The 57,671-nt window shown below is 61.8% G+C and carries 53 protein-coding genes (2 of these 53 cut by a window edge); 35 read left to right on the top strand and 18 right to left on the bottom strand.

The genetic code is table 11. The features are described from left to right. Nucleotides 1-1,389 carry the 3' portion of a catalase/peroxidase HPI gene (gene katG, locus VMA09_01825; GenBank protein ID HUA32316.1) on the top strand. It extends 786 nt beyond the left edge of the window, so 1,389 of the gene's 2,175 nt are visible here — the last part of the coding sequence; the start codon falls outside the window, past its left edge; its stop codon occupies nucleotides 1,387-1,389. Between the two features lie 288 nt (nucleotides 1,390-1,677). On the opposite strand, the gene VMA09_01820 is transcribed toward katG, so the two are convergent. Genes VMA09_01820 through VMA09_01810 form a run of 3 tightly spaced genes read right to left on the bottom strand, consistent with a single transcriptional unit; the run spans nucleotide 1,678 to nucleotide 4,322 of the window. Continuing rightward, a complete protein-coding gene (locus tag VMA09_01820; protein ID HUA32315.1) occupies nucleotides 1,678-3,405 on the bottom strand; it encodes a SulP family inorganic anion transporter in 1,728 nt (575 codons plus the stop codon). A 57-nt stretch (nucleotides 3,406-3,462) separates the two neighbouring features. Continuing rightward, the gene (locus VMA09_01815; protein ID HUA32314.1) at nucleotides 3,463-3,660 is read right to left on the bottom strand and encodes a hypothetical protein; all 198 of its coding nucleotides are present in this window, start codon (nucleotides 3,658-3,660) and stop codon (nucleotides 3,463-3,465) included. A gap of 11 nt (nucleotides 3,661-3,671) precedes the next feature. Beyond that, nucleotides 3,672-4,322 carry a hypothetical protein gene (locus VMA09_01810; GenBank protein ID HUA32313.1) on the bottom strand — a complete coding sequence of 217 codons (651 nt, stop codon included), beginning with the start codon at nucleotides 4,320-4,322 and terminating at the stop codon, nucleotides 3,672-3,674. 242 nt (nucleotides 4,323-4,564) lie between these two features. Here VMA09_01810 and VMA09_01805 point away from each other — a divergent pair, with 242 nt between their 5' ends. Continuing rightward, on the top strand, nucleotides 4,565-5,041 hold the full coding sequence (locus VMA09_01805; protein HUA32312.1) for an Hsp20/alpha crystallin family protein: 477 nt from the start codon (nucleotides 4,565-4,567) through the stop codon (nucleotides 5,039-5,041). A gap of 109 nt (nucleotides 5,042-5,150) precedes the next feature. Here VMA09_01805 and VMA09_01800 read toward each other — a convergent pair whose 3' ends face one another. Further along, nucleotides 5,151-5,978, bottom strand: a complete 828-nt coding sequence (locus VMA09_01800) for an alpha/beta fold hydrolase (protein ID HUA32311.1) — start codon at nucleotides 5,976-5,978, stop codon at nucleotides 5,151-5,153. A gap of 29 nt (nucleotides 5,979-6,007) precedes the next feature. Continuing rightward, nucleotides 6,008-7,918 (bottom strand): SurA N-terminal domain-containing protein, encoded by a 1,911-nt coding sequence (locus tag VMA09_01795; protein HUA32310.1) that lies wholly within the window; start codon nucleotides 7,916-7,918, stop codon nucleotides 6,008-6,010. A gap of 210 nt (nucleotides 7,919-8,128) precedes the next feature. Here VMA09_01795 and VMA09_01790 point away from each other — a divergent pair, with 210 nt between their 5' ends. The 14 genes from VMA09_01790 (at nucleotide 8,129) to VMA09_01725 (ending at nucleotide 21,647) form a co-directional block, all read left to right on the top strand. After that, nucleotides 8,129-9,169 carry a rod shape-determining protein gene (locus VMA09_01790; protein ID HUA32309.1) on the top strand — a complete coding sequence of 347 codons (1,041 nt, stop codon included), beginning with the start codon at nucleotides 8,129-8,131 and terminating at the stop codon, nucleotides 9,167-9,169. A 51-nt stretch (nucleotides 9,170-9,220) separates the two neighbouring features. Next, on the top strand, nucleotides 9,221-10,069 hold the full coding sequence (mreC, locus tag VMA09_01785) for a rod shape-determining protein MreC (protein ID HUA32308.1): 849 nt from the start codon (nucleotides 9,221-9,223) through the stop codon (nucleotides 10,067-10,069). Nucleotides 10,070-10,072: 3 nt separating this feature from the next. Continuing rightward, a complete protein-coding gene (mreD, locus tag VMA09_01780; protein ID HUA32307.1) occupies nucleotides 10,073-10,579 on the top strand; it encodes a rod shape-determining protein MreD in 507 nt (168 codons plus the stop codon). A gap of 17 nt (nucleotides 10,580-10,596) precedes the next feature. Then, nucleotides 10,597-12,573 carry a penicillin-binding protein 2 gene (mrdA, locus tag VMA09_01775; protein ID HUA32306.1) on the top strand — a complete coding sequence of 659 codons (1,977 nt, stop codon included), beginning with the start codon at nucleotides 10,597-10,599 and terminating at the stop codon, nucleotides 12,571-12,573. A 2-nt stretch (nucleotides 12,574-12,575) separates the two neighbouring features. Continuing rightward, the gene (gene rodA, locus VMA09_01770) at nucleotides 12,576-13,679 is read left to right on the top strand and encodes a rod shape-determining protein RodA (protein HUA32305.1); all 1,104 of its coding nucleotides are present in this window, start codon (nucleotides 12,576-12,578) and stop codon (nucleotides 13,677-13,679) included. Between the two features lie 179 nt (nucleotides 13,680-13,858). Then, a complete protein-coding gene (gene coxB, locus VMA09_01765; GenBank protein HUA32304.1) occupies nucleotides 13,859-14,536 on the top strand; it encodes a cytochrome c oxidase subunit II in 678 nt (225 codons plus the stop codon). A 15-nt stretch (nucleotides 14,537-14,551) separates the two neighbouring features. Next, entirely contained in the window at nucleotides 14,552-16,285 is a 1,734-nt protein-coding gene (locus VMA09_01760; GenBank protein HUA32303.1) for a cbb3-type cytochrome c oxidase subunit I, read from the top strand. Nucleotides 16,286-16,298: 13 nt separating this feature from the next. Beyond that, the gene (locus tag VMA09_01755) at nucleotides 16,299-16,898 is read left to right on the top strand and encodes a cytochrome c oxidase subunit 3 (GenBank protein ID HUA32302.1); all 600 of its coding nucleotides are present in this window, start codon (nucleotides 16,299-16,301) and stop codon (nucleotides 16,896-16,898) included. A 10-nt stretch (nucleotides 16,899-16,908) separates the two neighbouring features. Further along, entirely contained in the window at nucleotides 16,909-17,217 is a 309-nt protein-coding gene (locus VMA09_01750; GenBank protein HUA32301.1) for a cytochrome C oxidase subunit IV family protein, read from the top strand. Between the two features lie 243 nt (nucleotides 17,218-17,460). Next, complete coding sequence (locus VMA09_01745) at nucleotides 17,461-18,003, top strand: ferritin-like domain-containing protein (GenBank protein HUA32300.1); 543 nt, start codon at nucleotides 17,461-17,463, stop codon at nucleotides 18,001-18,003. Between the two features lie 14 nt (nucleotides 18,004-18,017). Beyond that, a complete protein-coding gene (locus VMA09_01740; protein ID HUA32299.1) occupies nucleotides 18,018-19,181 on the top strand; it encodes an LLM class flavin-dependent oxidoreductase in 1,164 nt (387 codons plus the stop codon). A 151-nt stretch (nucleotides 19,182-19,332) separates the two neighbouring features. Next, complete coding sequence (locus VMA09_01735; GenBank protein ID HUA32298.1) at nucleotides 19,333-19,899, top strand: helix-turn-helix domain-containing protein; 567 nt, start codon at nucleotides 19,333-19,335, stop codon at nucleotides 19,897-19,899. A 72-nt stretch (nucleotides 19,900-19,971) separates the two neighbouring features. Then, entirely contained in the window at nucleotides 19,972-21,333 is a 1,362-nt protein-coding gene (locus VMA09_01730; GenBank protein HUA32297.1) for an alpha-amylase family glycosyl hydrolase, read from the top strand. 68 nt (nucleotides 21,334-21,401) lie between these two features. Beyond that, nucleotides 21,402-21,647, top strand: coding sequence for a hypothetical protein (locus VMA09_01725; protein HUA32296.1), 246 nt, complete (start codon nucleotides 21,402-21,404; stop codon nucleotides 21,645-21,647). Between the two features lie 76 nt (nucleotides 21,648-21,723). On the opposite strand, the gene VMA09_01720 is transcribed toward VMA09_01725, so the two are convergent. Beyond that, entirely contained in the window at nucleotides 21,724-23,073 is a 1,350-nt protein-coding gene (locus tag VMA09_01720) for an ammonium transporter (protein HUA32295.1), read from the bottom strand. A 230-nt stretch (nucleotides 23,074-23,303) separates the two neighbouring features. Continuing rightward, the gene (locus tag VMA09_01715; protein ID HUA32294.1) at nucleotides 23,304-24,491 is read right to left on the bottom strand and encodes an acyl-CoA dehydrogenase family protein; all 1,188 of its coding nucleotides are present in this window, start codon (nucleotides 24,489-24,491) and stop codon (nucleotides 23,304-23,306) included. A 203-nt stretch (nucleotides 24,492-24,694) separates the two neighbouring features. Here VMA09_01715 and VMA09_01710 point away from each other — a divergent pair, with 203 nt between their 5' ends. Both VMA09_01710 and VMA09_01705 read left to right on the top strand, forming a co-directional pair. Continuing rightward, on the top strand, nucleotides 24,695-25,405 hold the full coding sequence (locus tag VMA09_01710) for a YkgJ family cysteine cluster protein (GenBank protein ID HUA32293.1): 711 nt from the start codon (nucleotides 24,695-24,697) through the stop codon (nucleotides 25,403-25,405). A gap of 70 nt (nucleotides 25,406-25,475) precedes the next feature. Further along, the gene (locus tag VMA09_01705; GenBank protein HUA32292.1) at nucleotides 25,476-26,645 is read left to right on the top strand and encodes an acyl-CoA dehydrogenase family protein; all 1,170 of its coding nucleotides are present in this window, start codon (nucleotides 25,476-25,478) and stop codon (nucleotides 26,643-26,645) included. A gap of 54 nt (nucleotides 26,646-26,699) precedes the next feature. On the opposite strand, the gene VMA09_01700 is transcribed toward VMA09_01705, so the two are convergent. The 4 genes from VMA09_01700 to VMA09_01685 all read right to left on the bottom strand — a co-directional run bounded on the left by VMA09_01700 (nucleotide 26,700) and on the right by VMA09_01685 (nucleotide 30,528). Further along, the gene (locus VMA09_01700) at nucleotides 26,700-27,305 is read right to left on the bottom strand and encodes a peroxiredoxin (GenBank protein ID HUA32291.1); all 606 of its coding nucleotides are present in this window, start codon (nucleotides 27,303-27,305) and stop codon (nucleotides 26,700-26,702) included. Between the two features lie 48 nt (nucleotides 27,306-27,353). After that, complete coding sequence (locus VMA09_01695; GenBank protein HUA32290.1) at nucleotides 27,354-28,277, bottom strand: branched-chain amino acid transaminase; 924 nt, start codon at nucleotides 28,275-28,277, stop codon at nucleotides 27,354-27,356. Nucleotides 28,278-28,373: 96 nt separating this feature from the next. After that, nucleotides 28,374-29,753: a polynucleotide adenylyltransferase PcnB gene (gene pcnB, locus VMA09_01690; protein ID HUA32289.1), complete on the bottom strand. Its 1,380-nt coding sequence runs from the start codon at nucleotides 29,751-29,753 to the stop codon at nucleotides 28,374-28,376. A 160-nt stretch (nucleotides 29,754-29,913) separates the two neighbouring features. Continuing rightward, nucleotides 29,914-30,528: an ABATE domain-containing protein gene (locus VMA09_01685; protein ID HUA32288.1), complete on the bottom strand. Its 615-nt coding sequence runs from the start codon at nucleotides 30,526-30,528 to the stop codon at nucleotides 29,914-29,916. Nucleotides 30,529-30,629: 101 nt separating this feature from the next. Between VMA09_01685 and VMA09_01680 the strand changes: the two genes are divergently transcribed. The 11 genes from VMA09_01680 (at nucleotide 30,630) to VMA09_01630 (ending at nucleotide 40,993) form a co-directional block, all read left to right on the top strand. Next, nucleotides 30,630-31,007, top strand: coding sequence for a VOC family protein (locus tag VMA09_01680; protein HUA32287.1), 378 nt, complete (start codon nucleotides 30,630-30,632; stop codon nucleotides 31,005-31,007). Nucleotides 31,008-31,458: 451 nt separating this feature from the next. Further along, a complete protein-coding gene (locus tag VMA09_01675; protein ID HUA32286.1) occupies nucleotides 31,459-31,926 on the top strand; it encodes a hypothetical protein in 468 nt (155 codons plus the stop codon). Nucleotides 31,927-32,237: 311 nt separating this feature from the next. Then, nucleotides 32,238-32,624 (top strand): hypothetical protein, encoded by a 387-nt coding sequence (locus VMA09_01670; GenBank protein HUA32285.1) that lies wholly within the window; start codon nucleotides 32,238-32,240, stop codon nucleotides 32,622-32,624. Nucleotides 32,625-33,071: 447 nt separating this feature from the next. Continuing rightward, nucleotides 33,072-34,367 carry a cytochrome c peroxidase gene (locus VMA09_01665; protein ID HUA32284.1) on the top strand — a complete coding sequence of 432 codons (1,296 nt, stop codon included), beginning with the start codon at nucleotides 33,072-33,074 and terminating at the stop codon, nucleotides 34,365-34,367. Nucleotides 34,368-34,391: 24 nt separating this feature from the next. Beyond that, a complete protein-coding gene (locus VMA09_01660; protein HUA32283.1) occupies nucleotides 34,392-35,540 on the top strand; it encodes a metallophosphoesterase in 1,149 nt (382 codons plus the stop codon). A 34-nt stretch (nucleotides 35,541-35,574) separates the two neighbouring features. Next, on the top strand, nucleotides 35,575-36,315 hold the full coding sequence (locus tag VMA09_01655) for a hypothetical protein (protein HUA32282.1): 741 nt from the start codon (nucleotides 35,575-35,577) through the stop codon (nucleotides 36,313-36,315). Nucleotides 36,316-36,394: 79 nt separating this feature from the next. Then, complete coding sequence (locus tag VMA09_01650) at nucleotides 36,395-37,192, top strand: alpha/beta hydrolase (GenBank protein HUA32281.1); 798 nt, start codon at nucleotides 36,395-36,397, stop codon at nucleotides 37,190-37,192. Nucleotides 37,193-37,255: 63 nt separating this feature from the next. Then, nucleotides 37,256-38,137: a MaoC family dehydratase N-terminal domain-containing protein gene (locus tag VMA09_01645; protein ID HUA32280.1), complete on the top strand. Its 882-nt coding sequence runs from the start codon at nucleotides 37,256-37,258 to the stop codon at nucleotides 38,135-38,137. Nucleotides 38,138-38,150: 13 nt separating this feature from the next. After that, nucleotides 38,151-39,260 carry an S-(hydroxymethyl)glutathione dehydrogenase/class III alcohol dehydrogenase gene (locus tag VMA09_01640; protein ID HUA32279.1) on the top strand — a complete coding sequence of 370 codons (1,110 nt, stop codon included), beginning with the start codon at nucleotides 38,151-38,153 and terminating at the stop codon, nucleotides 39,258-39,260. Nucleotides 39,261-39,401: 141 nt separating this feature from the next. Then, complete coding sequence (locus tag VMA09_01635; protein HUA32278.1) at nucleotides 39,402-39,830, top strand: hypothetical protein; 429 nt, start codon at nucleotides 39,402-39,404, stop codon at nucleotides 39,828-39,830. Between the two features lie 8 nt (nucleotides 39,831-39,838). Beyond that, nucleotides 39,839-40,993 (top strand): acyl-CoA dehydrogenase family protein, encoded by a 1,155-nt coding sequence (locus tag VMA09_01630; GenBank protein ID HUA32277.1) that lies wholly within the window; start codon nucleotides 39,839-39,841, stop codon nucleotides 40,991-40,993. Nucleotides 40,994-41,078: 85 nt separating this feature from the next. Here VMA09_01630 and VMA09_01625 read toward each other — a convergent pair whose 3' ends face one another. Both VMA09_01625 and VMA09_01620 read right to left on the bottom strand, forming a co-directional pair. Beyond that, entirely contained in the window at nucleotides 41,079-41,495 is a 417-nt protein-coding gene (locus tag VMA09_01625; GenBank protein ID HUA32276.1) for a nuclear transport factor 2 family protein, read from the bottom strand. A 55-nt stretch (nucleotides 41,496-41,550) separates the two neighbouring features. After that, nucleotides 41,551-42,417, bottom strand: coding sequence for a class II fructose-bisphosphate aldolase (locus tag VMA09_01620; protein HUA32275.1), 867 nt, complete (start codon nucleotides 42,415-42,417; stop codon nucleotides 41,551-41,553). Nucleotides 42,418-42,752: 335 nt separating this feature from the next. Between VMA09_01620 and VMA09_01615 the strand changes: the two genes are divergently transcribed. Further along, the gene (locus VMA09_01615) at nucleotides 42,753-45,203 is read left to right on the top strand and encodes a glycogen/starch/alpha-glucan phosphorylase (protein ID HUA32274.1); all 2,451 of its coding nucleotides are present in this window, start codon (nucleotides 42,753-42,755) and stop codon (nucleotides 45,201-45,203) included. Nucleotides 45,204-45,215: 12 nt separating this feature from the next. Here VMA09_01615 and VMA09_01610 read toward each other — a convergent pair whose 3' ends face one another. Continuing rightward, complete coding sequence (locus VMA09_01610; GenBank protein ID HUA32273.1) at nucleotides 45,216-45,884, bottom strand: TetR/AcrR family transcriptional regulator; 669 nt, start codon at nucleotides 45,882-45,884, stop codon at nucleotides 45,216-45,218. A 282-nt stretch (nucleotides 45,885-46,166) separates the two neighbouring features. Between VMA09_01610 and VMA09_01605 the strand changes: the two genes are divergently transcribed. The 3 genes from VMA09_01605 to VMA09_01595 are packed head-to-tail and all read left to right on the top strand — an operon-like array spanning nucleotide 46,167 to nucleotide 49,318. Further along, nucleotides 46,167-47,048 (top strand): enoyl-CoA hydratase, encoded by an 882-nt coding sequence (locus tag VMA09_01605; GenBank protein HUA32272.1) that lies wholly within the window; start codon nucleotides 46,167-46,169, stop codon nucleotides 47,046-47,048. 18 nt (nucleotides 47,049-47,066) lie between these two features. Then, nucleotides 47,067-47,843, top strand: a complete 777-nt coding sequence (locus tag VMA09_01600) for an SDR family oxidoreductase (protein HUA32271.1) — start codon at nucleotides 47,067-47,069, stop codon at nucleotides 47,841-47,843. Between the two features lie 2 nt (nucleotides 47,844-47,845). Then, entirely contained in the window at nucleotides 47,846-49,318 is a 1,473-nt protein-coding gene (locus tag VMA09_01595; protein ID HUA32270.1) for an MFS transporter, read from the top strand. A gap of 184 nt (nucleotides 49,319-49,502) precedes the next feature. On the opposite strand, the gene VMA09_01590 is transcribed toward VMA09_01595, so the two are convergent. The 4 genes from VMA09_01590 to VMA09_01575 form a co-directional block, all read right to left on the bottom strand. Further along, nucleotides 49,503-50,441 (bottom strand): aldo/keto reductase, encoded by a 939-nt coding sequence (locus VMA09_01590; protein ID HUA32269.1) that lies wholly within the window; start codon nucleotides 50,439-50,441, stop codon nucleotides 49,503-49,505. Between the two features lie 32 nt (nucleotides 50,442-50,473). Continuing rightward, nucleotides 50,474-52,312 carry an ATP-binding protein gene (locus VMA09_01585; protein HUA32268.1) on the bottom strand — a complete coding sequence of 613 codons (1,839 nt, stop codon included), beginning with the start codon at nucleotides 52,310-52,312 and terminating at the stop codon, nucleotides 50,474-50,476. A 238-nt stretch (nucleotides 52,313-52,550) separates the two neighbouring features. Beyond that, nucleotides 52,551-53,426, bottom strand: a complete 876-nt coding sequence (locus VMA09_01580; protein HUA32267.1) for an MOSC N-terminal beta barrel domain-containing protein — start codon at nucleotides 53,424-53,426, stop codon at nucleotides 52,551-52,553. 33 nt (nucleotides 53,427-53,459) lie between these two features. Next, nucleotides 53,460-54,095 (bottom strand): glutathione S-transferase N-terminal domain-containing protein, encoded by a 636-nt coding sequence (locus tag VMA09_01575; protein ID HUA32266.1) that lies wholly within the window; start codon nucleotides 54,093-54,095, stop codon nucleotides 53,460-53,462. 183 nt (nucleotides 54,096-54,278) lie between these two features. Between VMA09_01575 and VMA09_01570 the strand changes: the two genes are divergently transcribed. After that, a complete protein-coding gene (locus tag VMA09_01570; GenBank protein HUA32265.1) occupies nucleotides 54,279-55,736 on the top strand; it encodes a PLP-dependent aminotransferase family protein in 1,458 nt (485 codons plus the stop codon). Between the two features lie 450 nt (nucleotides 55,737-56,186). Beyond that, on the top strand, nucleotides 56,187-57,671 hold the 5' portion of the coding sequence (gene ilvB / locus VMA09_01565) for an acetolactate synthase large subunit (protein ID HUA32264.1). Its footprint extends 186 nt past the window's final position; the window shows 1,485 of its 1,671 coding nt (coding positions 1-1,485); it begins with the start codon at nucleotides 56,187-56,189; its stop codon lies beyond the right edge, outside the window.

Raw genomic sequence — 57,671 nt, 5'->3', positions numbered from 1 at the left:
GATGCGGCGCTGGTGGGACCCGATCCGGAAGCCGCCGCTGTCGAACAACAGGGTATCGGTTGGAAGAGTAAATACGCGTCCGGCATCGGCGGCGACGCGATCACCAGCGGCATCGAAGTCACCTGGAGTGCGACGCCAACCAAGTGGAGCAACGAGTACTTCAAGAACCTGTTCAGCTACGAATGGGAACTGACCAAGAGTCCGGCAGGCGCGAATCAATGGAAACCGAAGAACGGGGCGGGTAACGGCACCGTGCCCGACGCGCACGACAAGACCAAGCGTCACGCGCCTGCGATGCTCACGACCGACCTCTCGATGCGGATGGACCCGGCGTACGAAAAGATTTCGAAGCGCTTCTACGAGCATCCGGATCAGTTCGCCGACGCCTTTGCGCGCGCATGGTTCAAGCTGACGCATCGCGACATGGGGCCGATCGCGCGTTATCTCGGGCCACTCGTTCCGAAGGAGCATTTGAGTTGGCAGGATCCCATCCCGGCCGTGAATCATCCGCTGATTGGCGACCAGGACATCGCTGCGCTGAAGCAGAAAATCCTGGCGTCGGGCCTGTCGGTTTCGCAGCTCGTCTCGACGGCATGGGCATCGGCGTCGACGTTCCGCGGAAGCGACAAGCGCGGCGGAGCGAACGGCGCGCGTATCCGCCTCGCGCCGCAAAAGGACTGGGAGGTCAATCAGCCGGCGCAGCTCAAGAAGGTGCTGGCTACGCTCGAAGAGATTCAGAAGGGCTTCAATGGATCTGCGTCGGGCGGGAAGAAGGTCTCGCTCGCCGATCTTATCGTTCTCGGCGGATGCGCGGCGATCGAGAAGGCCGCGAAAGATGCAGGGATCGAACTGAAGGTTCCGTTCAGGCCGGGGCGCATGGACGCGTCGCAGGAGCAGACCGACGTCGAATCATTCGAACCGCTCGAACCGCGGGCAGATGGCTTCCGCAACTATCTGAGCGGCAAGCAGCGCTGGTCGTCTGAGGAGCTATTTATCGATCGCGCGCAATTGCTGAAGCTGACACCGCCTGAAGTGACGGTCCTTGTCGGCGGCCTGCGAGTGCTTGGGGCAAATGCCGGGCAGTCAAAGCATGGCGTCTTCACCAAGAAGCCAGAAACCTTGACGAATGACTTCTTCGTCAACCTGCTCGACATGCGCACGCAATGGCAGCCGGCGGCCGGCGCCGAAGGTGCGTACGAAGGACGCGATCGCAAGACCAACGAGCTGAAGTGGACTGGCACCCGAGTCGACCTGCTCTTCGGTTCGAACTCGCAACTGCGGGCGCTGGCGGAAGTCTACGCGTGCGCGGATGCGAAGGAGAAGTTCGCCAAAGACTTCGCGGCGGCCTGGTCCAAGGTGATGGATTCCGATCGCTTCGACCTGCGCTAATCTAGGTTTCGCGGGCCTCGAGAAGAAGCCGTCGAAAATAAACAGGGCGGCGTTTCAAGACGACTTGAAACGCCGCCTCTGCGTTCTATGTCGCCTTGCTCGCAAACTACAGCGCCACCAGCATATGGCGCGCGCGTCGTTGCGGCGAACCAGACCGTAGAGCGCATCGATATAAAGCCCCGTCAGCCCCTCCGAATCTCCGCAAATCCGATCAAGTTCAGCCGTATCAGGATTTTTGTCGAAGCGATCTAAATCAAAGACAATCAATCGAAAGCTGCGCCGAGGCGTTCAATGGGACGCGGTGCCAGTGGCGGGAGGATTGACTTTTTGTGATGCGGCGAAGGCCGCGCGGGCGTCGTGGAGACGCGGATAAGTGTGGCCGGGGCCGATCGCTGCGATGATGCGGTGGCGGATTAGATCCGCTTTGAGCGATTGAGCGACGCGTGCGAAGGCGAGCTCAACGCCGATTTGCTTCAGATGCTCGTGCAAGTCGCGCATGGTACGCGCGGCGGTGTAGTCGAGATTCGCCATCGCTTCCGCGTCGACTATGAGCCAGCGAATCGCGGATGGGCCGTCGCCGACTAGAGTCCGCACCTCGTCGGAGAACTGGCCTGCATTCGCGTAAAAGAGCGAGGCCCCGAAATGATAGATCGCAAGCCCCGGCTCGGTCACCGTGCCCGGCTTCGGGGGCCTAAGTTCCCAGACATCCTGATCACCTTTGACCAGTACGCCGGTCTGCGGATGATAACTGTGTGACAACACGCGCACCAACGACAACACCATCGCGACCAGGATCGCCTGCTCGACACCAACAACCACCACGACCGCCGCGGTGAGCAGGGCCAGCAGATGTTCGCCCGGGCTTTCGCGCAGGATATCGCGCAAGCCCTTCACATCGACGAGGCCGATCGCGATGCAAAACACGATCGCGCCGAGCACGCATCGCGGGAGGTACTGCAGCGGACGGGTCAGGAAGAGGAGCACGATCGCAACCACGGCCGCGGTCGATATCTGCGCGAGCTGACTGCGGCCGCCGGAGCTCTCGACCATCGCGGTCTGCGTCGGGCTGCCATCGACGACAAAGGTTGCGCTGAGCGACGCGACGGCGTTCGCGGCCGCGAGGCCGATCAGGTCGGCGGCTTCATCGATGCGCTGATGATGCCGCGCGGCGTAGAACCGCGCGGTCGCCGCGCTCTGCGCGACGATAACGATGAAGCACGATGCCGCAATCGGAATTAGCGGCTGAAGATTATCAATCTGCTGCCAGTGAAGCGGTGGCAAAGCGAGATGAGGCAGACCGCCGGTCAGCGGACCGACGACTCCGACGCCTCGCGCGGCGAAGTTCCAGAATGCGCTGGCTGCCGTCGCGCCGACCGCGGCGATCATTGCCGCCGGTATCTTCGGCGCCAGATGCCGCAGGCTCAGAACCAGGATAACAACAGCGATCGAGAGTTCAGCGGTCAGGACGTTGACCTGGTGCAAATGAGGAATGAGCTCGTAGAGTTGAACGATCGCGCGCCGCGACTCGACCTGGACATCGACCATCTGCGGCAGCGAGGCGATACCGACCTGGAGTCCGACTCCGGTGAGAAAGCCGACCAGGACGGTTTGTGACAGGAAGTCAGCCAAGAACCCGAGGCCGAGGATGCGCGCGATGAGGAGCATCGCCGCCGTCAGCATCGCTACCTCGGCCGCGAGCACGACATATTGCGCGCTCGCCTCGGGCGCCATCGTGGTGAGCCCGCTCGCCAGGATTGCAGCCGTCGCTGAATCCGCGCCGACCACCAGGTAGCGCGACGAACCGAAGGTTGCAAACGCCAGCAGCGGCAGGAGCAGGGTGTAGAACCCCGTGACCACCGGCATCCCGGCGATTTTCGTGTAGCCCAGCGCCTGCGGGATGTTCATGGCCGCGAGCTGAAAGCCCGCGAGCCCATCGCGCAGCGCCTGCGCGGCGCCCTGTGGCCGCGCCGCGCTGAACAGATTGAATCTGGAAGTCCCCGAATCCGCCTCGTTCATCGCCGCTGCTGAAGAATATGTTCTACAGCGGCGGTGTCCGCAACTTGGCCAGGCGCATCAGTCATCGAAACGAGGCCATCTCATAGTATGGTGCTGTTCTGCGTGGGGCTCGTAGTGAGCCATCTTTTTGTAGATAGCCATGACGATCCGGTAGTAGTGCGAGCCGATCGCGCCGGGGTAGCGCTCGCGCGCGATCTCCTTGGCGCGCTCCCACAGTTCCTCATCATGCTGAGTTCTGACGACACCGACCGGCATGGTCCACCTCCTTATTGATGTGCCGGAGGCCGCAGCCCGCCGGCGTCCCGGTTCTGCGAAAGCGCGACGCAGGTTTCGCGCAGCCAGACGGTCGTGGAGAGTTCGTCCTCGGCGAGCAGGCGCAGGACCTGGCGCGTCTCGAGGTCTTCGGTGAGCAGGCCGGCGAAATCGACGATCGGTCCAATCGCTTCCTTGGGATCGGGAACCTCGGAAACGAACCAGAGCAGTTTGTCGGAATCTGAAACTTCTGGATTCGCCAGCAATTCGACGAGCTGGCGCTCGTGCTCCGTAGGCAGGGCCCGCAGCTCGGCGCCGATCTCGTGGAGGCGACGCTCGAAGATACGCGCGTGATAGGCCTCGCGCTCGGCGATCATCCAGAGCGGAGTGCGAAGGCCTGGCGTGCGGCAAACCTCGGCCCATCTTGCAAATCCGACAGCGGATTCAGCCTGCGCCGCACGGATTCGATCGAGGAAAATCGCCACCGCTTCGCGCTCCGAGCGAAAGACCCGGCCGAAGGCGCGAAATCCTGCGGGAGTGTCATGGTCGGCGGCAGGTGGCGCCTCGCGCTCGAGGCGAGTGATTTCCTCTTCAAACGCGGCCTCGCTAAGCATCCCTTTTCGGTAGGCGCACAGCAGTTGTTTGATTTCAAAATCGCGGTTCATACGAAATCCACTCCCGGCATTTTTTACGAGGTCTGTGCATTTGAGATGCCATCGGATTCCGCCGAATACTCAGGATGTGGCGGTGGTGTGGTGCGTTTGGCGTCAAAGTTGGCCCGCTCGTCATGTCTCCGTCGGATACAGATTTCAACGGCGCACAGTCAGCTCGGGCGAAATAATCTGGCAGGCCCTTTGCACATGGCCGAGCAATGAAATCGTAAACCCGCTCATCAGGAGGCATTCTCATGGGAGCGATTGGGCCGTGGAGATCGTTTCGCGATCTCGAACGCTGGGTCAGAAACCTTGAGTCCAGTTTTCCGCGTGCCTACGAGGGGCATGCGTTTGATGACGAGCAGTTCGCCTCGCCGGCGATCGAAAGCTTCGTAAAGGACGGCAATCTCGTCATCCGCGCTGACGTGCCGGGAATCAGTCCGAAGGATATCGAGGTAAGCTTGCTCGGTGACGTTCTGACGATTCGCGGCGAGCGCCGGGAAGAAAGTGAGATCAAAAAGGAAAACTACCTCCGCCGCGAGATTTCTTACGGCTCGCTCGAACGGCGGCTCAATGTGCCGCACGGCATCGATTCGGCGCAGATAAAAGCGACGACCCGCGACGGCGTGATCGAGATAACGATCCCTCTGCAGTCCGACGCCGAGCCCAAAAAAATCAACGTCGTGGTTACGCCCGCCAAAGAGGAAGAAGAGCCTACCGAAAAATCGTAGCCAAGGTCGCTCCTGCCTTCAGCCTGCCACTCGTCGAATGCCGCCAGGGTATCGATCAGCGCGAGGTTGTCGGCCAGATGGCCGACTTCCATCTCACTGCCAAGCGCGATTACACGGCGGCGCGATGAGGTTGGGCGCGGAGCTGATCGACGAAGCCCAGGATTTCGGCCACCACCCGATCGCGTTCGCTGTCCACGCTCACCACGTGATAGCTTTCCTCGAGATGCACTGCGCGCTTGGCAGTGCTGCCGAGGTTTTTCATCACGTAGTTTACGTTCCTCGCAACCGGACAGGTGTGATCGTTCTTCGCATGAATGACGAGCGCGGGCTGCGTCACGCGCGGCAGCATCGGCCGCACCTGGGCGGATAACGCCATCAGGCGAATCGGCGCCGAGAGCGGAGTCAGATGCATCGTCGGATGGATCTGGCGCGCGGCGGCATCGTGGATATCCGACGAGTCCGCGACGTGCACGTACAGTTTGTCGACGACCGGACCAAGCAGCGACGCCGCTTTGAGAGCGGCTGACACCGCCGGGGGAAGGAAGAACGCGGCGGAGAGCATCACGAGGCCCGCGACCGATTCGCGCTGGTCGACCGCGAGCCGCGCGCCAAGCACGGCGCCCAGCGACTGCCCGATTACAACGTTCGGGTCGCCGTACTGCCGCAACTCCTCGAAGCCGTGGACGACGCTCTCGTACCAGTTATCGGGACCGGTCGCGCCGAGTTCGTAAGGCGCGCCCGCATGTCCCGCCAGGCGCACACCGCGCACGCGGATACCCGCCGCGGCGAGCTGCTCTCCGAGATAGCGCATCTCAAAGGGGGTCCCGCCGAGGCCATGGACGAGCAGCGCGCTCAGTCCCTCGCCGGGGAAGAAAAACTCACTGGTATCGACGGCAATTTTGAACGATTGCGGAGGTTCGTCGTCCGATTCACTCATAATGAAATCCTTATATAGCCGGGCGCGTCCTACATCGAGGCCTGTGACGAAGCCAGTTGCTCCGTGTCAATCGTGATCTTGGCCTGCGCGCGTAACTGATCGAGGAAGTTCTGCCAGGCAAGGGCGCGGCGCCGCTGTTGATACTCCTCGACGAATGACTTCTGGTCGCTCTTCCATTCGTCGTCGGTCGGATTCGTGCGAGACGTTACTTCGAAGATGTACGAGTCGCCGCCGTGTTCCATCACCGAGTCGATCACGCCGGGCACCGCCGGTTGCAGACTCGCGGCGTCGGCAACTTCGGGGAACTGGCCAATGCCGGGGACATCGTTGGTCACGCGCGTGAACGGCTCGGCGCTTTTGACCTGGAGCTTGTTGGCCGCGGCCACGCTGGCAAAATCCTGCGGACCCTTGATTAACTTGGCGAGCCGCGCCGCTTCGGCATGGGCCTTTTCCTGCGCCATGTTCCTGACGTAAGCGTCGCGGACCTTGGCCTCGATATCCTTGAGCGGCGGGATATGCGACGGATCGCGCATCACGAGCTTGATCAGGTAGGGCGCGTTGCCGACCGGCACCCCGCGCGCCTGCCCGACCTCGAGCCGGAAGCCAGCGTCAAGCAGCTCTTTCGAGTCCGCCGTCCCCGGGATCAACTCGTCACGTCCGACCAGCGGCGTCGTTACAACGTCGATGCCGCGCTTTTGCGCGATGACCTCGAGGCTCGCGCCCGAGAGCGCGTCGCTGAGGTCCTGGTTTAGCGCCTCGCGCGAGATCCTCGTGCCTTGGCCTTCGCGAATCGCTTCGATGATCTGCGGCTTGGCCTGTTCGAGCGTATCGACGTGCGGGGCCTTATGCTCGTCGAGTTTGACGATGTGATAGCCGAACTGCGTCTCGACCATTGCGATATCGCCGGGCTTCATTTGGAAGACGGCATCTTCGAATGGCTTGACCATTTCACCGCGGCTGAAGGTTCCGAGATCGCCGCCGGAGTTCTTGTTCGATGGATCGTCGGAGTACTTCGCCGCGAGCTTGGCGAAGTCCTGCTTGTGCGCCATGGTGAGAATCGTCAGCGCCTTCTGCTTGGCCTTGTCTTTCTCGGCCTTGGTGGCGCCCGCCGGCACAGCGACGAGGATGTGCTGCGCGTGAACCTGCTCAGGATGGGTGAACTGAGTTTTCAGGTTGCGCTCGTAATAATCCTTGATCTCCTGATCGGTCGGCGTAATCTTCGCGGCGAGAACGCGAGGCTCATAGTGGATGAACTCGATCTTGATTCGATCCGGCTCGCGAAACTGCTCTTTGAACTGGGAGTAGAAGTCGGCGAGATCCTTGGGCGACGGATTGATAGCCGCGCTGAAGCTTTGGTACGGCACCACGAGGTAGCTAAGGCCGATCTTCTCGTTGCGCAGGTTGTAGGCCTGGCGAACCTCGTCGTCGCTGACCTGCACGCCGGAGTCGATCATCGAGCGCAGCGTGTCCTGCAACATATCGCTGCGGACTGAATCTTCGAACTCGTGCGGCAGCATCCCCTGCTCGCGCAGTAACTCCTGGTAGCGATCGAAGTCGAACTGGCCGTCCTGCTGGAAGGCTGGCTGCGAGGCGATCTTCTGCTGCAGGGCATTGGTCGAGATAACGATACCGAGGCGATGGGCCTCGTTGGCGACGAGTTGGGATTCGATAAGGGTTTCGAGCGCCTGCTGCCGCACATTAACCGACTTCAGAATCTGCGCCGCGTTGGCGCCATACATCTGTTGGATCGTGTTGCGGAACTCGATCGCCTGGCGATCGAGCTGGTCGGCGAGGATTCGCTTGCCGTCCACCGTCGCGACCGGATGAACGCGGCCAATCATACCGGAGCCGAGCCCCCAGAAAATCATCGTGAGGGCAATGAAGCCGCCTACTCCCCAGGTGATCCAGGAGTTCTGATGTCCGCGCAACTTATCGAGCATGGTCGGGTAATCATATCAGCCCTGTTTTAGCGCGCAATTCGGGCGATTATCTTGCCAGCAACTCCGGCGGCTGTTAGTTTAACGACGGCGATGGGAGTCGGGCTCGCTCGCGGGGATTTTTGACTTCAGCAAATCGAGCGTGCTCGGGATTGGCTTTCGGGCTGGTAAGACTTTAGACCAGGCCAGAGCCTGGTGGAGGGGACGAATTCAGTGGTCCTCAATTCCGTTTTTGGTTGGTTCTCCAACGATCTGGCGATCGATCTCGGCACCGCCAACACCCTGATCTACGTCAAGGGCGAGGGCATCGTTTGTAATGAGCCTTCGGTCGTCGCGGTGCAGAAGGATTCGCGCGGCTCGCGCCGCGTGCTCGCGATCGGCGCTGAAGCGAAGAAGATGCTCGGCCGCACTCCGGGCTCGATCGTCGCCATCCGTCCGCTCAAGGACGGCGTGATCGCCGATTTCGAGATCACCGAGAACATGCTTCGCTACTTCATTCAGAAGATCCACTCGGGCAAGACGCTTGTGCGTCCCCGCCCGCGTATCGTCATCTGCGTGCCATTTGGAATCACCGCGGTTGAGAAGCGCGCGGTGCGCGAGTCGGCTGAATCGGCAGGCGCGCGCGAAGTTTATCTAATCGAAGAGCCGATGGCCGCGGCGATCGGCGCCGGGCTGCCGATCACGGAGCCTGCCGGCAACATGATCGTCGATATCGGCGGCGGCACAACTGAAGTCGCGGTGATCTCGCTGGCGGGCGTGGTGTTTTCGCGCTCGGTGCGTGTCGCAGGCGACAAGATGGATGAAGCGATCATCCAGCACATCAAGCGCAAGTATAATCTCCTCATCGGCGAGCGTACCGCCGAGCTCATTAAGATAACGATCGGCTCCGCGTATCCCGGCAATGAAATCCAGACGATGGAGATCAAGGGCCGCGATCTGGTGGCCGGCGTGCCCAAGATTATCGAAATCACCGACGAAGAAATCCGCGAGGCTCTGATGGAGCCGGTACGGCAGGTGGTCGAGTCGGTGCGAATCGCACTCGAGCGCACGCCACCGGAGCTCGCGTCGGACATCGTCGATAAGGGAATCGTGTTGGCCGGTGGCGGCGCGCTTTTACGCAACCTGGATGTGCTACTGCGCGAGGAGACAGGATTGCCGGTGACGTTGGCGGACGATCCGCTGACTGCGGTCGTGATGGGTGCGGGCAAGGTGCTTGACGAGTTGTCGCTCTTGCGCGACGTGACGGTGGATTGACCGTAATTTCGATTTCGCGTGAGACTCCGCCCGGGTCCGGGGCGAATTGACGTGAGAAGCACATTTCTCTGGCGTAATCGTGTCCTGCTGACCAGCGGCATTCTGATCATTTTGTCGCTGCACTTTATTTCGACTGGCGTCCATCCCGGCGATCTCTCCGCCAAGCCCACTTCAATCCTCATGGAGCTGGTGCGGCCCCTCGATGCCGCCACGTCGCGGCTTACCGACGGCGTCTCGTCGATCTATCGCAACTATATCGACCTGGTTAATGTCCGCGCGGAGAACAAGCAGCTCAAGGCCGAGCTCGCCAAGCTGACCAGCGATCGCGCCCGGCTCGACGAGCTCCAGACCGAGAACCATCATCTGAGCGAATTGCTCGATCTCAAGGATGTCCTGGAGCTGCGCGCCGTCGCGGCCAACGTCATCGGCAGCGACGCGACCGGCCTTTCGCATACGCTCCTTTTAGGCACCGGAACTTACGGCGGCATCCGCCCCGGGATGGCGGTGCTGTCGAACCAGGGCGTGGTCGGCAAGATTATCTCCTCGAGCCCGCATTCCTCGCGCGTGCTCCTGCTCGACGATCACAACTCTGCCCTGGACGGCTTCGACGAACGCTCGCGTGCACGTGGCATCGTCGCGGGGATGGTCGATGAGGGCGTGATGTTGAAATACGTCGACCGCTCGCAGGACGTTAAGTCGGGCGACACGATCATCACATCCGGACTCGACGGCATTTTTCCGCGCGGCCTGCTGGTCGGCAGCATCAAGGGCGTGCGGCGCGAAGGTCCTGGGATGTTCCTTGCGGTCGAGATAGCACCCGCGGTTGATTTCCGCTCGCTCGAGCAGGTCCTGATAGTGACCGAGCCGCCGCCGCGGCTCGAAGAACAGGTCAAGGACTGAGCGTTGCGCTTGATAGTGGTGTTCTCATTTTTCGCGCTTATCTCGCTGGCGATTGAAACCGCGCTGCCTCATCTGATTCCGGTTCGCGCGATTGTTCCGAATCTGATCGTGATCCTCGCCGTCGATCTGGGCCTGCGGCATCATGGCGCGCTGCCCGCGTTGCTGGCCTTCGGGATGGGTTACGCGACCGATACGTTCTCCGGCTCGCATCTCGGGCTCAACGCGTTTTTCGTAACGCTGGTCTTCGTCGCGGCGTATGAAATGTCGAGCCGTCTGATGGTGACCAACGCATTTGTCGGCGCGATGCTGGTGATGATCGCGACGGTTCTGATCACGCTCGGCTCGATCGCGATAACCGACGGGATGGACAGCCTGGGTGACATAGGCCCTTTGCTGCCCGCGCTGGCCGTCCAGGCCATCTTGTCCGCCATTCTTGCTCCGATGATCTTCTCGATGCTGGCGAGCGCAAAAAAGCTGGTAGGATTGCCTACTGCTTCGGCACGTGAATAGATATTAGCGGTAGCCCTGTGGCGAAAATTCGCCCATCCAAAGAAGCCCCGGTTCCCAAGCTCGAGCCTCGCATCACCGTCATCACGGCTGTGATGATGACTGTGCTGGCGATGGCATCGGTGCGCCTCTATTACCTCCAGGTCCTGCATCACCAGGACATGGCCGACCTGGCGGATCGCAACCGGATTCGCATTCGCCGTGAGCCCGCACCGCGCGGCCTCGTGTTCGATCGTAAGCATCGGCCCCTGGTCGATACGCGTCCGTCGTTCGATGCCGTCATCGTTCCTGAGGACGCGACGAATCTCTCCGAGACAATCGAGAGGGTCGAGAAGTATCTCGGCACAGATGGCGTCGCGGAAAAAATCTCGGACGCTGAAGACGACGATCGTCCCGCTTACGATCCGGTAGTCGTTCAGGAGCGACTCAACTGGCCACAGGTCGTCGCGCTCGAGACGCATCAGCTCGAACTGCCCGGCGTCAGTCTCGAGATCACGCCGGCGCGACATTATCTATACGGTGAGATGGGCGCGCATCTGCTCGGCTATGTCGGCGAGGTCACCAAGAACGACCTGATCAAAAAGGCCGACTATCACATGGGCGACGAGATCGGAAAATTTGGTCTCGAACGCCAGCTCGAGCCCTTCCTGCGCGGCGACGCTGGCGGCCAGGAAATCGAAGTCGATTCCGTGGGCCGCAGGCTACGCATCCTCAAGGAGATGCCTGACACTCCCGGCCAGAGCATCGTGCTGACGATTGATCTAGACGTTCAGCAGGCGGCTGAGCAGGCGATGGCGGGCAAAAACGGCGCGCTCGTCGCGATCGATCCCAATAACGGCGAGATCCTCGCGATGGTCTCGCATCCGGCGTTTGACCCAGACATCTTCGGCGGCGGAATCAAAGCTGCGGACTGGAAGGCGCTCATCGAGGACCCCAATCACCCCCTGCAAAACCGCGTTGTGCAGGGTATCTACCCGCCGGGCTCGACATTCAAGATCGTCGATTCGATCGCGGGCCTCGAGGAAGGCACGCTTCACCCCGATACCGTCTATAGCTGCCCAGGCGGTCTCTGGTTCGGCGGCCGCGTGTACCATTGCTGGCGCAAGCAAGGCCACGGCTCGATCGAGTTACACAATGCGATCGTGCGCTCGTGCGACGTGTACTTCTACGAAGTCGGCGAGAAGCTCGGTGTCGATCGGATCGCCAAGTGGGCCAACGCCCTCGGCCTCGGCGAGAAGAGCGGTATCCAGCTCGACAATGAAAAGCCCGGCTTGATCCCGTCATCGGCGTGGAAGCAGAAACGCTACCACGAGCGATGGTATCCGGCCGAGACGCTGTCCGTAGCGATCGGCCAGGGCTACGTCGCCGTGACTCCGCTCCAACTCGCACAACTTGCCGCGCAGGTTGCCAACGGGGGAACGCGCTATCGCCCGCACTTTGTAAAATACATCGAGGGCAACGATGGCAGCGTCGTGCGGGCGTTCGAGCCCGAAGTCGAAAACCGCATCGCGATCGATCCGGCGCTCCTGTCCGTCGTCAAAGACGCTATGGCTGACGTCGTTAACGGCTCTGGCGGTACCGCGCACAAAGCCGCGCTCCCCGGCATAACGGTTTGCGGCAAGACGGGTACCGCACAGATCGTGGGCGACAAGTCGGGCACTGGCGGCGAGGGTAACGACGCCAAAAACAGCACTCCCTTCGAGAAGCGCGACCATGCGTGGTTCATGGCCTTCGCGCCCAAGGAGCACGCCCAGATTGCGATCGCATGTATCGTCGAGCACGGCGGCCACGGCGGCAGCGCGGCGGCGCCCGCAGTTCACGATGTGATGCAGAAATTCTTTCAGCTCTATCCGCCTGCGGACACGCAGTTGACCAGCGACACAAATCGTCCCGCGATCGCGCGCGTCCTCGACGACAGCGCCGCACCTGCGGCGGCCACCGACAACGGCACTTCGGAATCCGCCGAGGATGCGGCCGACGACGCCCAGGAGCGCTAGCGGTGGCGGGACCTGATCGGCGCATCATCCTGCATTTCGACTGGACCGTGTTCCTGATCGTACTTGGCCTCGCGGGCATCGGGCTGATCAGCGTGATCAGCGCTTCATATGGCGGCCACAAGCTGATCAATCCGCTCGTGATACGACAGGTCGTCTGGATCGCGGTCGGCGTGCTCGCCCTGGTTATCGCGGCGCTCTTCGATTACCGCGCACTGCAAACCTACGCCTATCCTCTCTACGTGGCCGTGGTCGGACTGCTGATCGCGGTCATGATAGCGGGACACGCGACCGGCGGTTCGCGCCGCTGGATCAATCTGGGTTTCTTTCATCTCGAGCCATCAGAGCTGGCGAAGCTGGCTGTCGTCCTCGTGATGGTGCGCTATCTGCGCGAGGAGCCGCCCAAGGGCGGATGGGGCCTGCGCCACTTGATCATCCCGGCTCTCCTGCTCGGAGTGCCGTTCGTGCTGGTGCTCAAGCAACCGGATCTCGGCACCGGGCTCATCCTGATGCTGATCACGGTGACGCTCGTCTATATCAGTGGCCTGAACACGCGGACGATGGTGATTCTCGGGCTCGCGGCCGTGCTCGTCGCTCCGGCAAGTTGGCACTTCCTGAAGCCGTATCAGCGCCAGCGCCTCGTCAGCTTCCTGAATCCGCAGGCCGATCCGCTCGGCTCCGGTTATCACATCATCCAGTCCGAAATCGCGATCGGCGCGGGCGGTCCGTCCGGCAAGGGCTTCCTGAACGGCACGCAGGCGCGGCTCAACTTCCTGCCCGAGCAGAGCACCGACTTTATCTTCGCGGTCTTCGCCGAAGAATTCGGGCTCATGGGATCGATCACACTGCTCACGCTCTATGGGGCGCTGATCGCGCGCGGCGCATGGATCGCGAGGCATTCGCGCGATCGCTTCGGCGCATTGCTCGCGATGGGCCTCACGGCGATCGTCTTCTGGCAGGTCGCGATCAATATCGGCATGGCCACCGGGATGCTGCCCGTCGTCGGCATCACGCTACCGCTCGTGAGCTACGGCGGCTCATCGCTAATCGCCATGATGTTCGCGATGGGCCTCTTGATAAGCGTAAACACCCGCCGCTTCCTGTTCTGATTTCCCGCTCCATTTAGTCGACTATTGTTGCCGCCGATGGACGCATCGCTTCGCGCTGCTGGCGCCATCGGAGTCACTTACCGAATGTTTGGTTGATAAAAACGCTGACCCCGTATAGGCGCCGCTAATGGCATAGCGCGTGCTCTCTGTCCCCGGACTCACAACCACGGCGGGCAGCAATGGGCGGAATCTTTCCTGAAAGCGTCTCCACCTTCGGTGGCGAAATCGACTCGGTCTTCCGGCTGATTCTCTACGTCGTCGGATTCTTTTTCATCGTCAGCGAAGTGCTGCTCGTCTACTTCGCCGTTCACTATCGACGCGGCCGCGTGCCGCGCGCGATCTACAATCGCGGCGACAATGTGCGCGAGTTCGCGTGGATCATCGTTCCGTGCCTGATCATTCTAATCTTCGACCTCGGCATCGACGCCGCAGGTCATCGCGCGTGGGCGCTCGTCAAGGAGAATCAGCCCCCCGCCGACGTTATCGTCAACGTCACCGCCAAGCAGTTCAACTGGAACTTCACCTACCCAGGCAAGGACGGCAAGCTCGGCGGGCCTAACGACGTGACGCTGGAGAACGAGCTTCACGTTCCCGTTGGAAAAATAGTTCGCGTCACGCTCAGTTCTCAGGACGTCATTCACAGTTTCTGGGTGCCCAATCTGAGACTCAAGCAGGATGTCGTTCCCGGCCGGAGGATCGTCGCATGGTTCGAAGTGACGAGGCCGGGGACCTATGAAATCGCGTGCTCGGAACTGTGCGGCTTCGGTCACTACTCGATGCGCGGGCAGATCATCGTGCATACCGCCGCCGACTACGCGCGCTGGCGCGCGGACATGCTGGCCAACGCCGGCAAGTAGCCTGGGAGGAGCGTAATGTCGACTGCCATCGCAGCATCCGCCGCGCCGATTGCGCATCACGAGACCCACGAGGCCGGCTTCATCGGCCGCTACATTTTCTCCGTCGATCACAAGGTCATCGCGAAGCAGTACCTGACGCTTTCCGCCGTGATGGCGCTCATCGGCGGCGGATCGAGCTACCTCATCAGATGGCAGCTCGCGTGGCCTGAGACCTCGATTCCCGGATGGGGTCCGATCGGTCCCGACCAGTACAACGCGCTCATCACGATGCACGGCACGATCATGGTCTTCTTCGTGGCGATGCCGTTTCTGCTCGGCGCGTTCGGCAACTACCTGATCCCGCTGATGGTCGGCGCTGATGACATGGCGTTTCCGCGCCTCAACGCGATGTCATTCTGGACAATATTCGCCGCTTCGAGCGTGCTCATCGCATCGTTTTTCATGCCCGAAGGTCCGGCCGCCTCGGGATGGACTGGCTACGTGCCGCTCTCCGACAAGGCTGTCTACACCGGCGTCGGCTGGGGACAGAACCTCTGGATCATCGCGCTCGCGCTCGAGTTCGCCTCGTTCCTTATGGGCGGCGTGAACTTCCTCGTCACTGGTCTCAACCTGCGCACGCGCGGGATGACGCTGATGCGCCTGCCGCTACTGGTCTGGATGGAGCTTACGGCGGCGGTGGTTTTCCTGCTTTCGGTCGGACCGCTGATCGCGGGCGCGATCATGCTCCTGCTCGATCGCACGATGGGCACCGGGTTCTATCAGCCCGACAAAGGCGGCGATCCGCTGTTGTGGGAGCATCTGTTCTGGTTCTTTGGTCATCCTGAAGTTTACGTCGTGGCGCTGCCGGGTTTCGGCATCATGCTCGAAGTGATCCCGGTCTTCGCCCGCAAACCGATCTTCGGGTACAAAGTGATGGTCTACTCGACGATCGCGGCAGGCTTGCTCAGCTTCGTCGTCTGGGCACATCACATGTTCGTCTCCGGCATGGATCCACGCCTTGCGAGTCCATTCAGCGTTACGACCATCCTGATCTCAGTGCCGTTCGCGATCATCCTGTTCTCGATGATCGCGAGCCTGTGGGGCGGTTCGATTCGGTTTGCATCGCCGATGCTGTTCGCGCTCGGCGGCGTCGCAACGTTCCTGATCGGCGGCGTGACGGGAATCTTTCTCGGCTCGGCCGCCGTGGACATCGTAATGCACGGCACGTACTTTGTCGTCGCGCATTTCCATTACACACTTTTCCCGGTCGTGTTCTTCGGCGGGTTTGCGGGAATTTATTTCTGGTTCCCAAAAATGTTCGGCCGCATGATGAACGAGAAACTCGCGCAGGTTCATTTCGTTATCACGTTCATCACCTTCAACATGATATTCATCCCGCTCTTCTTCGTGGGCCTCGGCGGCAGTCCGCGCCGAATCTACGAGCTCTCCTCCTACGACATGCTGAAGCATCTGCAGCCGCTGCACGTAGTCGCGACATATGGCGCGATCGCATTACTCATTGGCCAGGTGCCGTTCATTATCAACTTCCTTTACTCGCTCGCCCGAGGCCCGCGTGCGGAGCAAAATCCGTGGCACGCAAACACTCTTGAGTGGACAGTGGGTTCGCCACCGCATCATCCGAATTTTGCGGTGCCGCCTCGCGTCTATCGCGATCCCTATGAGTACAGCGTACCCGGTGCGGCGCAGGACTATATTCCGCAAAATGTAGCTCCCGAGGAACTGGTCGATATCCAGCTGGCCGCCGACTGAGAGGCTCTTAGCAATGGCTGCAGGCGCACACGTACTAATTCCGGAACACGACGATACGATTCGTCAAATTCCACCGGGCAAGATCGCGATCTGGTGGTTCCTCGGCTCGGAGATCATGGTCTTCGGCGGCCTGATCACCGCCTTCGTACTGTTCTCGTTCGCGTCACACGGGGCCTTCGCTGAGTCAGCGAAGCACGTGCATTGGAAGCTGGGCGCCATCAACACTCTAGTGCTCGTGACCTCGAGCCTTACGATGATTTTGGCGCTTGGCTATGCGCGTGCGCATAACCTGGCGCGCACTCGCCTCTGCCTCTTTCTCACGATCGCGCTCGGGCTCACGTTCCTCGGAATAAAGTCATATGAGTATTCGAGCGAGATTCATGAAGGCTTCGTGCCGAGCACCAGCCTATTCTGGTCATTCTATTTCGGGATGACGGGACTTCACGCCCTGCACATGTTCGGCGGCCTCGTCGTTAATGGCTTGCTGCTGATCGCTGCGCTGCGCAAGGCGCCGTGGGATTTCCTCGAACGCCGCCTCGAATTCGCCGGGCTCTACTGGCATTTCGTCGATGTGGTCTGGATCTTCCTGTTCCCGCTTCTCTATCTGACCTGAGGTAGTGTCAATGACTGATACAACCCATGACGCGGCGATGCCGCACAATCAGAACGGGCTCTACTTCTTTATCTGGATATGGCTGGTGGTGCTGCTGGTTGTCGGCTTGTCGATCTTCGGCCTGCCGATCCCGCGCGTAGTCGCAGTCGGGCTGATCTTTGGCGTAGCCGCCGTCAAAGCGGGACTCGTGCTGCGCAATTATATGCATCTCAAGCATGAGCACTATCTCATCTATTTGATAGTGCTGGTCCCGGTTCTTTTCTTTCTCGGCCTCGCACTAACGCTCATTCCAGATATCGTCTTTCGCCACGGCATGTAGTGTGAAAGTACCAACTTACTTCGCTCTCGCCGCTTTCACCGCGACACTCGCGATTCTCGTGTCGCCGGCTATCGCGCCTGCCTGTCCGAGTTGCTTTGCGGCCTCCGGTACTCGTGCGCTTCATGCCTACTATTTGAGTACTGCACTTTTGACCCTGATGCCGTTCATCCTGATTAGCCTGTTCGTATTCGCGGGCTATTCCTCGTATCGCCGTGCCTCACGTGAGCAGAGAGGTTCTGAGTAGTGGTGCAAGATCCGCGAATCCTGGTTTACAGCTTTTATCGCGACGCCGAACTGCGCGGCGCGCGTCTCCTTCTCGCTCTGACCCGACTGATGCATGACCCCGATGCACAGGCCAAGTTGACCCGGCATCTCGCCGACGAGACCCGCCACGCGCTGCTTTGGTCAGAGCGGATCGCACAGCTCGGCGGCACGCCGATCGAGGTTGCAGACGGCTATCAACGCCGTCTCCATGCCAAAATCGGCGTGCCGACCGATTTAGTCGAAATTTTCGCGCTCACTCTCATCACGGAGGAACGTGCCCAAAGCCGCTACCTGGCGCATGCGGCAATGAAAGACGTCGATCCAGTAACGGCCGAATTGCTGGCCGATGTCGCGCGCGACGAAGAATGGCATCTCCAGTGGATCACGGCGAAGCTCAACCAGCTCGCCACCCAACGCGATGATAATGCCCGCCTCGCACGCACGCTCGAGCGTTATCGCACGCTCGAGCGCGAGGTTTACTCAGAAATCGAAGAACACGAGCACGAGTTGCTAAGGCAATAGGCGCAGGAGGTGTTATGCGAATCTCACTTATCTATGAACTCCAGATGGCCAAGCCGTGGACCGAGAAGTCCGAGTACAACACGTACTGGCAGGCCATGGCACAGATCGAACTGGCCGAGGAAATGGGATTTCACGCGGCCTGGTTCGTTGAACATCATTTTCTGACTGAGTACTCGCACAGCTCAGCGCCCGAAGTGTTCTTCGGTGCGATTAGTCAGCGCACCCAGCGTATCCGCCTCGGCCACGGCGTGGTGCTCCTGCCGCACAAGTACAATCATCCGGTTCGTGTCGCCGAACGCGCCGCGGTGCTTGATCTTCTCTCCAATGGCCGCGTCGAGCTCGGCACGGGCAGGTCGATCACCGAACAGGAACTTGGCGGCTTCAATATCGATCCCGATGAGACCCTCGACCAATGGGAAGAGTCGGTGCGCGCGATCCCGAAGATGTGGATGAACGAGACGGTTTCCTTCGACGGCAAGTATCTCAAGATGCCGGAGCGCGCGGTTCTGCCCAAGCCGCTCCAGAAGCCGCATCCGCCGCTCTGGCATGCGGCGACGCAGCCCTCAAGCTTCCAGCGCGCGGGACGGCTCGGGCTCGGGCTGTTGTCATTCGGCTTCACTGCGCCGGGCATGCTTGAAAATCAAATCGGGCTCTATCGCGCCGCGGCGGAAGCCTGCACCAATCCCGCGGGCGCTTTTGTCAATAATCAGGTCGCGTCGTCTGCGATGGCCTGCTGCGCGGAAACGCGCGATAAGGCATATGCAGTCGCAGAGCCGAACATGCGCTTCTTCTGGGATCTCGGCCAGAAACTGTATATTCCGAAGAATGCGCAGTCGTACAAATACTATTCGAATATTTCCGAGGCGTTGATTTCGAGCAAGAATAAGCAGCTCGATCCAAATGCGCCGCTGCCAATTACGCCGCTCGAGCCCTCGGCCTTCAATATCGAAACCGCGTCGGCTACTGGCACCGTCATCTGCGGCAACCCCGACGATTGCATCGCCGGCGTGGCAAAGTATCCTGCCGCCGGTATCGACGAGTTGATGCTGCTGGTCCAGGTCGGCCGCATGCCGCATCAGGCGATCATGGACACGATCAAACTGGTCGGCAGGTACGTGATTCCTTATTTCAAAAACGTCGAAAGCGAACGTCCGCAGCAGTCAGCACGGGCAGCCTGACGCGGCAGCGGGACGCGCCTGAGCCGGCGAAGGAACCGGCCCTGCGCGTTCTGCCGCGAAGGCCGATGCACCTACAGGCGCATCGGCCTTTTTCGTTACATTGCTAACCGCGGTATTGCCTCAATATGTACCGAACGGTATATATTTTGATGTGGATTCGCGGACAGGTCTGATACGCGCGGCGCGCGGGCTCTTTGCCCGTCGCGGCTACGATGCCGTCGGGGTGCAGGAGATCGTCGAAAGTGCCGGGGTCGCCAAGCCCACGCTCTATCATTTCTTCGGCAGCAAGCAGGGTCTACTCGAGGCGATATTTGCCGAGCACGCGGTGGCGCTCGATGATGCGGTCCGTGCGGCGGCCCGCTACGAGCGCGATCTGCCGTTGACCCTCGACCGCATCGTTGCCGCCTACGTTGATTTCGCCTCGCGCGAACCGGATTTCTACCGCCTTGAACTGGCGCTGTATTTTGCCCCCAAAGACAGTGACGCATATCGCGTCGCGACGCATCACTATGCGCGCCGCCAGGCGATCCTCGAGGAGATGTTCGCCGCCGCAGTGCGCGAGCACGGTAACATGCGCGGCCGCCATCGCCGCTACGCCGTGACGCTGGTCGGTATGATCAACAGCTACGTTGCGTTGCAGCTCAACGAGCATCTGGTGATCACCGACCGGCTGCGCCGCGATATCGTGCATCAATTCAGCCACGGCATTTATTCGTAGGCTTTGTGACCCGATGCGCCGAAGCCCCGAAATATCCGCGTCTTCAATCTATACCGAACGGTAGGTATCAAAATGATCGATAACGAGCATTGGTCATGGCGCACGATTTTCTATCATCTATTTCCCCTCGGATGCCTCGGCGCGCCCGCGCGCAATGATTTCGACGCGCCGTGCGTCGATCGCATTTCGACATTGCGAGAATGGATCAATCATTTCGAACATCTCGGAATCAATGCGCTGCTGCTCGGCCCGGTTTTCGAGTCGAGCTCTCATGGCTACGACACCGCTGACCTTTTCAAGGTCGATCGCCGGCTTGGCAACGATGATGCCCTTGGAAATTTTTCGCGCGATCTGCACCGGCGCGGAATCCGCCTCGTGCTCGATGCCGTCTTTCATCACACGGGGCGCGATTTCTGGGCCTTCCGCGATGTACGCGAGCGCGGCCGCGAGTCGCAGTATTGCGATTGGTTCCATCTCGATTTTTCTCGCCGCAGCCCGTACGGCGAGCCGTTTCACTACAAAGGCTGGGCCGGCAACTACGATCTGGTGAAGCTCAATCTGAAAAGCGCGGCGGTCCGAAAACATCTGCTCGACGCGGTTTCATCGTGGGTCGAGCGTTTCGAGATCGATGGACTCCGACTCGATGTCGCCGACGGCCTCGACGCCGATTTCATTCACGAGCTGAGTGAGTATTGCCGGCGAATCAAGCCGGCCTTCTGGCTAATGGGCGAAGTTGTGCACGGCGACTACCGCAATTGGGCTCATCCGGGCGCACTTGCATCGACGACTAACTACGAGGCTTACAAAGGGCTGTGGTCGAGTCTCAACGATCGGAACTATTTCGAGATTGCATATTCGTTGAATCGCGAATTCGGACCCGAGGGTATGTATCGTGGAATTCCGCTCTACAATTTCGTGGACAATCACGACGTCACCCGCGCCGCGAGTATCCTGCGCGAGCCGACGCTACTGTATCCGCTTTACGCGCTGCTGATGACGATGCCGGGAGTACCGTCGATTTATTATGGCAGCGAATTCGGAATCGAAGGCCGCAAGCAGCACGGTACCGATGCTTCGCTCAGGCCCGCGCTGGATATTCGCGCGCTCTCCCATCACGCACCGCATCCCGAGCTGTGCGCCGCGGTCAAAAAGCTAATCGCATTGCGGCACCAGCTCCGCGCGCTCCAGGTCGGCGATTACGCGGAGCTTCATGTCGCGCCGGAACAGTTCGCATTCATCAGACGGTTTCACAGTGAATCGATTGTCATCGCTCTGAATGCCTCCGCGCACACCGCGCAGATTCCCCTGCGACTACCCGGCGGCTTCAGCCACCTGGTCGATAAGCTCAACAACGACGAGAAGTTCAATGGCGCCGGCACACGGCGCCTTCTGCCAGTGCCGCCGCGCTGGGCGCGAATCCTGATTGCCAATTGACTAGTCGGCTGAACATCATACGTTCGAGACGTTTGTGATATAGTCGGCGTATTCGCGAGGGAAGCATCATGGCGCGTCAGAAGAAGTTTACCGACCCGGTCGATATCGAGATCGTCGAGGTTCATCGCCGCTTCATCGAGGTGATGGAAGAAGTCCGGCTCGAGACGATTCAGCCCGAATTCAAAGAGCGCTACCTGCTCATCATGCGATCACTTACTGAAAAACTCGCGCTGCCGAGCAAGCCGCTGCACGAGGTAGTCGGCGAGCTGATGGCCGAGGCGGGTCCGATCCTGTTCCAGGTGATGCAGCGCTAAATCGAAGGCGTCAGAAAACGAAAGAGGGCGGCGTCGCGATGACACCGCCCTCTTTTTTTGGCACTCGAATCGAACCTCAGGCTTCGAAGGCGTAGGCGCTCTCTTCGTGCTCGGTGAGATCGAGGCCGATTTGCTCCGACTCCGCATCGACGCGGATTCCAACCAGCATGTCGGTGACCTTGAGCAGGATCGAGCTGCCGATAAACGAGAACAGCACGCTCGAAGCGACCGCGATCAGCTGAACAATCACCTGGTGCGGGTTGCCGAAGAACAGGCCGTCGGCGCCGGCGGCGTTGACTGCGAGGCTCGCGAAGAAGCCGGTCAGTACCGCGCCCAGAATGCCGCCGACCATGTGCACGCCGACCACATCGAGCGCGTCGTCATAGCCGAAGCGCGTCTTCATCCTGACCGCCGAGAAGCAGACGACGCCGGCGATCATCCCGATGATCACGGCGGGAATCGGGCCGACGTACCCCGATGCCGGTGTGATCGCGACGAGGCCCGCGACTGCGCCGCTCGCCGCACCGAGCGTCGTTGGCTTGCCGAGGATCATCCACTCGGCGAATACCCATGAGAGTGTCGCGGCGGCGGCGCCCATGTGCGTCGCGACGAAGGCGGATACGGCGAGGCCGTTGGCTGCCAGCGAGCTGCCGGCGTTGAAGCCGAACCATCCGACCCACAAAAGGCCAGCGCCAGTGATCGTGAGCGTCAGGTTATGCGGTGGCATCGGCTCGCGCATGAATCCCTTGCGCTTGCCGACCAGCAGCGCGCCCGCGAGCGCGGCGGCGCCCGACGAGATGTGAACGACGGTGCCGCCAGCGAAATCGAGCGCGCCCATCCTGTGAATCCATCCGTCGACGCCCCACACCCAATGCGCGAGCGGATCGTAGATGAGCGTTGTCCATAGCAGGCTGAAAAGCAGGAAGCCCTTGAACGACATCCGCTCGGCGATCGCGCCCGTGATTAGCGCCGGCGTGATCACGGCGAACATGCATTGGTAGATCATGTAGGCTTGATGCGGCACGGTCGCGGAGTAAGCGGCGTAGGGATGAACGGCGCTGACGCCCGCGAGACCGACCCATGAAAGCGCGCCGATGATCGCGCTGCCGGGAGCGAACGCGAGGCTGTAGCCGAAGATGATCCACTGAATCGAGACGAGCCCGACCAGAATGAAGCTCTGCATCAAGATCGAGAGCACGTTCTTGCGCCGCACCATCCCGCCGTAGAAAAGCGCGAGACCCGGAATCGTCATCATCAGGACGAGCGCGGCCGAGACCAGCAGCCACGCGGTGTCCGAGCCTTCGATATTGCCAATCTGCGGTGCGGCCGGAAGCTCGGCGTGGGCGCTCGAGGCGAGCCCGAGCAGTGGCAAAATCCCGAGCGGCAACATTGCGGCTCTGATGCCGCCTTTCCTACCTGCGATCATCTCAACCTCCCGCGAAAACTAATTGCCGCTTATTAGGTCGGCATATGCATATAGAAACGGCAAACCTTGGCCCTATGAGCGCCAAAATCGCACGTTCTCACGGAGACAAGCAAAAAATATGCACAATTGAAATGCGATTGCTCAGCGATAGATCGTGCTGTTCGCGATAAGATGAAAAAAAGGGCGGCCCGATTCAGGGCCGCCCTTCCATTAACAATATCCGATTCGTGTCAGCCCTTGGGAAGCTGGAGGACTCGCTCGCCGATCATGTTCTTCTGCACGGGAGACGTGCCGCCCGCGATCGTCATCGATTCAGACGCCAGGATGCGCCGCGCCCAATCGCCATCGGGCGCGAAAGGCGTGTGTCGATCGAGGATCGCGTACATCGGCATCAAGCGCGTGATGTACTTGGTCATCCGCTGCGAGAGGTCCGTCGATATGAGCTTGGAGATCGACGCCTCGGCCCCGGGAAGCTGGCCCTTCAAACGCTTGGTCAGACTGCGCATGCCGTTATACTTCTTCGCCATAGCCTCGGTCGCGAATTGCGCGATCTGCTGGCGCACGTCAGGATTTTCGATCGCTGGCTTGCCGCCCAACTGCACCTTCTTCGCGACGTCGATTAGCTGACGCAGGATCGCTTCGGTGCCGCCGATCGTCTCGCCGATGCCGAATCGCTCATGCATCAGCGTCGCGACCAGGACCTGCCATCCGGCGTTCACCGGGCCGAGCAGGTTCTCCTTCGGCACGTGTACGTCTTCGAGAAAGATTTCGTTGAACTCGGCGTCGCCGGTGATCTGCTTGAGCGGCCGCACCGTGAGACCGGGGCTCCGCATATCGACGATGAGCGCGCTCATGCCCTTGTGCTTGGGCGCGTCGGGATCGGTGCGCACGAAGAGCTGACAGAAATGCGAGCGATGCGCGATCGTCGTCCAGACCTTCTGGCCGTTGACGATGAACTCGTCGCCCTTGAGCTCGGCGCGCGTCTGGATCGAGGCAAGGTCCGACCCGGCGCCCGGCTCCGACATTCCTTCGCACCAGATTTCATCGCCGGCGAGGATCGGCTGCAGGTAGCGCTTCTTCTGCTCCTCGGTGCCCCACTGCATAAGCGCCGGGCCATTCATGATCACGCCCAGCACGTTGCATCCCATCGGCAGATTCAGGCGGCCGAGCTCCTGCTGAAAGATCACCTGCTCGACAAAGGTCGCGCCGCGCCCGCCGTATTCCTTGGGCCAGGTCAGCCCCGCCCATCCCGCGTGATAAAGCTTCTTGTGCCAGGCCTTGAGGCGCTCCCACTGGGCCTCGTCGCCAGTGGACTCGACGTCATCGCCGCGGCCAAGAGCTTGAGGCTTGTTCTCCTCGAGCCAGCTGCGGACCTGCATGCGGTAGGCTTCCTGTTCGGCCGAATAGTTAAAATCCATCTTGTCGGATCGCTCCCCGTAAATTGCGTGATCAGGCGAACCCCGATCGTATCGCAGACCAATCGCTTTGAGTAGCAGGGAGGCAGGCAGAAGAGAACCACCAAGACACTAAGCGCACGAAGATCAGAAGCAGGATTTCTTAGTGCTCTTCGGGTCTTTGTGGTTTCTTCATCTTTGCGTGACTCGGATCGTATGGTTCTTACGTGAATCGGCAGAGTCCATTCTCCTACGTATGCAATGCCTGCGGGCGATGCTGCCGCGAGAAAGTGATCACGCTTTCACCTTATGACGTGACGCGGTTAGCTCGCGCCGCGGCAATCTCCACGGCGGAGGCGGTGCGACGATTCACGATTCGGCGCGGCGCGATTCTGAAGTTCGGCGATGACGGCCGATGCGTCGCGCTCGACGGGGTTCGATGCGGTGTTCATCGCGGCCGCCCGCTCGCATGCCGGCTCTATCCGCTCGGCCTCGAGCGCAATGGATCATTGGAGCGATTCATCAAGATCGAACCGGCAACAGGCTCGCTCGGCGTTTGTGGCGAGGAATCAACGGTGAATGATTTCCTCACCTCGCAGGACACGGCCGTGCATCTCGATGCGATCGCTCGATATTCGACTCTGCTCCCGATTTTTCGAGAGCGCATCGCGGCGCTGGTCGATTTCGAACGAATCGAGCCGCGCGAGTTTTGGCGATGCGCCCGGCGCGAGGCCCTCGCGGAATCAGGCTACGATCCGAATCGACTGATAGACGCGCTCTTCGACTCTGACGCCTTCGGATCGCTCGATGCACACGTGCAAGGACTCGCCGAACTAATCAATCGCACCCAGGATGCGCCGACGATCGCCGCGGCTGCAGTCATGCTCGCGACCAGCCTCGGCTACTCACCGGACGTCGTAATGCCCGAGCAACCATGACCAGCGAAGTAATGGGAATCGGCATGCGAAGTGTTATCTGTAGGATCGAGCCGTGAAGAGGAGAAGTCCGATGGGTAGTCGTAACACTTCGGTCGTGGCGGCGGCGCGCGAGTTGGGGCCGCTGGTTCGCGAGCATGCTGATGAAACCGAAAGAGGGCGGAGGCTGGCGACGCCTGTTGTCGATGCGCTCCGAGCGCGCGGGCTCCTCGCTATGGGTACGCCGGCCGCGCTCGGCGGACTCGAGACGCCGCTTGGCGATGCGCTGCGGGCGATCGAGGAACTCAGCTACGCCGACGGTGCGACCGGATGGAACGTGATGATCGCGTTCGATCTCGGTGTATGGGGCGGCTTTCTCGGCGCTCCCAACGCGCGCAAGCTCATCGCGTCGATTCCGCGGGCGATTATCGCGGGCAGTGTGAGTCCGCCGGGACAGTTGCGACGCGTCGAGGGCGGCTTTCGCCTCACCGGACGGTGGCATTTCGGCAGCGGATGCCAACAGGCCGACGTGTTCATCGTTGGCGCGATCTGCCATGAGGCCGGCGCGTTCGTGGCCGGACCCAATGGCTTGCCCGAACTCTACGGAGTCGCGGTCCGCCCCGCTGACATCAAGATTCTCGACACGTGGCGCGTCACGGGGATGCGCGGTACGGGCAGTCACGATTACATGATCGAGGACGCCTTCATCGGTGAAGGATTCGCCGCGCCGATGGGTTTCGATCGATCTCCGGTCGAGACGGGCGCGCTCTATCGATGCCCGATGCTGGTGACTTATGCCTTCGCCAAGGCTGCGATCGCGATCGGTATCGCGCGCCACGCGATCGAGGCGCTCAAAGATCTCGCGCAGTCCAAGAAAGCGGTTTTTTCCGCGCATCCAATCCGCGAGCGAATCGCGATTCAGACCGATGTCGCCCGCGCCGAGGCGATCGCACGCTCGGCGAGCGCCTTTCTTTACCAGACCGTAGATCAAGTCTGGCAATGCCTCGCGAGCGGCGAGGCGGTATCGCACGAGCAACGCGCGGTTGCGCATCTGGCGGCGGTCGATGCGGTCCATCGCTGCACTCAGGCGGTTGATCTGATGTTCACTGCTGGCGGCGCCACTGCTATCCACGAGTCGAGCCCGCTCGAGCGATGCTTCCGCGACGCGCATATCGTCGGCGCGCACGTCACCGTGCAGCCCGCGATGTATGAGGCCGCGGGGCGAGTGCTGCTGGGGCTGCCTCCAGGAACCGGCGTTTGGTGATGGTGTCGGGGGTGTATCAAATAAGGAAGGCGCCAGCGCCCGGCCTGCCGCGTATCAATTCGATGGAGGCGCGCTGGCTGGGGATGCGTCTGTTGCAGGCGTAGTTGCAGCCGGTGGTGGCAGCTTGCTCAGGTCGCTCAGGATCTCTCCTGAGTGTATCGACGGATCGACGTTGGGATAGACCTTCAGGACGCGGCCGTCTTCGCCGATCACATAGGTGATGCGACGATCCAAGCCCAGGATTGGGATGCCATTGGCGGCGCCGTATTCCTTGGCGATCTTCTTGTCGGGATCGAGCAGGAGCGGAAAGGGTAGGCCGTACTTCTGGATAAACGCCTTGTGCGAGTCGGCTGTGTCAATCGAGCATCCCAGCACCACGAGCCCGGCCTGCTGGAACTTCGCGTAGCCATCGCGAAACGAGCACGCCTCCTTGGTGCATCCCGGCGTGTTGTCCTTCGGATAGAAATAAAGGATGACGCGCTTGCCGTGAAAATCGGCGAGCGAAACAGGAGAGACTTGCTCGCCCGTGACCATCTGGGTCGCGAACGGGGGCGCGAACTGCCCTTCCTTGAGGAGATCGGCAGAGGCGCGCTTCGGGCGCATCGCGAGGACTAGGACGACGACTGCGGCGGCGAATATCAGCAGGGAAATCATCTTCATAGAATAGATCCTCGCGACATCAACGCGGCGCGAGGCCGAATGGTTCCCTCAAACGTAATAAAGCCACTCGCGATAACGCGATTCGCGGCCGCGCAGTGCGGCATCGAAGGTGGCGCGGACTTTTTGTGTGATCGGCCCGGGCTTGCCGGTGCCGATGCGCCGATCGTCGAGCTCGACCACCGGCGTCACTTCGGCCGCCGTACCGGTCATGAAAGCCTCATCACCGATATAGAATGCGTCGCGCGCGAAGTACTCCTCGCGGACCTCGACGCCCTGGTCCTTGAGGATCCGCATCACGGCGTCGCGCGTGATACCGCCCAGGATCGAGGTGAGCGGCGGCGTCCTGACGACAGCGTCGCGGATGACGAACACATTCTCGCCGCTGCCCTCGGCGACGAAGCCCTGCGTGTCGAGCAGGAGCGCTTCGTCATAGCCGTTGCGGCGCGCCTCGTAGCCGGCGAGGATCGAATTGACGTAATGCCCAGAGACCTTCGCCGCCGGCATCATCGAATTGTGATGGAACCGCACGAACGACGAGGTCTTGAGGCGCACGCCCTTGTCGCTGTCCTCGCCCAGATACGCGCCCCATGGCCAGGCCGCGATTGAAACGCGCGTCTTGTTGCCGCGCGCCGACAGGCCCATCTCGCCTTCGCCATAGAACGCGAGCGGCCGCAGGTAGCATTCGGCGAGCTTGTTGACGCGAATCACGTCGGCGCAGGCCTTGACCAGCTCCTCGCCGCTGTAGGGAATCGGCATCTCGACGATATGCGCCGATTCGAGTAGGCGCCGGATATGCTCATGCGCGCGGAACATCGCCGAGCGGCCGTCGTCGGTCTTGTAGCAGCGCATCCCTTCGAATACCGCGAGGCCGTAGTGCAGGCTGTGCGTCAGTACGTGGACGGTGGCCTCATCGTAGGAAACGAGGTTGCCGTCCATCCAGATCTTATCTGTTCTTAGACCGTTCGCAGCCAAGGGATGCCTCTTTCGCGGAGTTTTGAGACCGCGCAGGTCGCGGCTCGATTCGTAAGTTAGTAGACGCCCGATTACCGAACAAGGCGATAAATTCGGTCAATCGTGATGATCCGGGTCGCGCGATGCTGTTTCCGATGAATCCGCGCTTGCATGATGAGCAGAGGCGCCGTTGCTCGATGCGCCACCATTCGCTTCTGCTTGAGGAGCAACGCCGTGCGATTCGAGCATCAGGCGGGCTTCGCCCGTGCCGCGATGCCTGCTGCGGCGGCGGCGACGGCGCTTGCGGCGGCCTCCGGCGGTGGCGCCTTCAGGCGCAGCCTGCTGCGGCTGGAGGATCGAATCAGGATCGGCAATGAAACGCCGCAGAGGTGCGTCATCGATTCCATAGGTCGGCGCGCAGATCTCGAACAGGCGGCGCGCCTCGTGAAAATAAGGACGGCGCAACAGCCGCCGCGTGCGGCGATTCGGCGTCACCATGAGCGCGAACGCGTCGAGCAGCAGCCGCATGTTCTCCGTATCGCCGCGGGCGAAGCCGCGCGCGCGCAACACGCCGAGCAGATCGAGGCGGGCGTCTTCAGCAGCATCGGCCTGCGCGCGCGACAGATCCAGGAACATCGCGGCGAGAATCGTCGAACGATCGGGCCCGAGGCCGCCCGAGAATGCCCGTCCCAGCGCGGCCAGGTTGGTTAGCGTCGGCGCTTCACGATCATCGAACGCCGTGCTCTTCAGATGCTCCGACAGAAACGGCAGCAGCGGCTCGAGCAATCCGAGCTCTTCCATCATCGCGAGCGCCGACGCGGCCTGCGGCTGGCCGATGGTACGGAAGGTTTCCTCGACCAGGCGCGGCACCGAAGCTTTGGTCAAGTCGCCGCAATGCCGTTCGATCGCGGCGCGCGTGGCGGGCTCGAGCTCGAAGCCCAGCTTGGCCGCGAAGCGCACCGCGCGCATCATCCGCACCGGATCCTCGCGCATGCGAAGCTCGGGCTCGCCGATCGAGCGAATCAATCGCGCCTCAAGATCCTCGACGCCGCCGCTGAAATCGATCACGCGAAAGGTCTGCGGATCGTAGAAGAGCGCGTTGACCGTGAAGTCGCGCCGGAACGCATCCTCTTCGGGAGTGCCGAAAGTGTTGTCGTGACGAATCAGCGGATCGGCGGCGTCGGCGAGATCCTCACTCGGCCGGCGGAAGGTCGCGACCTCGATATTCTGTGAGCCGAAGAAGACGTGCACCAGGCGGAAGCGGCGCCCGATGAGCCGCGAGTTGCGGAATAGATCGCGCACCTGCTGCGGATGCGCCGACGTGCCGACATCGAAATCCTTGGGCTGGCGCGACAGCATCAGGTCGCGCACGCCGCCGCCGACGAGGTATGCGATGTGGCCCGCGCCGATCAGCCGGTACAGGACCTTTAGAACGTTCGGGTCGATGTCGCGGCGCGAAATCGGATGGTCCGCGCGGTCAAGTATGCGAGGTTCCAATCGACTCTCAAGCGGCCGGGCGGACTTCGCTCCTTGGAGCTATCGGCCGCGGCCGCCCTCAACTTAGCACGAGCGGGAGCGCGCTTCATCGCCTATATATGGATTCTCAGGTCCGAATTAGAACTTTTCTAATGCGTGTTGTCGCTATCGATTGCACTCTTTACGCGCCCTTTTGGCGCAAATAGTGGCGATGGGCCTTGGCGCGATTTCCGCACGCAGCCATCGAGCACCAGCGGCGGCTCTGGTTCTTGCTGTCGTCGATGAAGACCCACAGGCACCGGTCATTGGCGCAATGACGGATGCGGGCGCGATTCGAGCCGACGATCAGATCGCCTGCCGACCACAATATCGCGGCGAGAAGCGAGCTAGCCGACGGCGCGCCGATCTCGATGCGCCATCCGAATGAATCGGCCTCGGCGGCCACGCTGCTGCGCGGCGGCGCATCGGCGAGCGCGTCGTTCAGAGCATGTAGGTCCGTCGGGGCCGGTGCTGTGCCCGAACCGAGGCTGAGGAAGACGCGGTAAATCGTTTCGCGGAGTTCGATCGCATCGCGGAAAAGCTCGGCGGCGCCGCCGGGATGTTTCGAAGCCCATCGCGCCAACTCGTCCAGCATTTCGGGCGGCATTGCGCCCGACGATCGGCACCATTCGAGAAGATCCGAAAACTGATGAAGGCTCTCGGTCTTGGTACTGCCGCGCCAGAAGAGCGTGTTGGCGAAATTGAGACAAAGATCGGGGCGGGGAACAACGATCGATCGGGCGGAGCTTCGCGTCATGTCGAGATCATTCTAACCATCTTGGCGGTTGACATAAAGCTCCGGCTCGGCTATCTAACTATCTAGCCAGTTAGAAGCACCCGAGAACGGAGGGAAGGACGATGCTTAGTCACGTATCGATCGGAGTTAAGGACATCGCGCGGGCGCGCAAATTCTATGATGCGGCGTTGAAGCCGCTCGGGTACAAATGCCTGGTCGAGGGCAGCGAGTATCTGGGCTACGGTGCCGATTCGCCGGAGTACTGGATTCTAGCGGCGAGGAGCCCGGTGCCGGCAGACCCAGCCTCGGGTCTGCACTTCTGCTTCGACGCCAACAGCCGCGCCGACGTGAACGGTTTCTACGAGGCCGCGCTGCACGCGGGCGGCAAGGACAACGGCAAGCCCGGCATCCGCAAGGACTACGGCGAGAACTATTACGCCGCCTTCGCCATCGATCCCGAGGGCTACCGCCTCGAAGTCTTCACCACGAGTGCCAAGTAGGCATCGAGCGGCGGCGACGGAGCATCCGTCGCCGCCGTGCACCAACGTCAACATCGAGCCGATCTCAAATGACTGGCTTATATCCACTATGAAGATGGTGTCTGTTTCGCGCTGTTGGTTGTGTGGATGTGGGGGGGCCGCTCATATACGAAGCGACGCGTTCGGGATGGACTGCTCGCGCGAGGAAAATACCCTTTGTGATAGCGCTGATCGCGGTCGGTGCTTTATTTCGGGGTTTCTCTTCCCTTTGTTCCGCCCCTGGATGATGATCTTTTCTCTACCGGCTCTGGACCTTCCCTTTTTTCTTCCCATTTTCTTGGAAAGTAGATGACATCTTAAGAGTATGCCAGCAGAGCGGATATCGCGGAGATTTCTTGCGTTCGCTGTAATCGGGTTGGTGCTCGCATGTCCTGCCTACCTCGTTTGGTCGGCAGGCTCGGCGGACGGACCCTTGATCGACTTCGCGATTCTCGGCCTCTGCATGGCGATCAGCGTGCTCATGTCTTATCTCGCGATCGGCACGCGCCCGAATCGCCTCGAAGCGTTCTTCCTCGTGACGGGCGTCGGAGCCGCAGTGCTCTTCGCAGGCTTCGAGCTTGTCGATCTGTTCGTATGGCACCATTGGGGAGAGACGTCCGTCAGCCGTTATGCAGGCGCGCGGATGGTCGCGGCCGGTGATTGGATGCTGTTCTCGATCGTCGCATCGGCAATCGTGGCCGCACCGATCAGATGGATCGCGCGCATCGTCGGGCTGGCCGGCGCATGGCTGGCATTCAGTCTGTCGAGTTTCGAGATCGTGCCGACGCTGACGCCATTAGCAACGCCGCTGCGCTCCGGCTCGATCGTGCTCGGCATCGTCGCGCTCGTAATCACGCTACAAAGCTGGCTCCTCGCCCGCCGATCCGCACTGCGGCCTTGAATAAGTAGTAGGAAGGGCATCAACCCATTACTTTCTAAACAGTTCCAAGAAATGACCGTCATCCCGAGCGAAGTCGACGGATCTTTGGTGGCCCCGAATGGGCCGGTACCAGACATCGCGCGCAGCGCCTTCTTTGTTTTCCGATCTGGCAGAGTGCGCAGCGTCAACTACAAGCCATGCATTCATGACTGGAAGTTCGCGCCGCGCGATGCCATTATCGCACCATGAGCGCGCCTGTTCTTTGGAAACCCCGTCCAACGCCTTGGCGTTAGATTGCGCGAGGCTTGACCATAGGCTTTGGCGGTCTTGCTATGCTCTTGGCGCTCGGTAAGCTCGCCGAAGTAGCAACCCTGCAGTGGTTTGGAACGTCGGCCGCCCACAGCGTTGTTCACGCTCGGAACGTGTCGCTTGCGGTCTGGGGATACGGATTCGTGCCGGCTTACCAACTGGCTCGGGAGCAACCGACCCTCCGGGCTAAGATTCGCGTCGGAATCATCGGAGTTGTGGCCTATTTGACTGGTCTTTTGGCGCTGGCGCCGATGGTTCTCCATCAGCCGCTGCGTCCGTGGCTTTCGGCGATCATCCTCCTCGGCGGCATCTGGTCACTGATCCTCATCCCGAGCATCGCCGGCATCCGCGCCTATCGCAAAACGAGCGCGACGCCAAATCCCTGGTGGAGGACGAGCAGCAAGTGTTAACGCCGCTTCAGCCTGGCTTCGATACGGCGGCGGACTTTCTGCCAGTCTTCGAAGACGGCGCTTCCATCTGACAGCGAGCGAGCGCGGTTGCCGATCTCATCGAGCCATGCGCTTGCGGCCCCTTCGTCAGAGGTATCCTCCAGGCTTTGAACCAGTTCGCTCGCAAGTCGGGCGCGCTCGGACTGCGGTAATGCGAGCAGGCGCTCAAGTTTTGCATCCTTTGACATTAAGCTCTGGTTCTACTCCCGTGCCGGGGATTTGGCACAGGTAACCATCGCGCCGAGCGCGTCATCGAAACTGGGATTTTCGGTTTGAGCCGACGCGGTGTCGATTGTAATTTCAGTTTCAGTTGATCTTGCTGCGACAAGCTGCGAGCCTCGACTCTCGGCTGACGTTCGGCCCTTAACGCGCGGCCTGCTCGCGCCTCAAACAGGTGGAGCCATCGCAATGCCCACGCTGCGTTTCCCGATCCTCGCATTCGTCGCCGCGATGCTGATGGCGTCGTTCGCCTGCGCGCAGGAACAGAATCCGCTCGCGGCGCCGAAGTCGATGAACCAGGTCGGCTTCCCGGCCCAGCTCTACTCGTGGGTGATTCCGCCCGACAATCCGCAATCGCCGGCCAAGGTCGCGCTCGGGCGCAAACTCTTCTTCGACGATCGCCTTTCCGCCGACGGCACCGTCTCCTGCGACCAGTGTCATTCGCCGACCAAAGGCTTTACCGATCAGCTGCCGACCTCGATGGGAATCCACAAGGCCTTCGGCCAGCGCAACGCGCCGACGGTCCTGAACGCGCTCTTCAATACGCTGCAATTCTGGGACGGCCGCGCGCCCTCGCTCGAAATTCAGATCGAAGGTCCGATCACCAATCCCGTCGAGATGGGCAACAAGTCTCTCGACGATGTCGTTACCAAGGTCAAGTCGATTACCGAATACCAGCAGCCGTTCCAGGATGTGTTCGGCGGCCAAATCACGATGGGCAACATCGAAAAAGCGATCGCCGCCTACGAGCGCACGCAGATCGCCTTCGATACTCCCTTCGACCACTTCATGAATGGCGAGCAGAACGCGATCAGTCCGGCGGCCAAGCGCGGATGGGCGCTGTTCAACGGTCAGGGGCGCTGCATGACGTGTCACGGATGGAATCCGACGCAGCCGCTTTTCACCGACAATCGCTTTCACAACATCGGAGTATCCGCGCACAAGTCCGACTTTGTGCCGCTCGCACGGCAGGCGCTCGCACTCCTCCAGCGGGGCGGCGGCGGAATGATGCAGATCGATAAACTCGCGATCCAGACCGACATGAGCGGACTTGGGCGCTTCCTAATCACCAAGCAGCCGCACGATATCGGCGGCTTCCGCACGATGGGCCTGCGCAACCTGCTCGTGACGCAGCCCTACTTCCATGACGGCTCGCAGCAGACGTTGTGGGACGTGATCGATCACTACAACAAGGGCGGCGTGCAGAATCCTTATCTCGACGGCGGTCTGCTGCCGCTCGGGCTCAGCGAATCGCAGGAAGATGACCTGGTCGCGTTCCTCGCGACGCTCACCAGTCCCGAATACGCCGATGCCGCGAAGGAAGAACTCGATCTTCAGCGCAAACGATCCATGACCGATCGCCCGCAGCGTGATCTCGCGGCGGCGATGGGCAAGACCGGACTGGGTCCCGGCTTCAAAGGACCGTTCGGCGATATCGGGCCGGTGCAGAACCAGGAAAATCCCGCGCAGCTCGGCGGCTACTGATCAACCTTACGAGGCACGAAAGCGATGGCGGTACGGCACAAGAGCGTCGAAACCAAGTACATGGAAGATCGCGACAAGGCGCTGCGCAGCTTGCGCCATCTCGATCGCCGCACGTTTCTGAAAGTGCTCGCCGCGACGACCGGCGCCGTGATGTCGAAGGGGCTCATCACGCCGCATTCGTTTCAGCTCGTGAATGTCGCCAACGCGGCGGTCGACAAGACCGCGAGCGGCACGGGTGCATCGGGAACGCCGCCCTTCACGTTCGCATATATCTCCGACACTCATATGTATGTGCGCACGCTCAACCAGCGCTTCGTCAAGGGCGCCGTCAAAGCGGTCGAGGATGTCAACGCGCTCGATCCGCAACCCGACTTCGTGCTGTTCGGCGGCGACCTCGCGCAGCTCGGTCGTCCCGAGGAGCTCGAGCAGGGCCAGCAGGTGCTGAGCATGGTCAAGGCGCCGGTCAAGATGATGGTCGGAGAGCACGACTGGTTCTACGACATGGGCGACAAATGGCAGGAGCTGTTCGGCCCGCCGAATTACTCGTTCGACTGGAAGGGCGTGCACGTGATCGTCCTGATGAGCGTGCATGAGAAGGATTTCTGGACCGCGCGAGGCTTCACACCGGCGCAGCGGATGCAAACGGTCGCGGGACTCGACAATGGAATCCAGTCGCGCTTCGAGGTTGGCGATGACGAGCGCACGTGGCTGAAGAACGATCTCGCCAAGGTGCCGACCACGACACCGCTGCTCGTGTTCTCGCATTCGCCGCTCTACAAGTACTACCGCAACTGGAACTTCTGGACCGAGGACGCCGAGCAAGTCCAGGAGATACTGAAACCATATCCAAATGTCACCGTCGTTCATGGCCACACGCATCAGATGCTCTTCAATCAAATTGGAAACATCAGCTTTTACGGGATGCTCTCGACGGCGTGGCCGTGGCCCTACGCGCCCGAAGGACTGCCGCAGTTGACGGTGCAGATGAATCGCCCCGATCCATACGACCAGCTCGACGGTCTCGGCGACGGCCAGGTCAACGTCAGCAAAGAGGGCCTCGCCGACATGATGTACAACCTGTGGGATCGCAACCCGGTGACGGTGCGCTCCGAGTACCTGCGCTCCAACGGCAAGACCTACGTTCCGCCGGCGCCGCAATTCGCGAGTTACTGATTCGCCAGATGACTTCCAACCTGACGAGGCGACGATGATCTCCAAATACCCAGTCATCCGCGCGATCGCTCTGGCAGCCGCCGTCACAGCATTCGGCTCGCGCGCGCTCGCGCAGGATAATCCCACGCATGACGCTCCCGCGCCTGCGCACGGCGGCACGGTCGTGATGCTCTGCGACGGCAAGACCAGTATCGAGGTGAAGGATCTGAAGCCCGGCCAGGAGATGACTCATGACGAAGCCGAGAAGGTCAGCCGCGACCTGATGGCGAAGTGGATGGCCGCGCATCCGGGCGAGCATTGGGAGATGGCGCAGGAATCGTCGCCGCAATCGGAACCGTCAGCGGCAGCTTCGCCGATGGGCGCGCCCGCGCCGGGTAATCCCGCCGCTCCCGCTTCTGCTCCTTCGATGACCGTGCAGCAAGGCGATACATACGCGAGCTTTCAGCCGCGCGATTACAAAGTCTGGAAAGCTGAGACCGATGCGTTCGTTGCCGACGGCAAACGAATCTTCCACGATTCCAAAGCTCTTGGCAGCACGATCGGCGTGAGCTGCGACATGTGTCATCCTGACGCCTCCAACACGCATCCCGAGACCTATCCGAAGTACCAGGTGCAACTGCAGAAGGTCGCGCTGCTCCGCGATATGATCGACTGGTGCATCGAGAATCCAATCAAGGGCAAAGCGCTCGATCCCAACGATCCAAAGCTGCGCGCGCTCGAGGCCTACATCTACGCCCAACGCAAAGGCGTCCCGCTGGATTACGGCAAGCACTAGAAGTCGGCGGCGAATCTGTCACGGCTTTCATACGAGTGTCGGCGTTGGCGGCGCGATGCGCTCGCGCTAGATTCGCGGCATGTCCAAGCAGCGTGTTGGCGATATCGACATCTTCTACGAGATTCATGGCGACGGACCGCAGACTCTGGTTGCGATCCGCGGGCTCGGATCGAACTTGTGTGCGTGGTACGAGCAGACGCCCGAGTTTGCACGGCACTTCCGCACCGTGGTGTTCGATAATCGCGGCGCCGGACGCACCGACAAGCCCGACGCACCATACACGATTGCGCAGATGGCGTCGGACACCGCCGGCCTGATGGACGCGCTCGGCATCCGGCGCGCAGCGCTGCTCGGCATCTCGATGGGCGGAATGATCGCGCAGGAGTTCGTGCTTCATTATCCAGAGCGCCTGAGCTGCCTCATCCTCGGATGCACTCACTTTGGCGGCCACGACGTTGTCCAGGCCGATCCCGCGATCGTCGGCGCAGTCGTCGCGGGTGCCAATGCCACCGCCCAGCAGCAGAAGCTGCAGCTCAAAGCGGTGTTCACCGACGCTACGATCGAGCGCCGTCCCGACGTCGTGAAGAAGGACCAGGAGATGCGCGCGATGTATCCGATCCCGCAGTTCGCGCTCGCGCGCCAGGTCGGCGCGGTGGTGGGCTTCGACGCGAGCAGCCGTATCGCATCGATCAATCTGCCAACGATGGTGATCGGCGGTCGCGACGATCGTCTCGTGCCGTTCGCGAATTCAAAATTGATCGCATCGCGAATCCCGCGCGCGAAGTTGGTCGAGCTGCCGGGCGGTCACCTTTTCTTCGTCGAGTATCCAGCCGAGTTCAATCGCGCCGTCGTCGATTTCGTGAAGGCCAATCCTTAGCGGTCCCCCAATCGTATCTCGTACGGATGGACCCTCGCCCGGTGAGCGCGTAGATCTACGGCTATGCCGCTGTCATCAGCGATTGTCGGCGCCGCCTCCAAGCCCGTCGCGACCAAAATCGATTCGCGATGGACGATGGCCTATGCCGCAGGACTCGGCGACGCCCTGCCGTGCTATCTCGACACCACGCGCGAGGCGGGCGTGATCGCGCATCCGATGTTCCCGGTCTGCTTCGAATGGCCGCTGATCCTCAACATGCGCCACGAGATCGGCAACGTCGGCCTGACGACTGAAGAGGCGCTGCGCGGCGTGCATGCGACGCACGATGTCGTGCTCCATCGCCCGATCCGCGCGGACGAGGATCTCACCTCGCAGCTCACCGTCGCGGGCGTCGAGCGTCGCAAGCCGGGCGCGTTCATGGTCGCGCGAATCGACACCACCGACGACAGCGGTATTCCCGTCTGCACCACCTGGTATGGCACGCTGTATCGCGATGTCGCGGTCGAAGGCGCGGACTTCCCGGCGAAGATCATGCCGCTTCCGCCGCCGCCGCTGATCGCCGAAGGTGAGCCGCTCGACGAAGCCGAGATCGACATCCCGGCCGGCATGGCTCACGTCTATACCGAGTGTGCGCGAATCTTCAATCCGATTCACACCGACGCGGCCGTCGCGCGCGCCGCGGGACTTCCTGAAATCATTCTCCACGGCACGGCGACGCTTGCGGTTGCCGTGTCGCGAATTGTCGAGTTCGAGTCGACGAAGCATCCGGAGCGAGTCGCGCGGATCGCGGGGCGCTTCGGCGCGATGGTCAGCATGCCGTCGATCCTCACCGTGCGCGTCATCGCGCGCGATTCCGCGCCCGACGGAACGTCGATCTTTTTCGAGGCGCTCAATCATCAAGGCAAGCTCGCGATCCGTGACGGAGTCGTCACCTTTCGCGCCTGATTCGGGAGCAGCAGTGAAAGTCAAAGCCGCAGTCGCAAACAAGGCGGGTGAGCCGCTCGAAGTCACCACGGTCGATCTCGAAGGGCCGCGCACCGGCGAAGTCCTGGTCGAGATCAAAGCGACGGGAGTCTGTCATACCGATGCGTTCACGCTCTCGGGCGCCGATCCCGAGGGCCTCTTCCCCTGCATCATGGGGCACGAGGGCGCCGGCATCGTGGTGGAGATCGGCGCGGGCGTGACGACGCTGCGCCGCGGCGATCACGTGATTCCGCTCTACATCCCGGAATGCCGCAACTGCCCCTCGTGCCTGTCGGGCAAGACCAATCTCTGCACCGCGATTCGCGAGACCCAGGGCCGCGGCGTGATGCCCGATGGCACTAGCCGCTTCTCGCGCAACGGTAAATTGATTCATCACTACATGGGCACCTCGACGTTCTCGAACTTCACCGTCGTGCCCGAGATCGCGCTGGCCAAGGTTCGCGAGGACGCGCCCTTCGACAAGATCTGCTACATCGGATGCGGCGTCACCACAGGTATTGGCGCCGTGCTCAACACGGCGAAGGTCCAGGCCGGCGATCGGGTCGTGGTGTTCGGCCTCGGTGGAATCGGCCTCAACGTGATCCAGGGCGCGCGGCTCGCCGGCGCGGCGATGATCGTCGGCGTCGATATCAACGCCGGGCGCAAGCCGATCGCCGAGAAATTCGGCATGACACATTTTGTCAACCCGAAAGAGGTCGAGGGCGATCTCGTGCCGTACCTCGTCAACCTGACCAAGGGCGGCGCCGACTTCTCCTTCGAATGCGTTGGCAACGTGCAACTCATGCGCCAGGCGCTGGAATGCTGTCAACGCGGATGGGGCACGTCGGTTATAATCGGCGTCGCGGGCGCGGGTCAGGAAGTCGCGACGCGGCCGTTCCAGCTCGTCACCGGGCGCACCTGGAAGGGCACGGCCTTCGGTGGCGCCAAGAGCCGCCGCGACGTGCCGAAGATCGTCGAGTGGTACATGGACAAGCGCATCAATATCGACGACCTCATCACTCACACCATGCCGCTGGAACAAATCAACGAGGCGTTCGACCTGATGCACGCGGGCAAATCGATTCGGAGCGTGGTCACGTTCTAAATGTTCCGCCGGGCACACTTCGCGCCGCGGACACTGACGATCGCGGCGCTGGTCGCCTGCGCGATCGGCGGATGCTCGCTGTTTCAGCATCAGCCGACCGCGCGGGAACGCTTTGCGGATGCGCTCTCGCGCGGCAATTCGATGGAAGCGGCCGCGATCTGGCGCTCGATGACGCCGGACGAGAAAGAGGATTTCGCGCTTGGCAACGGGATGAAGCCCGACCCCGAAATGGAAGCGGCAGCGAAGAAGGAAGCCGAGCAGCAACAGCAGCAAAATCAGAACGCCGCGCCCGACGCGTCTTCTGATAGCACTTTGTCAACTGATGATGATGACGGCCGTTCCGGCAAAACGCTCGCGGACTTTTTTCACGGTGCTAACGGCAAGGACAGAATTACCGACGATAACGGCCAGAGCGGACGCACGTTGTCGGACTTCATTCCCTATATGAAGGGCCGCGGCGCCAATCAGGATCAACCGTCGGAAAACTCCGGCAACTCCGCTCCGGCCGCGCAGGCCGAGCCGATGGACTCGCAACCCGCGCCGCCAAGCGACGAAATTCAGGTCAGATAGATTTAACGATGGACTTCGCACTAAGCCCCGACCAGACGCTCCTTCAGAACACGCTACGTGACTTCGCGATGCGCGAGCTTCTGCCCGCATACGCCTCGCGCGATGCTGACGCCGATCTGCCGGCATCACTTATCCGCAAAGTCGGAGAGTTGGGACTGCTCGCGCCGATGGTCGAGGCGAAGCACGGCGGCTCCGGTCTTGACTACGTGTCACTGGGGATGGCGCACGAGGAGATCGCGCGCGGCGACTTCAATGTCGCGTACGTGCTGCTGCTCTCGTCGCTGGTGGGCGCGATCGTCGCGCGCAATGGCGACGATCGGCAGCGCGCCGAGATCCTGCCGGCGATCTGCCGCGGCGATATCGTGCCTGCCCTCGGTGTCACCGAACCGGGCGGCGGTTCCGATGCGGCCCACGTGAAGCTCGCGGCGCGGCGTGACGGCGATTCGTATGTGCTGAACGGTGAGAAGACCTCGATCTCCTTCGCGTCGGGTGCGGCAGGCGCGCTCGTGATGGCGCGGACCGGCACCCTCGAGCAGGCCGCGCGCGGAGTCAGCGCCTTCTACGTCGATCTCAACGCGCCGGGCGTCAGCCGCACGCGCTTTCGCGATCTCGGCTCGCGTGCCATCGGCCGCGGCTCGATCTTTTTCGACTCGGTGCGAGTGCCCGCAGCGATGCGAGTCGGCGCGGAGGGCATGGGCTTCATCCAGGTGATGCAGGGCTTCGATTTCAGCCGCTCCCTCATCGGCCTGATGTGTATCGGTGCGGCGGAGCAAAGCGTCGAGGAGACCTGCCGCTACGTCGATGAGCGCCAGGCGTTCGGCGGCAGCCTCGCCAGATTCGAGGGCGTCTCCTTCCCGCTCGCGGAAGCGGCGGTCCGCCTGCGCGCCGCGCGGCACCTCTGCTACGAGGCGCTATGGCTGAAGGATCGCAACGAGCCGCACGGCTGGGTATCGGCGGGCGCGAAGTGGCTCGCGCCGGAGCTGGCCGCCCAGGTCCTTCATCAGTGCCTGCTGCTCCACGGCCATCTCGGCTTCAGCCTTGACCTGCCGCATCAACAACGGATGCGCGACGTGATCGGCCTCGAAATCGGCGACGGCACCGCGCAAATCATGAAGTCGCTCGTAGCCCGCGAGATCATCGGCAAAAACGCCCGCCCGTACTGATCGCGCGGTCGTCGGGTCTGCGCGCGGCCGTTCTGACTGCCGCTAGATTGTCACCAGGCGACCGCGAGCAAAGCTTGACAATCCGTCATCGGTAGCGGCGATCGGATTCCTTGATCGGATAGTCGTTGGCGCTCATGTCGCGGCGCCGATTGAGGCCTTGTTCGTCGAATTCCCAGTGCTCGTTGCCGTGGGTGCGGTACCATTGACCGGATGCGTCATGCCATTCGTACTCGAAGCGCACCGAGATGCGGTTATCGTTAAAGCACCACAGCTCTTTCATCAACCGGTAGTCGAGCTCCTGGTCCCATTTGCGCCGCAGGAACTCCTTGATCGCGGCGTGGCCCTTCATGAACTCGGTGCGATTGCGCCAGTCGGAGTCTTCAGAGTAGCCGCGCGCGACGATCTCGGGATCGCGCGTGTTCCACGCATCCTGGGCGGCTCTGACCTTGGCGAGCGCGGTCTCGCGCGTGAACGGTGGACGAATCGCTGTGGTCTTCTCCATGATTTTCACCAGCGATTCGATGCCCGATGCAATCTCGCAGTTACGCGGGCCGGGACTAAATGAAGTTGAAGAGCTTGAGCCGCGCCTCGACGATTTGTTTGATGCCGGCGACGGCGTCGGCGAGCAGCTTGTAGGGCGTCACTTCGTTGGGCTTGGCTTTGAGCGCCGCTTCGATGCCGCGGCGCCATGCGATGCGGATCTCGGTGTTGACGTGAACGATCGACATGCCGTTTTTGATCGCGGTGCGAAAGTCGTCGTCGTGAGTGCCGGAGCCGCCGTGCAGCGTCATGAAGGCGGGCGTGGCCTTGCCGAGCTCGGCGATGCGCCCGAGATCGAGCCGCTTCTCGGCCTTGCCTTCGACCATGCTCGCGAGCATCCCGTGCATGTTGCCGACCGCGGGCGCCAGCACATCGACCTTGGTCTCGGCGACGAACTGCCGCGCCTCTTCGGGCGTCGATAGCGCGCTCATGTTGTCCGGCTTCTTGTCGAGAATCGCCGATGCGGAACCGATGTAGCCGATTTCGCCCTCGATCAGGATTTTGGGGTTGATCGTCTTGAGAACCTCGACCGCGTGCTTGGTCTCAACGAGGTTCTTGTCGAACGGCAGCGCCGAGCCATCGAAAATGATTTCGTCGAAGCCAGCACGTGCCGCCGCCTCGGCATGCTCGAGCGAGTGCGTGTGGTCGGCGTTGAGGTAGATGTCGAGGCCGTATTGCTCGCGCGCGCTTTTAACCAGCTCGACGGCTTCATAGACGCCGACGAATTCGCGCTCGCCCTCCGACACTCCGACCATCACCGGCAGCTTGAGCTCGACCGCCGCGTCAACGATCGCGTTGAACCCGGCGAGATCGGAGAAGTTGAAATGCCCGACGGCGACCTTTCGCCGCCGCGCATCGGCAAGGACATCGACCAGTGGCTTCATGCCAATGAGTGTAACGATGGGTCATCGTTGTGCCTAATCCAGAATTTCATCCGTTGGTATGAGAAGGGTCGCCGCGGCCATCGGCTGGTCCGGCGCGGCGGCCTCCGACCGCGATTGGCGATAACTTGTTGAAAAATGCTACGCAGCCAAGGGTGGAATAATCGCGCGCCGGTCTGGAATGTCGCGGCGTTTCGATACAGGATTGAGATGGATGCGGAGTCGTGTGCCGGGGGATTCCTGTCGAAAGTGCTGCACACCGGTGCCGCAAGTCACGCGCGGCGGCAATGCGTTAGCAACGCCCGCGCGCCGCTAGCTTTTGCAGGATTGACGACAGAATGGCTGTTCCCCCGGTTGCGGATTCAAACCTGAACCTCTTCAGGAATCTGATCGAGCATCACGTCCGATTCACGCTCGCCAAGCGGCGGATGCAGCTCACCCGCCACGACTGGTATCGCGCGACGGCACTCGTCGTCCGCGACATGCTGGTCGAGAAAATGCTCACCACGCGGCGGCGCTTCGATCGCAGCAACGCCAAGAAGCTCTATTACCTCTCGCTCGAGTTCCTGATCGGGCGCTCGCTCGAGAACAATCTTTTCAATCTCGGCATTATCGACACTTGCCGCGACTTTCTCGCCGACAACGGCGTCGATATGCGCACGCTGTTCGACGAAGAGCCCGACGCCGCGCTCGGCAACGGCGGCCTCGGCCGCCTCGCCGCCTGCTTCCTCGATTCGCTCGCCACGCTCGACATGCCGGGCTACGGCTACGGCATCAACTACGAGTTCGGTCTCTTCAAGCAGGAGATTCGCGACGGCTACCAGGTCGAGCGTCCCGATTCGTGGCAGCGCGAGCGCTCGCCGTGGCTGGTCGCGCGCTCCGAGGAAGTGGTCCGCATTCCGGTCTACGGCCGCATCGAGCATCGCATCGATCGCCGCGGCGAATACACGCCGACCTGGGTCGATCACCGCACTCTCGTCGGTGTGCCGTCCGATCTGCCGATTGCAGGCTTCGGCGGCCATACCGTCAACTACGTGCGGCTCTATTCCGCGGGCGCATCGGACGAGTTCGACATGCAGATCTTCAACGCCGGCGACTATATGAAAGCCGTCGAGCAGAAGATGGTCTCGGAAACCGTGTCGCGCGTGCTCTATCCGTCCGACGCGGTGCAGGCCGGCCGCGAGCTGCGCCTGTTGCAGGAATACTTCTTCGTCGCCTGCGCGGTGCGCGATATCGTGCGCACCTACCTCGAGCGCGGCGAGGAAGACTTTGGCGATTTTCCATCGAAAGTGGCTATTCAGCTCAACGATACTCATCCGACACTGGCTATTGCCGAGCTGATGCGCCTGCTGGTCGATGAGTACGATCTCAAGTGGGAAGTGGCGTGGAAGGTGACGCAGCAGACCGTCGCCTACACCAATCACACCCTGATGCCCGAGGCGCTGGAGCGCTGGCCGCTCGGACTCCTCGAGCGCGTCGTCCCGCGCCATCTGCAGATCATTTATGAGATCAACCGCCGCTTCCTGAGCCGTGTGACCGAGCTTTATCCCGACGATCACGAATTGCCGCGCCGGGTCGCGATCGTCGAGGAAGGTTACGAAGGCCAGGTGCGGATGGCTCATCTCGCGATCGTCGGCAGCCATTCGGTAAACGGCGTGTCAGCGCTGCACTCGGAGCTGGTGAAGAATCGGCTCGTGCCCGATTTCTACAAGCTCTGGCCCGAGAGGTTCAGCAACAAGACCAACGGCGTCACGCAGCGGCGATGGCTGCTGATGGCGAATCCGCCGCTGGCCAATCTGCTCGATGCGACGATCGGTCCCGGATGGACGACGGACTTCGAGCAGGTGCGCAACATCGAGAACCTCGCCGAGCAGCCCGAGTTCCAGGCACGGATGGCGGCGCTCAAGCGTGCCAACAAGGAACGCCTCGCGCGAATAGTCAATCGCATCTCGGTGGTGGATATCGATCCGGCCGCGCTCTTCGACGTGCAGGCCAAGCGCATCCACGAGTACAAGCGGCAGTTGCTGATGGCGCTTGGGATCATCCACGAGTATTTGAAGCTCGTCGATGACGGAATCGAGCCGGCGGTTCCGCGTGCCTACCTGATCGCGGGCAAGGCCGCGCCGGGCTACTGGGCGGCGAAAATGATCATCAAGCTGATCAACAGCCTCGGCGAGATTATCAATGCGGACCCGCGCACGCGCGGAATGATCAAAGTGGCATTCCTTCCCGATTACCGCGTGTCGCTGGCCGAGCGAATCATGCCCGCCGCGGACGTGTCGGAGCAGATCTCAACCGCGGGCTTCGAGGCTTCGGGCACCGGCAACATGAAATTCGCGATGAACGGCGCACTGACTATTGGCACCCTCGACGGCGCCAATATCGAGATTCGCGAGGCGGTCGGCGCTGAGAATTTCTTCCTGTTCGGGCTGACCGCTGAGGAGATCGCGGAGATGCGCCGCGCCGGCAGCTACAAGCCGCATAGCTACTACGAATCCGATCCGCGGCTTAAGCGCGTGCTCGACGAGCTCGCGTCGGATCGCTTCTGCCCCAAGGAGCCGGGCCTTTTCCGATGGATTCGCGACCTGCTGCTCGATCGCGACGAGTATTTTCTCCTGGGCGACTTCGGCCCGTACGTCGATACTCAGTCCGAAATATCCAAATTATATGTCCAGGAAGAAGTCTGGATAAAGAAAGCGATTCTGAATATCGCCCGCGTCGGCCGCTTCTCAAGCGACCGCACCGTCGCCGAATACGCCCAGGAAATCTGGGCCCTCACCCCTTCGTGATCGAGCCGCTGTCTAGCGCTGTTTCAGAACGCTCCTCACGAGTTGCTCCGTGACCTCCTCGACGATCCACTGCGGTTTCCATTTGCCGTTTTCGCGGTACCAGTTGGCAACCGTGAAGGCGCCGCGCAGGATCACGAAGCTCATCAGCTTTGCGTCGCCGGCGATGAAAACTCCCTTTTCGATTCCCATGCGCAGGATGTTCGTGAACATGTGTTCGTAGCGCCGGCCGATGGAGCGGATGCGCTTGCGATTCGCGGCGCTTAGCGACACCGGATCCGGCACCAGCGGCTCGTAGCGATCGCGTTCTTCGTAGATTCTGCCAACGATGCTCGCCGTCGCTTTGCGCAGGAGCACCGCGGGATCGGTTTCGCCTGAGCGCACGATCGCATTTAGTTGATCGAGCAGGCGGCCGACCGCGTCGACGCGGATCTCGGTGAAGATCTCCTCTTTGCTGCGGAAGTAGTGGTAGATGTGGCCCTTGGCGAGGCCGCATTCGTGCGCGATCTGATCCATGTTGGTGGCGTCGAAGCTCGCGTGTGCAAACGCGCGTGCCGCGCCGACCAGGATTTCGCGGCGGCGCTCGGCCGCCTTCGCGACGTTGCGGACGCGATAGCCGCGGACGCCGACCGGCGGCTTCGCAGACTCGCGCGCTGACTCAGATTTTGGCTGTCGCGAGGCCATTGGAGAAATTACTTACTCCCCCTTGACTGGAACGGAGATTTTAGAATATCCATTCTATTTAGAATAGACGTTCTAAACAGCTATGGAAAGACCCCGGCCAGTAATTATGCGCATCGAGACGCGGAAATCACAAACCCTGCGGCACGCGCTACTGAAATGCGCGTGGGGAAAGAAAGCCTCGTCGCGATCCGCTAGGAGGCCGAGCCCGGAAGCGGTTAGAGTGCGCGAGCAAACAACCTAACCGCGGCGGCTCCTCAGGAGCGGCGCAAAAGGAACAAGCTCATGGCGCGTAAAGGCAAACAGGCCAATATCAGCTCGACGTTCGAACGAATCCGCTACGAAACTCCGGCCCCGCATATCGCACGCGTCGTGCTGGCGCGATCCGAACAGCGCAACGCGCAGGATCGCAAGATGCTCTACGAACTCGACCGCGCGTTTCGAATCGCGGTCACCGACAACGACATTAAAGTCATCGTCATCGCGGCCGACGGTCCGCATTTTTCATCGGGACACGACCTCAACGATCGCGCCGACCTGAATGACTTCGACACTGTCAGCCTCTGGGGCGGATTCGACGAGGACGGCCAGGCCGGCATGATGAACGGCGAGGAGGAGATCTACCTCGGCTTCTGCTGGCGATGGCGCAACCTGCCCAAGCCGACAATCGTGCAGGTGCAGGGCAAGGTGATCGCCGGCGGACTGATGCTGGTGTGGCCGTTCGATATCGTGGTCGCGAGCGACGATGCGACCTTCTCGGACCCCGTGGTCGCGTTCGGCGTCAACGGTCATGAATTTTTCACCCATGCGTGGGAGCTCGGCGCGCGCAAGGCCAAGGAGATGCTCTTCACGGGCGCGGCCTTCACCGCCCAGGAATGCCATCAGCTCGGCATGGTCAACGTCGTGGTGCCGCGCGCCAACCTCGAAGCCGCCACGCTCGAGCTCGCGGAGCGCATCGCCAAGCGGCCGATGGTCGGGCTGCGCCTGGCGAAGATGGCCGTCAATCAGAGCCTCGACGCGCAGGGGCAGTGGACTGCTGTTCAGTCCGCCTTCTCGCTGCATCACATCGGACATGCCAACGCTCGCGCCAAGTATGGTTTTCCGGTCGAGCCCAGCGGCGCCGAGTTGATTCGCAACGACGCCAAGGGCCGCAAGGCCGGAGGCTGAAACTAAAAAAGGGTTATCATGGATCGAACTTATGTCGTCACCGGCTCCGCGTCCGGCATCGGCGCGGCTACAGCGCACTATCTTCGCGAGCACGGCGGCCGCGTCATTGGGGCCGATCTTCACGATGCGGACGTGATTGCCGATCTCTCGAACGCCGAGGGCCGCGCAAAGCTGGTCGCAGATGTGAAGCGGCTCTCGGGCGGCAGGATCGACGGCATCGTCGCCAATGCCGGCGGCGGGCGCCCTGAAACAATGCTGTCGCTGAACTTCTTCGGCACGGTGGCGACGCTCGAAGGATTGCGCCCGCTGCTCGAGAGCAGTCCCGCGCCGCGCGCCGTGATGGTCTCCTCGATCGCTTCGCTGAGCCCCATCGATCCGCGAATCGTCGAAGCCTGTCTCGCCATGGATGAGGCTGGAGCGAACGCGATCGCGCGGGAGGCGTTCGACTCCGGAAAGGCCGTGCTCGATTTCTACGCGATCGCAAAGCATGCGCTGAATACGTGGTGCCGCAGAGTCGCCGGAACGCCGCAGTGGGCAGGCGCCGGGATTCCGATCAACGTCGTTGCGCCGGGACTCTTCGATACGCCCGCCGCCCGCTGGGTCCTCGACAATCCGGAGCAGCGCGCGGCGATGGGCCAGATGATACCGATGCAGGGTCAGTATCCCGCCCGTCCCGAGCGCATGGCCTCGATTCTCGCCTGGTGTGTGGGCGAGGAAAACTCCGTGATGACAGGGCAGATCATCTACGTCGATGGTGGCTTCGAATGCGTGACGCGCGGAGAGCGAACCTGGTGAGCATGGATTCGAACAATCGTCCGCCGCTGACTCTTTCCACCAATATCTTCTACGGCTTCGGCTCTGTCGCCTTCGGCGTGCATCAGGTCGCGCTGACTTCGATCCTGATGCTGTACTTCAACCAGGTCGTCGGATTGCCGGCGGCGTGGGTCGGCATGGCCATGATGGTCACGATGGTGTTCGACGCGATTTGCGATCCGCTGATCGGCGAATGGTCCGATCACGCGCACTCGCGATGGGGCCGGCGCCATCCCTTCATGTACGCCTCCGCGCTGCCTGCGGCGGTCGCGTTTTATTTCCTGTTCGTTCCGCCGATCGGATGGTCGCAACGCTACCTCTTCGTCTTCATGGTGGTGATGCTCGTGCTGGTGCGCCTGTTGCTCAGCCTCTACGAGATTCCGAGCACAGCGCTCGGCCCCGAGCTCACCTATGACTACGACCAGCGCACCACGCTGATGGGCTCGCGATTCTTTTTCGGCGCGGTCGGCGGCGCCGTAATCGCGGTGCTCGCGTTCCAGGTCTTCCTGCGCAAGGACGCAACGCATCCGCTGGGCGTGCTGAATCGCGCGGGCTATGAGCAGTTCGGACTCGTTTCGGCGATAGCGATTTTCGTTTCGATCATCGTCTCGTGCCTTGGCACGCATCGCTTTATCGACAGCGTCGTTCACGAACCGGAGGAAAAGAGTCCATGGCGTGAGAAGCTGCGCGAGGTCACCGGCACGGTGACCAACCGCTCGTTCATCGCGCTTGCCGTGTCGGGGACAATCGGCGCGATTTCGATGGGAGTGACGCAGGGCCTCGAGCTCTATATCGCGAATTACTACTTTGAGCTCACGCCCGCGCAGATTTCATATATCGTCGCGCTCATGCTGCCCGCCGCCTTGCTCGGCGTCGTGCTCTCCACGCCGGTATCGAGCCGGTTCGGAAAGAAGCCCTCGATGATCGCGGTGTTATTCGGCTCGCTGTTCTTTGGCTATACGACTCTCATCGCGATGCGCCTGATCGGCATCCTGCCCGCGAACGGCACGCATGCGTTGCTCACGCTGCTGCTCGTCTTCCGCTTCTTCTCGCTGACACTCGGTCTCATGGGATTCATCATCGCGACTTCGATGATGGCGGACGTGGTCGAGGACGCCGCCATTGCGACGGGACACCGCTCGGAGGGGTTGCTGTTCGCCGCGAACGGCCTGATTGCGAAATGCGTCACTGGCCTCGGCACGTTCCTGTCCGGGCTCGTCCTGGCGTGGGTCAGTTTCCCGCAGCATGCGATTCAGGGGCAGGTCGATCCCGCCGTGCTTCGCCATCTCGGCATGGTGTTCCTACCGTTGGTAGTGGCCTTTGGCGCGGTCTCGATCGCGGTCTTGATGTTCTACGACATCGATCGCACAACGCACGAGCGAAACGTCGAGCAGCTCAAGACGAAGCTGGATCGGAACGTCGCGAGCGAAGATCGCGCGCGAGCGGTCGGATTCTAAATCAGACCCGCGGCCAACAGTGCGAACGGCCCTGTGCGATCTGCTCCCGCTCGCCTTGCTCACTTCCCTCACCATGACAAAAAAACCGCTTGCCACGCGCTTCACTCCACTCGGCCAAGGCTGTCGGAGTCGAAGTGCCCGCCCCTGACCGAGCCGAACGGATCTGGAGCGCCCCGAGGGATCGCTAGTGAGTCAGTTTGTCAACTTCGGCGAATTCTTCGGCGCTCAGCTTCCAGGCGCCCGACTTGACGTTGTCGGTGACCTGTTGCGGCGAGGTCGCGCCGGCGATGACGCTCGAGACCTGGGGATTCGACGCGAGCCAGCTCATCGCAAGCTCGAGGATCGAATGACCGCGCGCCTTGGCGAAGGCCGTCAGCTTATCGACCGCGTCGAGGTTCTTCTCAGTCATGAGCTGGTCGGCAAATCGTTTCATGAGCGCGAGCCGCGTGCCCTGCGGCAGGGCTTCGCCGCGGGCGTATTTGCCGGTGAGCAGGCCGCTCGCGAGTGGGAAGTAGGGCAGGATCCCGACGCCGAATTGCTTACAGGCCGGAACCAGCTCGCGCTCGACGCGCCGCTCGAGCAGGTTGTAGTGGTTCTGGGCCGAAACGTAGTGCGCGAGGCTCTCGCTGCGCGAGATACAGGCAGCCTCGGCGACCTGCCATCCGGCGAAATTGCTCGAGCCGATGTAACGGACCTTGCCCGCGTGAACGAGATCGGTGAGCGCCGCGAGCGTCTCCTCCTGCGGCGTCTCGGGGTCGGGCTGATGCAGCTGATACAGATCGATGTAATCGGTGCCGAGGCGTCGCAGGCTGGCCTCGACCGCGGCTGCGATATACCTGCGCGACGCGCCCTTCATATAAGGACCGTCGCCCATCGCCATCCCGAACTTGCTTGCGACGAGTACGTCCTTGCGCCGATCGCCGAGCGCCTTGCCGAGCATTTCCTCGGATTGCCCGCGATTGCCGTAGATATCGGCGGTATCGAAGAGCGTGATGCCCTCGTCGAGTGCGCGGCTCACGACTGCGCGCGTCTCCTCGAGGCTGATCTTCATGCCGAAGTTGTTGCATCCGAGGCCGACGAGCGAAACCTTGAGTCCCGAGTTGCCGAGATTGCGAAATTCCATGGCGGTCCCTTTCTTCGATCGATGTAGGCGGTCTAAGCGGGCGTCTTGACCAGCTCGGCGCGCGCCCGAGTACGAAGGCGTGCGGTCAGGCTGCTGATTATCGCGGACAATTCCGACAATTCGACCGGCTTGACCACGTGGCTGTCGAAGCCCGAGCTCAGAATTTGCACACGGTCCTCGACGCGTCCATAGGCGGTGAGCGCGATAAGCGGCACACGAAAGTCGCGGGCCGATTCGCGCTCGCGTTTGCGAATCTCCTGCGCCAGCGAGAGCCCGTCGCGCCCGGGCATCCCGATGTCCGACACGATAACGTCAGGATCCATTCCGTCGATAAGACGCAGCGCATCGTCGACTGATTGCGCTGTATCGACTTTGGCGCCGAGCGAGCCGAGGAGTTCTTTCAGCGCGCCGCAGGCACTCTCGTCGTCGTCGGCGACGACAATATAGAGACCGTCGAGGCGCGAGAGTTCGCCCGTCCGCGTCATTGGCGCGACTGTGGGATGACGCCGCGGCTGCTCGCTGACGGGCGCTGTGCTGACCGGGAGCGGCAGCCGCACGGTGAATGTTGCACCCTTTCCGAACCCGTCGCTGTGGGCGACGATCGTGCCGCCATGCATCGTGACAAGCTGTCGTGCGATCGATAACCCGAGGCCAACTCCGACTTCAACTCGGTCGGCGCCCGGCGCCTGCCAGAACCTGTCGAACACGAGCGGCAGCGACGCAGGCTCGATACCCTTGCCGTTGTCGGCCACGATTATCTCGACGTGGGAATTGATGCGCTCCAGGCGCACCTGGATTCGTCCGCCCTTGGGCGTGAACTTCACCGCGTTGGAGACCAGGTTCCACACCACTTGCTGAAGGCGGTGCGGGTCGCCGGCGATCGGCGTGACGCGCGGATCGATCGTCTCGACGAGGCTTATCGATTTTGCGTCGGCCGCAACCCGCATCGCCTCGACTGCCGACTGCACGACATCGACGAGATCGGTGGTCTGCACGTCGAGGCGCAGGCGGCCGGACTCGATACGCGAGATGTCGAGCAGGTCTTCGATAAGCTGGGCCTGGGCCTTGGCGGCGCGCTCCATGCTCTGCACGCTGAGCCGCGCCTTGTTCGAGAGATGCTCTTCCTCGGCCAGCAGATGGCAGCGCAGCAGAATCGTATTCAGTGGATTGCGCAGCTCATGCGAAACCGTCGCGAGGAAGTTGTCCTTCAGCCGATTGGCGTCTTCCGAGCTGGCCAGGGCGCGCTCCAGATCGCCGCTCGCGAGAATAATCTGCCGCCATCCGAAGTAGCTGAGCGCAGCCGCGAGCAGAATCGAGAGGATCGGCACGAGGGTGAGAATCGCCCGCTCCCGTCGCGCGCGATCCGCGTTGCGGCGCTGCAGCAGATCGCGTTCGGTCGCGGACATCTGATCGAGGACTTCCCTTAGCTGGCGCCCGCGATCCTCCACCTGCTCAAACTGTTGCGCGTTGAAATTCTTGCCGCCGTTCGAAAGAAGCGCGTTGACCTCTGTGTTCCATCGGCCCAGCAATCCGCTCAGATCGAGAAGGCGGCGCTGCTGGACGGGGTTGTCTGAAACCAGCGTGAACAGGCGATCAGTCGCGACCGTGAGCCGGTCTTCTGCGGCGTGTAGCTTTTGCAGATATTCGGACTTCGGTTCCAGGAGGTACGATCTGAGATTGATCTTGACCGCGCTGAGATCGCTCTCGGCGTTCATTACCGAGAGCATCACGTCGTAGGTGTGCTGAACCCAATATTCAACCGATTCTTCGGATTGGACACGCCACACTATCAGCAATGCCAGGATGGCCAACGCTACGAAGGGGAAAAAGTAGCTGAGGCGCAGGCGTCGTCTAAGAGACCCACCGGCCATGTGCGCTAGAGCCCTCCTGCCGATTGGTGGATTTGCACGCGCGAGTGTTGATATCGGCTATTCAGGGCGTCGGCAATGATATTCTGAGCATAGAAGTGGGATCAACTCGATTCGGCCGTTAAGAGCAGGCAGAACCGAACCCGGACGCGAACATCGAGCCCGTAAAACTTTCACGGCGCGAATTATCTTCTCGCCGCTCGACGCGCTCGACGAATGCCAACCTGTTGACGCGATAGAGTCAGTTCAACTCGACGCGATCGCCTACTGCGACCGTCGCGAGCGCAACGCTGCTCGCAGGCGATGCATAGATGCCGACGTTCTGCGCCGCGTCCTTTACGATCGTGCGCAGCACCGAGGGATCTTTGGCGAGGCCTTCCTGCGGCAGCGTCGTCATTACGCATCGCGGACAGGGACCGACCACGTCGATCAGCGCGGCGCCGATTCGAAGATGCTTGCCGCTCCATTGCGCCTCGACGAAATCGTCGGGCGCGTTATCGAGCTCGATCAGGATATTCGGGCGGAAGCGCCGCACATCGAATCGGGCGTTGGAGTTGAATCCGCCGAGATGCTTCAAAGTGGCGGTCGTTACCAGATGCAGCGGGAAGGCGTCGAAGTAGGTTCCGAGCGGCGACGTGAATTCGATCAACCCGATTTTGACGAACGGCTCCAGATCGGGCAGCGGCTCATCGGCAGTGCGCCCGAAGATCTCGCGCAGCTCCACCATTATGTCGGGATTGTCGGGCTGGCCGTGGCGATAGTGATCGAGGGCCGAGGGCGGCTGTAACGGCCACGGCGTGACAGCACGTCCCAGGAACGCAGAAAGCTTCGCCGCGATGCCGGCGTCGCTGGTCTTCACGCGCTCTCCCGATGGCAGTGTGATCTCGACGTGCGGAATGACACCTTCGCCGGGCTCGGCCAGGTACTTCGCCTGGCACTGCATCAGCGCGGGCAGCTTCTTGGCGCCGCGAATCTCGCCGGCAGCTTCGTCGCGGAGCGCCCATCCACGATCGCCGACCAGGCCATTAGGACCGATCGCGACGCGATCGATCTTCTGCCCGCCCATCGACTTGAATGGGTAGCGCCAAATCTCCGCAACTTTGCCTACTGTCGCCATCGTGGCCTCCGCCTCAGATCAATTCGCCAACCGTCACGCTTTGACCAGTACGTTGCCCTCGCGGTCGAGCGCCTTGCGCACTGCGGGGCGCTTGAGCAGGCGATCCTTGTGCGCAGTATAGTTCGCAAGGTCGCGCACCGGCAGTTCGCCGCGCATTCCCCAGCTATAGAAAACCAGCGCGTACGGATCGCATACCGAAAACTCGCTGAGCAGCCATTCGCGGCCTGCGAGCCATCCATCGATCATCTGCAGATAGTTCCAGAACGACTTGCGCGCCGTCTCGCGCATCGCCGGATGAGCCGCGGCGTCGGCGGTGTAGCGCTCGGGGCGAGCGTTATGCGCCCACGCCACGTGCACACTGCTCGCGAAGAAGGACGCCAGCGAATAGCATCGCGCCGCTTCGAACGGATCCGACGGGATGAGCTTCGCGCCGCCCGGCACGGTGCGCGCGACATACGTCATGATCCCAATGTTCTCGAAAATCGCGCGGCCGTCGTCGAGAATCAGCGCCGGCACGCGGCCATTGGGATTGATCTTGAGATAGTCGGGCGTGCGCTGCTCGCTCTTGGTGAAATCGATTAGCATCAGCTCGAACTGCGCGCCCGCTTCTTCCAGCACCATATGCGATGCCAGGGAACACGCGCCGGGAAAATAACAGAGCTTCATCATGATCGTGGCCTCGCTCGTTTGCACAGACGCAGGTCTTGTGAAAGATCCGGTTTGTGATTGTTTTGTGGATCCACGTTAATGAGGATACGCGGCCGCTCGCCGCAACGAAATGAAAGGCGTTTGTTCGACACCTAATCGACTCGGCTACCCGACGCAACTGCGATGCTGTTGAGAATCGATAGAATGAACGGCCCGCTTTATTCGCGGGTCTATCGCGCGCTACGCGCGGAAATCCTAAGCGGCCGTCTGAGGCCGGGACTCCGCGTGCCTGCGACGCGCACGCTCGCGGCCGAGATCGGAGTCTCGCGCAATATCGCGATCCTCGCTTATGAGCAGCTCCTCGCCGAGGGCTACCTGACCTCGCGCCACGGCGCTGGCACGTTCGTCGCGTCGGAGTTGCCCGAGGATATGACGAATGTCGGCGACGGCAAGCCGCCGCCGCGCGCGAGCGATCAGATCGCGCCGGCGCGCCTTTCTGCCTACGGCCGCCGGGCGCTCAAGGAATCGTCGGATCGGCGGCTGCGGTGGAACTCAGAACGCCCGCCGCTGCCCTACGACTTCCGCTACGGGCGGCCGTCGTTCGTGGACTTCCCGCATACCACGTGGTGCCGAATCGTGGCACGGCGCGCCCGTCATGCGTCCGTTCGCGATCTCGATTATGGGCCGCCCGAGGGAATCCCGGAGCTACGCGAGGCGATCGTCGAATACATTCATCGCGCGCGCGCAGTGAACTGCGATCCCGATCAGATAGTCATCGTCAACGGCTCGCAGCAGGCGCTCGATATCGCCGGGCGCGCACTCATCGATCCGGGTAATCGCGTCGTCGTCGAAGAGCCGCACTATCGCGGGGCGTGGGCGGTATCCCGCGCGGCGGGCGCCAATATCGCCAGCGTCCGCGTCGATGAGCACGGGCTCAAGGTCGAAGAACTCGCCGAGAAGCATCGCCGCGCGCGGCTTGTGATCGTCACGCCGTCGCATCAGTTCCCGACCGGTGTCACGATGCCGCTCGGGCGGCGCCTCGAGCTGCTTGCGTGGGCGCGCGAGGTCGGCGCGTTCATCTTCGAGGACGATTACGACAGCGAGTTTCGTTATTCCGGCCGGCCCATCGAGGCGTTGCAGGCGCTTGACGAGCGCGGATGCGTGATCTACGCGGCGACATTCTCAAAGTTGATGTTCCCTGCGTTGCGCATGGGCTATCTCGCGGTTCCCTACGCACTCGTGCAGCCGTTCCGCGCGCTTAAGGGACTTCTCGACACTGGCAGCCCGATGCTTCCGCAGCTCGCGCTGCTCGATTTCATCCGCGAAGGACATTTCGAGCGGCATCTGCGCCGCTCGCGCGCCCGCAACGCATCGCGGCGCGCGGCGATACTCGAGGCGATCGCCAAACATATCGGCGACCGCGCCAAAGTATCAGGCGGCGACGCGGGGCTGCACGTCCTGATGTGGCTGCGCGATATCCCGCCGAAACGAGTCGACGAAATCCGCTCAGAGGCGCGCGCTTCCGGTGTCGGCGTCTACGACGCAAGCCCATTCTACGCCCGCCCGCCAAAGCACGCCGGCCTCGTCCTCGGCTACGCCTCGCTGACAGAAAAGGAAATCAACGAAGGCATCCGCAGGTTAGCGGGAGTGCTTCGGAACTGAGGCTAGGCTTAGTTGACGCTCAGTGGACGCGGGGGCAGGTTCGGCGCCATGGCCGACCAAGAAGAGCCGATTCTCGTAAGGCAGGCCAGGAAAACCTTCTGGTGGGATTCTGGTTGAAGCGCCGGGCAATGCAAAAGCGCGAACGGCAAAGACTCGCCGACGCCGAACCGAAAGCGGCTTGAGGGCCGCTCAAATCCGCGTCTTGCCCCGGAGCCTGCGAACGGCTAGATCAAGTACCTCAATGTTTTCCGCAATCGAGCGCGACGCTTCTTTCTCCGCGGGACTCCTTACGTCCACGCTTATTACGCTCGTAGTAGTACTCGAGGCTGTCGCGCCGTAGCGGGGATGAAGAGGTAACTCCAAACCCCTGTCGGCGCGAAGCCGGCGGGGGTTTTTCGTTTCTGGCCCCGCCTCCTTCGACCCGGCAGGAGAATCCGAAAGGACGCTCCTATGAAGGCCACCGGCGCGCAAATCATCGTCAAGCTGCTCGAACGGCAGGGGATCGCGGTCGTCGCGGGAATTCCCGGCGGCGCGAATCTGCCGCTCTACGACGCGATGCATTCGAGCCCGATTCGCCACGTGCTCGCGCGTCACGAGCAGGGCGCCGGCTTTATCGCCCATGGCCTCGCGCGCGCGACCGGCAAGCCGGCGGTATGCCTCGGCACGTCGGGCCCGGGCGCGACCAACCTCGTCACCGCAATCGCCGATGCTAAGCTCGACTCGATTCCGATCGTCGCGATCACGGGGCAGGTGCCGCGCGCGCTCATCGGCACCGACGCCTTCCAGGAAGTCGACATGCTCGGCATGACGTTGCCGATAACCAAGCACAGCTTCCTCGTGCGCGACGCGGCCGAGCTGCTCGAGGTGATACCGGAGGCATTCCGTATCGCATCGTCGGGGCGGCCCGGGCCGGTCGTGATCGATGTGCCAAAAGACGTCCAGACCGAGAGCGTCGAGTTCGATTCTTATCCTGAGCCAGGCAGCGCCGACGCACACGGGCGTATCGACTCGGATGCGATCGCGTGCGCCGCTCAGATGATCAACGAAGCGGAGCACCCGGTGTTCCTGATTGGCGGCGGTATCATCGTGTCGGGCGCCTCGCAGGTGCTGCGGCGTGTCGCTGACAAGTCGTCAATTCCGATGGCCTCGACGCTACACGGCCTCGGCGCCGTTCCGCACGACCATCCGCTGTTTCTCGGCATGGTCGGGATGCACGCGGCGCGCTACACGAACATGCTGCTCGGCGAATGCGATCTGCTGGTCGGCCTCGGCATCCGCTTCGACGATCGCGCAACCGGCAAGGCCGCCGAGTTTTGCCGCCACGCCAAGATCGTTCATATCGATATCGACCCGGGCGAGCTGGGCAAGATAAAGCATCCGGCGCTCGGAATCGTCGCCGACGTGGGCCGCGCGCTGGAAGCGATCGAGCCGCTGATCAAGCCGGCGCGCCGCGCAAAGTGGATCGCGAGGATGGCGGAGTTGCGCGCGCGCAATCCGCTGGCGATGCCGGGGGCGGACGACCCGCTGCGTCCGTACGGCATCGTCCGTCACACCGCGGCGCTGGTGCCTGACGATGCGATCGTCACGACCGATGTCGGGCAGCATCAGATGTGGGCGGCGCAGGCGTATCCATTCACGGCGCCGCGCCAATGGCTGACCTCGGGAGGCCTCGGCACGATGGGCTTTGGTCTGCCGGCCGCGATCGGCGCGGCACTCGCCGAGCCCGAGCGCGCAGTCGTTTGCTTCAGCGGCGACGGCAGCCTGCTGATGAATATCCAGGAGCTGGCGACCGCGGCCGAGGAGCGCGTGAACGTCAAGGTGGTGCTGTTCAACAACGGCAACCTGGGCCTGGTGCGCCAGCAGCAGCATCTGTTTTACGGCCGCCGCTACAGTGCGTCGAAGTTTCATGTGACGCCCGATTTCGTTGCGCTGGCG

It is taken from the genome of Candidatus Binataceae bacterium, from assembly GCA_035508495.1.
GTDB lineage: Bacteria > Desulfobacterota > Binatia > Binatales > Binataceae > JASHPB01.
This window is presented reverse-complemented; position numbering and strand designations above follow the sequence as displayed.

What these genes read in the sequence shown, in the direction of transcription:
- VMA09_01820 (HUA32315.1), bottom strand. Translation starts at nt 3,405, where the DNA reads ATGAACGAGGCGGATTCGGGGACTTCCAGATTCAATCTGTTCAGCGCG.
- VMA09_01815 (HUA32314.1), bottom strand. Translation starts at nt 3,660, where the DNA reads ATGCCGGTCGGTGTCGTCAGAACTCAGCATGATGAGGAACTGTGGGAG.
- VMA09_01810 (HUA32313.1), bottom strand. Translation starts at nt 4,322, where the DNA reads ATGAACCGCGATTTTGAAATCAAACAACTGCTGTGCGCCTACCGAAAA.
- VMA09_01805 (HUA32312.1), top strand. Translation starts at nt 4,565, where the DNA reads ATGGGAGCGATTGGGCCGTGGAGATCGTTTCGCGATCTCGAACGCTGG.
- VMA09_01800 (HUA32311.1), bottom strand. Translation starts at nt 5,978, where the DNA reads ATGAGTGAATCGGACGACGAACCTCCGCAATCGTTCAAAATTGCCGTC.
- VMA09_01795 (HUA32310.1), bottom strand. Translation starts at nt 7,918, where the DNA reads ATGCTCGATAAGTTGCGCGGACATCAGAACTCCTGGATCACCTGGGGA.
- coxB (HUA32304.1), top strand. Translation starts at nt 13,859, where the DNA reads ATGGGCGGAATCTTTCCTGAAAGCGTCTCCACCTTCGGTGGCGAAATC.
- VMA09_01760 (HUA32303.1), top strand. Translation starts at nt 14,552, where the DNA reads ATGTCGACTGCCATCGCAGCATCCGCCGCGCCGATTGCGCATCACGAG.
- VMA09_01755 (HUA32302.1), top strand. Translation starts at nt 16,299, where the DNA reads ATGGCTGCAGGCGCACACGTACTAATTCCGGAACACGACGATACGATT.
- VMA09_01750 (HUA32301.1), top strand. Translation starts at nt 16,909, where the DNA reads ATGACTGATACAACCCATGACGCGGCGATGCCGCACAATCAGAACGGG.
- VMA09_01740 (HUA32299.1), top strand. Translation starts at nt 18,018, where the DNA reads ATGCGAATCTCACTTATCTATGAACTCCAGATGGCCAAGCCGTGGACC.
- VMA09_01730 (HUA32297.1), top strand. Translation starts at nt 19,972, where the DNA reads ATGATCGATAACGAGCATTGGTCATGGCGCACGATTTTCTATCATCTA.
- VMA09_01725 (HUA32296.1), top strand. Translation starts at nt 21,402, where the DNA reads ATGGCGCGTCAGAAGAAGTTTACCGACCCGGTCGATATCGAGATCGTC.
- VMA09_01720 (HUA32295.1), bottom strand. Translation starts at nt 23,073, where the DNA reads ATGATCGCAGGTAGGAAAGGCGGCATCAGAGCCGCAATGTTGCCGCTC.
- VMA09_01715 (HUA32294.1), bottom strand. Translation starts at nt 24,491, where the DNA reads ATGGATTTTAACTATTCGGCCGAACAGGAAGCCTACCGCATGCAGGTC.
- VMA09_01705 (HUA32292.1), top strand. Translation starts at nt 25,476, where the DNA reads ATGGGTAGTCGTAACACTTCGGTCGTGGCGGCGGCGCGCGAGTTGGGG.
- VMA09_01700 (HUA32291.1), bottom strand. Translation starts at nt 27,305, where the DNA reads ATGAAGATGATTTCCCTGCTGATATTCGCCGCCGCAGTCGTCGTCCTA.
- VMA09_01685 (HUA32288.1), bottom strand. Translation starts at nt 30,528, where the DNA reads ATGACGCGAAGCTCCGCCCGATCGATCGTTGTTCCCCGCCCCGATCTT.
- VMA09_01680 (HUA32287.1), top strand. Translation starts at nt 30,630, where the DNA reads ATGCTTAGTCACGTATCGATCGGAGTTAAGGACATCGCGCGGGCGCGC.
- VMA09_01670 (HUA32285.1), top strand. Translation starts at nt 32,238, where the DNA reads ATGCTCTTGGCGCTCGGTAAGCTCGCCGAAGTAGCAACCCTGCAGTGG.
- VMA09_01665 (HUA32284.1), top strand. Translation starts at nt 33,072, where the DNA reads ATGCCCACGCTGCGTTTCCCGATCCTCGCATTCGTCGCCGCGATGCTG.
- VMA09_01660 (HUA32283.1), top strand. Translation starts at nt 34,392, where the DNA reads ATGGCGGTACGGCACAAGAGCGTCGAAACCAAGTACATGGAAGATCGC.
- VMA09_01655 (HUA32282.1), top strand. Translation starts at nt 35,575, where the DNA reads ATGATCTCCAAATACCCAGTCATCCGCGCGATCGCTCTGGCAGCCGCC.
- VMA09_01650 (HUA32281.1), top strand. Translation starts at nt 36,395, where the DNA reads ATGTCCAAGCAGCGTGTTGGCGATATCGACATCTTCTACGAGATTCAT.
- VMA09_01645 (HUA32280.1), top strand. Translation starts at nt 37,256, where the DNA reads ATGCCGCTGTCATCAGCGATTGTCGGCGCCGCCTCCAAGCCCGTCGCG.
- VMA09_01635 (HUA32278.1), top strand. Translation starts at nt 39,402, where the DNA reads ATGGAAGCGGCCGCGATCTGGCGCTCGATGACGCCGGACGAGAAAGAG.
- VMA09_01630 (HUA32277.1), top strand. Translation starts at nt 39,839, where the DNA reads ATGGACTTCGCACTAAGCCCCGACCAGACGCTCCTTCAGAACACGCTA.
- VMA09_01625 (HUA32276.1), bottom strand. Translation starts at nt 41,495, where the DNA reads ATGGAGAAGACCACAGCGATTCGTCCACCGTTCACGCGCGAGACCGCG.
- VMA09_01620 (HUA32275.1), bottom strand. Translation starts at nt 42,417, where the DNA reads ATGAAGCCACTGGTCGATGTCCTTGCCGATGCGCGGCGGCGAAAGGTC.
- VMA09_01615 (HUA32274.1), top strand. Translation starts at nt 42,753, where the DNA reads ATGGCTGTTCCCCCGGTTGCGGATTCAAACCTGAACCTCTTCAGGAAT.
- VMA09_01610 (HUA32273.1), bottom strand. Translation starts at nt 45,884, where the DNA reads ATGGCCTCGCGACAGCCAAAATCTGAGTCAGCGCGCGAGTCTGCGAAG.
- VMA09_01605 (HUA32272.1), top strand. Translation starts at nt 46,167, where the DNA reads ATGGCGCGTAAAGGCAAACAGGCCAATATCAGCTCGACGTTCGAACGA.
- VMA09_01600 (HUA32271.1), top strand. Translation starts at nt 47,067, where the DNA reads ATGGATCGAACTTATGTCGTCACCGGCTCCGCGTCCGGCATCGGCGCG.
- VMA09_01595 (HUA32270.1), top strand. Translation starts at nt 47,846, where the DNA reads ATGGATTCGAACAATCGTCCGCCGCTGACTCTTTCCACCAATATCTTC.
- VMA09_01590 (HUA32269.1), bottom strand. Translation starts at nt 50,441, where the DNA reads ATGGAATTTCGCAATCTCGGCAACTCGGGACTCAAGGTTTCGCTCGTC.
- VMA09_01585 (HUA32268.1), bottom strand. Translation starts at nt 52,312, where the DNA reads ATGGCCGGTGGGTCTCTTAGACGACGCCTGCGCCTCAGCTACTTTTTC.
- VMA09_01580 (HUA32267.1), bottom strand. Translation starts at nt 53,426, where the DNA reads ATGGCGACAGTAGGCAAAGTTGCGGAGATTTGGCGCTACCCATTCAAG.
- VMA09_01575 (HUA32266.1), bottom strand. Translation starts at nt 54,095, where the DNA reads ATGATGAAGCTCTGTTATTTTCCCGGCGCGTGTTCCCTGGCATCGCAT.
- VMA09_01570 (HUA32265.1), top strand. Translation starts at nt 54,279, where the DNA reads ATGAACGGCCCGCTTTATTCGCGGGTCTATCGCGCGCTACGCGCGGAA.